Annotated in this window: 42 protein-coding genes; 12 read left to right on the top strand and 30 right to left on the bottom strand. The window is 33.0% G+C overall.

The window, feature by feature from the left end; translation table 11 throughout:
* Positions 1-148 precede the first annotated feature (148 nt).
* The 8 genes from GTZ96_RS15205 to GTZ96_RS15175 all read right to left on the bottom strand — a co-directional run bounded on the left by GTZ96_RS15205 (position 149) and on the right by GTZ96_RS15175 (position 8,902).
* Positions 149-748: a nitroreductase family protein gene (locus GTZ96_RS15205; protein WP_161644764.1), complete on the bottom strand. Its 600-nt coding sequence runs from the start codon at positions 746-748 to the stop codon at positions 149-151.
* Between the two features lie 218 nt (positions 749-966).
* Positions 967-2,439, bottom strand: coding sequence for an OmpA family protein (locus GTZ96_RS15200; RefSeq protein WP_161644763.1), 1,473 nt, complete (start codon positions 2,437-2,439; stop codon positions 967-969).
* A 340-nt stretch (positions 2,440-2,779) separates the two neighbouring features.
* The gene (locus tag GTZ96_RS18405) at positions 2,780-2,902 is read right to left on the bottom strand and encodes a hypothetical protein (protein WP_262890593.1); all 123 of its coding nucleotides are present in this window, start codon (positions 2,900-2,902) and stop codon (positions 2,780-2,782) included.
* A gap of 213 nt (positions 2,903-3,115) precedes the next feature.
* Positions 3,116-3,874 carry a GDSL-type esterase/lipase family protein gene (locus GTZ96_RS15195; protein ID WP_161644762.1) on the bottom strand — a complete coding sequence of 253 codons (759 nt, stop codon included), beginning with the start codon at positions 3,872-3,874 and terminating at the stop codon, positions 3,116-3,118.
* Between the two features lie 408 nt (positions 3,875-4,282).
* Positions 4,283-5,686 carry a serine hydrolase domain-containing protein gene (locus GTZ96_RS15190; protein WP_161644761.1) on the bottom strand — a complete coding sequence of 468 codons (1,404 nt, stop codon included), beginning with the start codon at positions 5,684-5,686 and terminating at the stop codon, positions 4,283-4,285.
* 867 nt (positions 5,687-6,553) lie between these two features.
* Positions 6,554-6,814 carry a hypothetical protein gene (locus tag GTZ96_RS15185; protein ID WP_161644760.1) on the bottom strand — a complete coding sequence of 87 codons (261 nt, stop codon included), beginning with the start codon at positions 6,812-6,814 and terminating at the stop codon, positions 6,554-6,556.
* 98 nt (positions 6,815-6,912) lie between these two features.
* Positions 6,913-7,911: a virulence RhuM family protein gene (locus tag GTZ96_RS15180; protein WP_161644759.1), complete on the bottom strand. Its 999-nt coding sequence runs from the start codon at positions 7,909-7,911 to the stop codon at positions 6,913-6,915.
* Between the two features lie 70 nt (positions 7,912-7,981).
* Complete coding sequence (locus GTZ96_RS15175; protein WP_161644758.1) at positions 7,982-8,902, bottom strand: DUF2971 domain-containing protein; 921 nt, start codon at positions 8,900-8,902, stop codon at positions 7,982-7,984.
* A 523-nt stretch (positions 8,903-9,425) separates the two neighbouring features.
* On the opposite strand from GTZ96_RS15175, the gene GTZ96_RS15170 reads away from it, so the two are divergent.
* Positions 9,426-9,683, top strand: a complete 258-nt coding sequence (locus GTZ96_RS15170; protein WP_161644757.1) for a hypothetical protein — start codon at positions 9,426-9,428, stop codon at positions 9,681-9,683.
* 158 nt (positions 9,684-9,841) lie between these two features.
* On the opposite strand, the gene clpB is transcribed toward GTZ96_RS15170, so the two are convergent.
* Positions 9,842-12,448, bottom strand: a complete 2,607-nt coding sequence (gene clpB / locus GTZ96_RS15165) for an ATP-dependent chaperone ClpB (protein ID WP_161644756.1) — start codon at positions 12,446-12,448, stop codon at positions 9,842-9,844.
* A 150-nt stretch (positions 12,449-12,598) separates the two neighbouring features.
* Here clpB and ytxJ point away from each other — a divergent pair, with 150 nt between their 5' ends.
* Together ytxJ and GTZ96_RS15155 are read left to right on the top strand one after the other, a co-directional pair.
* Complete coding sequence (gene ytxJ, locus GTZ96_RS15160) at positions 12,599-12,988, top strand: bacillithiol system redox-active protein YtxJ (RefSeq protein WP_161644755.1); 390 nt, start codon at positions 12,599-12,601, stop codon at positions 12,986-12,988.
* 26 nt (positions 12,989-13,014) lie between these two features.
* On the top strand, positions 13,015-13,740 hold the full coding sequence (locus tag GTZ96_RS15155) for a hypothetical protein (RefSeq protein WP_161644754.1): 726 nt from the start codon (positions 13,015-13,017) through the stop codon (positions 13,738-13,740).
* A gap of 61 nt (positions 13,741-13,801) precedes the next feature.
* Here GTZ96_RS15155 and argH read toward each other — a convergent pair whose 3' ends face one another.
* The 13 genes from argH to GTZ96_RS15090 form a co-directional block, all read right to left on the bottom strand.
* Positions 13,802-15,082, bottom strand: coding sequence for an argininosuccinate lyase (argH, locus tag GTZ96_RS15150; RefSeq protein ID WP_161644753.1), 1,281 nt, complete (start codon positions 15,080-15,082; stop codon positions 13,802-13,804).
* Positions 15,083-15,162: 80 nt separating this feature from the next.
* Entirely contained in the window at positions 15,163-15,696 is a 534-nt protein-coding gene (locus tag GTZ96_RS15145; RefSeq protein ID WP_161644752.1) for a hypothetical protein, read from the bottom strand.
* Positions 15,697-15,753: 57 nt separating this feature from the next.
* Entirely contained in the window at positions 15,754-16,824 is a 1,071-nt protein-coding gene (locus GTZ96_RS15140) for a M20 family metallo-hydrolase (RefSeq protein WP_161644751.1), read from the bottom strand.
* Positions 16,821-17,609: an acetylglutamate kinase gene (gene argB / locus GTZ96_RS15135; protein ID WP_161644750.1), complete on the bottom strand. Its 789-nt coding sequence runs from the start codon at positions 17,607-17,609 to the stop codon at positions 16,821-16,823. Before argB ends, GTZ96_RS15140 begins: the two co-directional genes overlap by 4 nt.
* On the bottom strand, positions 17,596-18,549 hold the full coding sequence (locus GTZ96_RS15130; RefSeq protein ID WP_161644749.1) for an N-acetylornithine carbamoyltransferase: 954 nt from the start codon (positions 18,547-18,549) through the stop codon (positions 17,596-17,598). The genes argB and GTZ96_RS15130 overlap by 14 nt, the downstream gene beginning before the upstream one ends.
* A gap of 74 nt (positions 18,550-18,623) precedes the next feature.
* Complete coding sequence (gene proB / locus GTZ96_RS15125; protein ID WP_071183299.1) at positions 18,624-19,385, bottom strand: glutamate 5-kinase; 762 nt, start codon at positions 19,383-19,385, stop codon at positions 18,624-18,626.
* A 204-nt stretch (positions 19,386-19,589) separates the two neighbouring features.
* Positions 19,590-20,786 carry a glutamate-5-semialdehyde dehydrogenase gene (locus GTZ96_RS15120; RefSeq protein WP_161644748.1) on the bottom strand — a complete coding sequence of 399 codons (1,197 nt, stop codon included), beginning with the start codon at positions 20,784-20,786 and terminating at the stop codon, positions 19,590-19,592.
* 29 nt (positions 20,787-20,815) lie between these two features.
* Entirely contained in the window at positions 20,816-21,955 is a 1,140-nt protein-coding gene (locus GTZ96_RS15115) for an aspartate aminotransferase family protein (RefSeq protein ID WP_161644747.1), read from the bottom strand.
* Between the two features lie 125 nt (positions 21,956-22,080).
* A complete protein-coding gene (gene argC / locus GTZ96_RS15110; protein WP_161644746.1) occupies positions 22,081-23,058 on the bottom strand; it encodes an N-acetyl-gamma-glutamyl-phosphate reductase in 978 nt (325 codons plus the stop codon).
* A 154-nt stretch (positions 23,059-23,212) separates the two neighbouring features.
* A complete protein-coding gene (locus GTZ96_RS15105) occupies positions 23,213-24,406 on the bottom strand; it encodes an argininosuccinate synthase (protein WP_161644745.1) in 1,194 nt (397 codons plus the stop codon).
* A gap of 133 nt (positions 24,407-24,539) precedes the next feature.
* Entirely contained in the window at positions 24,540-25,157 is a 618-nt protein-coding gene (locus GTZ96_RS15100; RefSeq protein WP_161644744.1) for a GNAT family N-acetyltransferase, read from the bottom strand.
* 424 nt (positions 25,158-25,581) lie between these two features.
* Positions 25,582-26,760: a hypothetical protein gene (locus GTZ96_RS15095; RefSeq protein WP_161644743.1), complete on the bottom strand. Its 1,179-nt coding sequence runs from the start codon at positions 26,758-26,760 to the stop codon at positions 25,582-25,584.
* A gap of 141 nt (positions 26,761-26,901) precedes the next feature.
* A complete protein-coding gene (locus GTZ96_RS15090) occupies positions 26,902-28,371 on the bottom strand; it encodes an MFS transporter (protein ID WP_161644742.1) in 1,470 nt (489 codons plus the stop codon).
* Between the two features lie 660 nt (positions 28,372-29,031).
* Here GTZ96_RS15090 and GTZ96_RS15085 point away from each other — a divergent pair.
* Positions 29,032-31,056, top strand: a complete 2,025-nt coding sequence (locus GTZ96_RS15085) for a beta-N-acetylhexosaminidase (RefSeq protein WP_161644741.1) — start codon at positions 29,032-29,034, stop codon at positions 31,054-31,056.
* Between the two features lie 397 nt (positions 31,057-31,453).
* On the opposite strand, the gene GTZ96_RS15080 is transcribed toward GTZ96_RS15085, so the two are convergent.
* On the bottom strand, positions 31,454-32,272 hold the full coding sequence (locus GTZ96_RS15080) for a hypothetical protein (RefSeq protein ID WP_161644740.1): 819 nt from the start codon (positions 32,270-32,272) through the stop codon (positions 31,454-31,456).
* A 209-nt stretch (positions 32,273-32,481) separates the two neighbouring features.
* Between GTZ96_RS15080 and GTZ96_RS15075 the strand changes: the two genes are divergently transcribed.
* On the top strand, positions 32,482-34,101 hold the full coding sequence (locus GTZ96_RS15075) for an ABC-F family ATP-binding cassette domain-containing protein (protein WP_161644739.1): 1,620 nt from the start codon (positions 32,482-32,484) through the stop codon (positions 34,099-34,101).
* Positions 34,102-34,157: 56 nt separating this feature from the next.
* On the opposite strand, the gene GTZ96_RS15070 is transcribed toward GTZ96_RS15075, so the two are convergent.
* The gene (locus GTZ96_RS15070; protein WP_181033213.1) at positions 34,158-34,331 is read right to left on the bottom strand and encodes a hypothetical protein; all 174 of its coding nucleotides are present in this window, start codon (positions 34,329-34,331) and stop codon (positions 34,158-34,160) included.
* A 201-nt stretch (positions 34,332-34,532) separates the two neighbouring features.
* Here GTZ96_RS15070 and pyrR point away from each other — a divergent pair, with 201 nt between their 5' ends.
* The 7 genes from pyrR (at position 34,533) to GTZ96_RS15035 (ending at position 39,617) form a co-directional block, all read left to right on the top strand.
* Complete coding sequence (pyrR, locus tag GTZ96_RS15065; protein ID WP_161644738.1) at positions 34,533-35,072, top strand: bifunctional pyr operon transcriptional regulator/uracil phosphoribosyltransferase PyrR; 540 nt, start codon at positions 34,533-34,535, stop codon at positions 35,070-35,072.
* Between the two features lie 53 nt (positions 35,073-35,125).
* Positions 35,126-36,052, top strand: coding sequence for an aspartate carbamoyltransferase catalytic subunit (locus GTZ96_RS15060; protein WP_161644737.1), 927 nt, complete (start codon positions 35,126-35,128; stop codon positions 36,050-36,052).
* 54 nt (positions 36,053-36,106) lie between these two features.
* Entirely contained in the window at positions 36,107-36,442 is a 336-nt protein-coding gene (locus tag GTZ96_RS15055) for a ribonuclease Z (protein WP_161644736.1), read from the top strand.
* Positions 36,443-36,523: 81 nt separating this feature from the next.
* Positions 36,524-37,429 carry a ribonuclease Z gene (locus GTZ96_RS15050; protein ID WP_161644735.1) on the top strand — a complete coding sequence of 302 codons (906 nt, stop codon included), beginning with the start codon at positions 36,524-36,526 and terminating at the stop codon, positions 37,427-37,429.
* 34 nt (positions 37,430-37,463) lie between these two features.
* Positions 37,464-38,108: a pyridoxamine 5'-phosphate oxidase gene (gene pdxH / locus GTZ96_RS15045; protein ID WP_161644734.1), complete on the top strand. Its 645-nt coding sequence runs from the start codon at positions 37,464-37,466 to the stop codon at positions 38,106-38,108.
* Between the two features lie 160 nt (positions 38,109-38,268).
* Positions 38,269-38,772 (top strand): CAP domain-containing protein, encoded by a 504-nt coding sequence (locus tag GTZ96_RS15040; protein ID WP_161644733.1) that lies wholly within the window; start codon positions 38,269-38,271, stop codon positions 38,770-38,772.
* 335 nt (positions 38,773-39,107) lie between these two features.
* Positions 39,108-39,617, top strand: coding sequence for a CAP domain-containing protein (locus GTZ96_RS15035; RefSeq protein ID WP_161644732.1), 510 nt, complete (start codon positions 39,108-39,110; stop codon positions 39,615-39,617).
* Positions 39,618-39,969: 352 nt separating this feature from the next.
* Here GTZ96_RS15035 and GTZ96_RS15030 read toward each other — a convergent pair whose 3' ends face one another.
* The 6 genes from GTZ96_RS15030 to GTZ96_RS15005 all read right to left on the bottom strand — a co-directional run.
* Positions 39,970-40,326, bottom strand: a complete 357-nt coding sequence (locus GTZ96_RS15030; protein ID WP_161644766.1) for a flagellar motor protein MotB — start codon at positions 40,324-40,326, stop codon at positions 39,970-39,972.
* A 278-nt stretch (positions 40,327-40,604) separates the two neighbouring features.
* The gene (locus GTZ96_RS15025) at positions 40,605-42,542 is read right to left on the bottom strand and encodes an OmpA family protein (protein WP_161644731.1); all 1,938 of its coding nucleotides are present in this window, start codon (positions 42,540-42,542) and stop codon (positions 40,605-40,607) included.
* 30 nt (positions 42,543-42,572) lie between these two features.
* Positions 42,573-42,968 carry a tetratricopeptide repeat protein gene (locus tag GTZ96_RS15020; RefSeq protein WP_235973003.1) on the bottom strand — a complete coding sequence of 132 codons (396 nt, stop codon included), beginning with the start codon at positions 42,966-42,968 and terminating at the stop codon, positions 42,573-42,575.
* Positions 42,969-42,995: 27 nt separating this feature from the next.
* Complete coding sequence (locus GTZ96_RS15015; protein ID WP_161644730.1) at positions 42,996-43,655, bottom strand: tetratricopeptide repeat protein; 660 nt, start codon at positions 43,653-43,655, stop codon at positions 42,996-42,998.
* A gap of 88 nt (positions 43,656-43,743) precedes the next feature.
* On the bottom strand, positions 43,744-44,655 hold the full coding sequence (locus tag GTZ96_RS15010) for a PorP/SprF family type IX secretion system membrane protein (protein WP_161644729.1): 912 nt from the start codon (positions 44,653-44,655) through the stop codon (positions 43,744-43,746).
* 61 nt (positions 44,656-44,716) lie between these two features.
* Positions 44,717-49,678: DUF7507 domain-containing protein (locus GTZ96_RS15005; protein ID WP_181033212.1), on the bottom strand; the 4,962-nt coding region annotated here is incomplete at its 5' end.

The raw sequence follows: 49,678 nt of genomic DNA, 5'->3' as shown, positions 1-49,678 counted from the left end.
AAACTCGAACTCAGGTAAATAACACTAATTTGCTTTACTGTTACACTGCCTAATTCTAATTCAGGTTATTAACAAAGATAACGTCATTTTATATTGCATTTTTTTGTAAAAAAATTATACCTCGAACAGGCGTGATTTGTTCCACTGTTTAAATAGTCTCAATTACACTTTCTAGTAATCTTCGGGATTTTGGTGTTACTTCAATTCGGTTGAAATCGTCTTCGGAACCATAACCTACAGCCATTGCAAATAGTGGTTTGTATACTGTCATGTTGAGAATATCCTGGTATTTATCGGATTCGATGCCTTCCATTGCTGTTGAATCCAGACCTAGTGCAACACTGGCGGTTAAACCAACTCCCAACGCAATGTAAACTTGTTTGGCTAGCCATATTTTCAAATCAGCTTCCGGCATACTTGCTTTCATTTTATTGTACCAATCCTTTCTGGCTTCAGGCAATTCGGTATCAACCACTTTTTGAAAAGCATCTAAATCATCGGCTACGCTAAATACAACCAATAGTTTTGCCTGATTGATTTTCTCGGTATTATGCATCGAAACCGAAGCCAGTTTGGCTTTCATTTCCGGATTTTGTACAAATGTAAATTTCCAGGGCTGGATGTTTATCGAAGAAGGAGTGAGGCGTAAAATTTCTTTTAAATCCTCTATTTTTTCTTGTGGTATGGTTTTGTTAGCGTTGTATTTCTTTGCAGTATATCTTTTTTGTATTAAATTTAAAATATTCATAGGTGTGGTTTTTAACTTTTTTTATGGCTGCAAAGTTAAGAAATAATAGGTTTGTACAATTGGATAGTTTCTCGATGCTTGTGGATGTACATAGGGATTGTATGCAAAATTTATCAACTTCCTTCAAAAATAGTTTTGTAATAAATGGAAAAAAGTAAAAAAAAAATGGTTGCCAATTTCTTGACAACCACTTCTTGGAACAATGAACAACCAACTATTTAATAATTAGTTTTCAATTCTACTCTACGGTTTTTGGCTTTGCCTAGTGCAGTGGTATTTACTGCTACAGGTTTGGTCTCTCCAAATCCAACGGCTATTAATCTAGCCTCTTCAATTCCTTTACTCATTAAATACTTTTTAACAGAATCGGAACGTTTTTGGGACAAAGTCATATTAAAATCATCTGCTCCCACGTTGTCTGTATGTCCTTCAATGGTTAATTTGGCTCCTTGATATTTGTTTAAGATTAGGATTAATGCATCCAATTGTGATAGTGAAGCTACTTTTAATTTGTCTGAATTGTTTTCGAAGAAAATTTTGCTTCCGATATAGGTTATTTTTACAATATCAGCTTTAGTAATTTCAGGACAACCATTGTTTGCAGCAGTTCCTTTAGCATTCGGACATTTATCATCCATATCTGCTACGCCATCTCCGTCAGCATCAGGACAGCCATTGAGAGCTACAATTCCAGCCACATTTGGGCAACGATCGATATCATCTGTTACACCATCATTGTCGCTATCCATTGGACAACCTTTGCTATCCACTTTTGTACCTAATTTGGTGTTAGCACATTGATCATCCTTATCGGCTACGCCATCCTTGTCAGCATCAGGGCACCCATTAAGTGTAACCGTTCCTGCTTGGTCTGGACATTGGTCTTTTGAATCTTCAACTCCATCATTGTCTCTATCTGGACAACCGTTTAGCATTTTTGAACCTGCAATATCCGGGCAATTGTCCAAATAATCTGCAACTCCATCGGCATCTTTGTCTAATGGACAACCCATTTTGTCTACGGCAACCCCCGCAGGAGTATCAGGGCAATTATCCTTCTTGTCTGATACACCATCTTGATCGGTATCCACAGAATTACCCATATTGAAAGTCAACCCCACCATATGAGTTACATACGAATCTTTTTTCTCCATTTTACCCCCGGCATTGTCAACACCGTCACGACCATCATGGTTGGAGAACATAAATGTTTCTTGCAGATTCAGCATTACCACTGGAGAAAGTCTGATGTTGATACCCCCACCGGCTGTTGGTAGCATAAAGTCATACTTTTCTTGATGAAAATTAAGTTGGTTATCAAATAAAATCGCGCCAGCGCCAGCAAACACATACGGTCTTATAACATATTCAGGGGCTACAATATTGAAGCGTAAATTAATAGATGCTGCATTAAAATCAGATCTAAAACCTGCAGTTGTTCCATTATGATACCCCATAGTTCCTTTAGACAATAATAAGCTGACATCAAATAATTTGCCTAAATACCTAGAAACAGACAAACCACCAAAACCGTACATGGAATTATCGGTTTTGTACCAATCCCGACCTAAATCGCCACTATATTGAGTAACACCTGCATGTAACCCAATATTCCATTTTTTATCTTCCGTTTGTGCCCTTGAAGTAAATGTAAAAGCGATTGCTACACATAGAAATAGTAATTTTTTCATAAGATTTTATAGTTAAAATTATTTAGTCTAAAGGTCAGATAGGAACATACAAGTTCTGTTATACAACTATTCTTAAAAGTTATATTATTCACTTACTAATTTAGAATAATGAATTTAAAATTTTGCAGAGACTCTTCTCGATTTGGAATTCAAATAGCTATCGGAATCTGATTTCGTAGCTTTTTCGAAAGGCGTAAACAAAAACTGATAAATTAGTTTTGAAAGTTGTAGTTGCAATAGGAGTGGGAACGAAGTCGGGAGACTTCGATTAACACCTTGGTTTCTACCATTAAATTGAGTTGGTAGTAAATGGTATTTTATAATGGAATTAAAAAATAGTTTAATGACTGCATTGCCCTAGCAACACCCAAAGAATAATAAAAACGATGATAGTTCCAAAACAGCCACCACCTAATTTTTTTGCCCCGTAACCTGCTAAAAGTCCTCTAAATATATTATTCATAATATTATGTTTTAAGTTATTATATTTATGTGAAGTACGGGATTTAAATTGGCGGTTGTTTTATATCAGAATCAGAAAAAGTTTCAAAATTCGTGTTTTTTATTAGGGCTAGTTTTTACTTCTGGAACGAAGAGAATTTCATTGCTATCTAGTTGCTTTTGTAACTAATAACGTTTTTTCAACATTTTATTTTAATTAGTGCTAAGTTTTAATCTATAATGCTTCAATTACAGATTTTTCAAACTTAACCCATTTTTCGTAGCCTTTATCGCTTAAATGAACACCATCAACGGTAAGCTCTTTGGATAAATCACCATTAGAATCAATAAATTGGCTGTAGAAGTCCAGAACCTGATAATAATCTTTGGCTTCATTTTTTTTAATTATCGCATTTACAGCTAAAATATCCTGCTTTAAATATTCTCTGCGAGTAGGTAAGACTGTACGAACATAAATTTTGGTCTCTGGAGATTTATGGTGAATCCTTTTTGCAATCTTTACTATATTTTTACCCACATAAGCGGTTGAAGGTACTATTTTATCATATTTTAATTTCCCTGAATCTTCTAGATGATGTTTGTTAAATAAATCATTGATACCTATCATAATAAATACTGCTTTAGGTTTGAAATAAACAATTTCATCAAGACGTTTTAACACGCCATCTGTAAGGTCACCGGCGATTCCGCGATTGCGAATATGAGGGATGTTGAATTTTTCATCCCAATTTTTAATTTTTTCCGTGATACTATTTCCAATAAAAACAATGTCGCCCATTTCTAAAGGCTCTTTCTCAAAAGTGGCTATTCTTTGTTTGTAATGTTTTTGTGTCCAGTCGTTATGGTAGCGGGAGACAATTTCTTGTTTTGGATACAGTTTCGCTTTTTCCTTATTAGTAAGAGACTTTGTTTGTCCAAATACAGTTCCGCTTAATACAATTAGAGATAAAAGAAATAGTTGTTTTTTTAGCATTTTAGGTATCAATTTTATTTTGAGTTTAATGATTTGTTCAAACTTGAAAGTTCTTGGCCTGTAGTCATTTGTAACCTATAAAAACAGTTTTTTAGGTTAAACGAAAATACGAAAAAAAATAGTTTTACCATTAAATCTCACAATAGCCAAAAACTCGTTCTATTGACGAAGGAAGCATCTTCGTGTAGTTTCGAATAATTTTTTAACACCCCAATGATCCACAAACTTGTCATGCTGACGAAGGAAGCATCTCCGTAAGGGACTTACCCTAGTTTGCTGATTTGTATTGGTTGCTCAGCGTGTGTGGCGAAGTCAGGAGACTTCGCAGAGCTAGAATATATTCGTCACCCCGCCATATTGCCAAACCGCCTGTTGTGCGTTCGTGCCTTTTATAATTATCAAATAATTTTATTTTTTATTAAATGCTGGTAATATGTATTTGCTAATCAGTTCGTTAGAAGGTGATTGTGTATTGTAGTTTCCACCTGTTATAACTGTCACCATATTTTGTTGTTCCCAAATGTAAATTTTTTGCCCACCATTGCCTTGAGCTACTTTCCCATAATACCTAACTCCATCAGCATCTAAATATTTAATCCACCATTGATAGCCATAATCGACTCCTTGAATTATTGACTGTTTTTTTAATGATTGTGTTACCCAGTCGGAAGAAATTAATTGTTTGCCGTTCCAATTACCTTTGTTTAAATATAGTAATCCAAACTTTGCCAAATCTCTTGGTCTTAAATTGAGTTGGCCAAAAGTTTCAGCATCTGATTTGTCAAGGTTAAACTGCCATTTGAATTCTGTTATTCCCAATGGACGAAAGAGTGTTTGCTTGGCAAACTCAGGAAGTGTCTGTTTAGTTTCTTTTTCAATAATTTTTCCAAGTATGATCGAATTTCCCGTGCAATACATTCCCTTTCCTCCCGGGGTATCGATCATAGGTAGATCCAATGAAAATTTCACCCAATCATTACTTTCGTACATTTTTGTTTCATTACCTACTGATTTCCAATTAGTAATATCACAATCCAATCCAGTTTGATTGGTAAGTAGATTTTCAATTGTTAGTTTTTTCAATAATGGCGAATTATTTTCAAAGGTATATTCGGGAAAATAGGACAATACCGGCTCCTGTATGCTTTTGATATACCCCTTATCAATTGCAATCCCGGTAAGTGCAGATATAAAACTTTTTGTTGCGGAACGAAGTTCCTGAAGAGTGTCTTTTGTGTATTCATAAAAATACTCCTCAAACACAAGTTTCCCGTCTTTAATAATTAAAACGCTGTGAACATCCGGATATGTTCTGTCAGCAATCTTTCGCACCATTTCAGCCAATAATGCTGTATCCAACCCAGATTTTTGGACGTTTCCAATCGCTAAGCCATCTTTTAAATTTTTTGGTTTTTCATAGGTATATTTAAAATCTTTAGCAGAAGTAGGTCTTGGATACCATATTTCTTTAGGAAAGGAAACGTTTTTTTTTCTGATGAATTTTAAGGTGTCATTGTCTATGGTATAACCCGCAACAGCATTTGAGGCATCTCTAAAAAACTGGGTCTTATTTTTTTGTCTATTCAGAAACAAATCCTTGCCTGAATGGTATAACGGATATTTACTTTTATCAATTATTGCATACAGCAGGGTATCAACAGGTGATGCGGCTATTTTGATGGTCGTCTGGTTAATATATTCATATAAACCTTCAAATTCTTTCAGTTGACTGTAGGTTACTTTATAGGTCTGTTGCGAAAAACCAAATTGTGATATAAGCGATAGGATTAAAAGGAAATATTTTTTTTTCATCGTAGTGATTTTTATTTGTTTTTTGGCATGATGCACAACTCATTTATATGTCTGACGACGTCCGACTTATTACCCTTAAATTGGGTCGCTTTGTTTGACAAACGTCAGTATTTTTTTGTTTTCAAAAATAGGATATTTATTTTATAAATCATCAAAGGGCTTTTAAGTTATTGTAAACTTTTCGTACTATCATTTTGGGCTAGTCCCGATAGCTATCGGGAAGCCAAAAGATATGGATTACAGCAGGTTTCCCAAAAAAAACCTTGCAGGATAAGCTAGAATAACAGCTTGTTAAATCATTAAAAAAATCATTTTTAACATCCCAACAATCCGCAAACTTGTCATGCTGACGAAGGAAGCATCTCCGCCAGTAACTCGACAAAGTATATATTATTTTATCGAGTTTTGTATTGATTATTTGCTCACTGTTGAGGGCACGGAATGCAATTCTGTGCTATTGAGTTTTTAGTCTCTTTTTTTCTCGTAGGATCTCTTTATAAAATACTGTATTAGCATTGTTATTAATAGAAAAAAAGTAAAAAATAGGGATAATACAATAATTGCTAAAAGTCCCATTCCACATCTAAATTCTCCTGCTTTAGAACTTTCTTCAATATGATGTGAAGCAATTAGAAATGAGATAATAGAGAGTACAATTTGTAATAAGAAACAAATTATTGAAATAGTTCCAAAATTTAATTTAATATTTTCTCCAATAGCTTTTCTACCAAATATTATCTGAAATAATAATGGTAAAACAATTAAGATTAAAGGTATAGGTCCGTACATATTTTTAATTTGTTATTTTCTCATTATTGTAAACACGGAAAGCATTTCCGTGCTGTTTTGGCTGTTAGCAGATGCGTCTTAATTTTTGGCTATTTCTAAATCTTCAACTTTAATCCATAAAGAATTTTTTATTGGATTGTGATTTGCAACGCCAAAGTAATCTAAATCGTTGTCAAACAAAATCAAAATTCTACCGTTTTCATTTTTGATTTCGTCTATTACAGTTCCATTTTCACCGATTAATTTCCAATAGTTATTTTCAGGATGAGTTTTAGCTTTTGGACTTTGTGTTTCCAAAAACGATTTCAATCTTACTTTGGTGTTTTTTTCTATGCTCATTTTTTACATTACTACTTTCCACAAACTTGTCATGCTGACGAAGGAAGCATCTCCGCGAGATCTTTGTTCTAGCTGGAGACTTACTATAGTTGAGTTTACTATTTTTTAGTTATCTTTTTCTTGATGTTTTCTAGTTGATTGATAAAATCTTTTTCCACATTAGAAAGTTCATTTTTTATGGTCTCCTTGTATTTGTAATATTCTGTTTTTGCTTTTTCAATAGCTTGATTATGGCTAATAGTTCCCGAATGATTGAGGATTTCTTTTCCTGTCATTTTTAAGAAATCGTCTAAACGAGCCAGCCAGTCTTGCATATACATTGGGTTTTGGTTCAGTGCTTGCAATTCTGCTAGCTCTAAATAGGCAGTTACAAATCTATTGAGTAGGTTAAGTTCTTTTTCGTTAAGATAATTTTTAGCGATTTCGGTTTCTTGTAAACTTGGTTTTTCTCCTTTGAAATTGGTTAATCCAAGATTAGGTTTAGTAGAGTCAATTCGTTGATAAATAACTTCGGCGGCAGTGTGTCCGTGAGCAGCCCAATGCATTTTATTTTGAATGGTTTTGAAGAAATTTTGAGAAGCTTCGGTATTTGGATTATAATCGATACTTGTGGAATAAATATCCAAAATTTTTCTCCAAAAGACTTTTTCAGAAGAACGTATATCACGAATTCTAGCCAATAATTCGTCAAAATAATTGCCTCCTCCAGCTTGTTTGAGCATATCGTCATTCATTGTAAATCCTTTTACAATATATTCTTTCAAGCGTTGTGTTGCCCAAATACGAAATTGTGTACCACGATGTGATTTTACCCGATAACCAACAGAAATAATAACATCAAGATTGTAGAAAGTGGTTTTATAGTTTTTACCATCAGAAGCAGTATGTCGGAATTTCCGACTAACTGCATTTTCATTCAATTCCCCTTCTTTAAAGATGTTGTTTATGTGTTCAGTAATTGTAACTCTTCCTTTATCAAAAAGAGTTGCCATTTGTGCTTGAGTAAGCCAAACCGTTTCGTCCAGAAGACGGGTTTCTATTTTTGTAACGCCATCTTCGGTTTGATAAATGAGTATATTGGATTCGTTTTCTTGCATATAAACTTACTTTGATGAGTTGTATTTATTGTAAAGTGTGCAAAGTTAAGAGACTTCGTACAGATGGGAGTTACCTAGTTTGAATGTCAGATTGAGAAACTTGCATTATAACTTTCTTTTCATACAACAGACTTAAAATGTAACCAATTTGTTCTTTATTACCTGCTTTACAACCTATTTTTAATATATCTTTTGATGCAACACCATCATGTCCATCATTTGTAAACATTTTTAATGTGTCTCCTGTTCTATTTTCTATAAATATTTTTGATTTTCCATTATGAAAGCTACCATTTATATTTTGATGAAAAATACCCTTAGATATACAAATTATTCGCCATTCTTTCTCTGAAGACCACTCTTTTCTTTTTATCATAGAAGATATTACTGAACAGAAAAATTGTAATTCGTTTAATTCGCTGTGACTAATTTCCTTATTTGCGTAATGATTATTGATATCTGAAATAAAACTGCTTTTCATTTCATTAAAAATAGTTCCGTATGGAGCTAAATATTTAGAGTTATTATCGTGGTATATTACTGGCACTAAAAAGACATCGATGCTATCAATTTTATACCAAAATTCAAGAAGGTTTTTAGGAGTGAAACCAATACGTACTCCTTTATGTTTATCCCCATATTTTTCCCATTGATTCATGTCGTCATTCAGTTCCGACAGGCTGAAAACAAATGCTGAAAAGTTGTTAATTGATTGTCTTTCATATAATTGTTTCAATTTGCTAGAGAGGGGTTGGATGAATTTATCAGTGGTTTTTTCTTGTCCAAATATTAATTCATTTGGATCATTCATTAAAAAAATACTAGAAGCTCTAATAGATTGAGATTTAATCATCGATTCTAAAGATTCTAATGAAGTATAGTGATATAACTGTGTATTTTGCTTATATTCAGAAGTATTAGAGATAAATTCATCAGCTTTGTCTGCAAAATATTCGAATTGTTTTATAAATATTTCTTTGATAAAACTCATTGATTTTAAATTTTTCACATGAAGTACAACTAGTTTATGTGTATGACAAAATCACACAAATCCACCCAATTTTGAGTAGATAGGTCTGATAATCGTCAGACTTTATTGAAATCCAAATATATTCTTTTTTTCTTACAGAATGGTTTTATTTGTAAGATAAATTACAGTACGATATTTTATAAATAAAACCTTCTCTATAGCCCTGATCGAGCCGATATCCTCGTATCTCGTCTTTTGGGACGAGAGAAGAGATAAAGGCGAGAGCAGGAGGGAAGTCCATCTGAAAAACTATCGTTCTGCTCCTAAAAAAAATCAGCTGCCAGGGCATACAAATCATTTTCAAAATAATACGGAATTTATGCTTGCTCAGCTTGTGCGCCTAAGTGAGGAGATGCTCTGCTAGTAGTAAATAATATAAATTATTGAAGTAATTTTATAATGGTTATTAATTTTATTAGTGCCAACTTTGTATTAAGCCTTAAATAGTCAATACATTAATAATCAATTTAATAAACTAATTATCATGAAAAAATTTAAAGCAAAAAATAGTATTGGTTTCTTTACATTAGTATTTCTTTTAACAATGATGGGGTGTAAAGACCAAGCTGTTGAAAAAGAGGTAATTGTTGTGCCTGGTACAACAACAGAAACTACAACAAGAGAAAGTACAAAAATTATTGAAAAAGAAGCTCCTCCAGCTGATACTACTACAAGTATCACTCTAGATAAAAATGGTCTAAAAGTAGAAGCTGAAAAAGTAAATGTGAAAATAGGAAATTAGTATTTCTATAAATCTCTTAGTACACGCAGTCATTATGCTCCTAAATAAAAAAACACCAGCCTTTCGACTGGTGTTGTATAGAACCCTGTCAGAGTTTCGAACTCTGACAGGGTTAATAATTTAATGAGATGGCGCCCGTTCCTCGCAATGACCATAGATTAATTGGCTAACTCACTTTGATTTCTAAAAACCAATTGACCATCAAATGAATCCAAAAGGATAATGCTATCGGTCGTGATTTTCCCAGCCAGAATTTCTTTAGACAACTGGTTCAAAACCTCTCTTTGAATCACACGCTTTACGGGACGGGCTCCAAACTGCGGGTCGTATCCTTTCTCAGACAAATAGGCAATGGCTTCCGGAGTGGCATCCATAGTAATGCCTTGTTGCGCCAGCATTTTAGTTACTGATTTGAGTTGGAGGCCTACAATTTGAGCAATATTAGCATTGGTCAACGGCGTAAACATCACAATTTCGTCAATACGGTTAATGAATTCCGGACGAACCGTTTGTTTCAATAATCCTAACACTTCAACTTTAGCAGCTTCGGTTGCGGCTTCGACACCACCTTTTAGATTTTCAAATTTCTCTTGTATAATCTGGCTTCCCATATTAGAAGTCATGATGATAATGGTATTTTTGAAATCGGCAAGGCGACCTTTGTTGTCTGTTAAACGTCCTTCGTCCAAAACCTGCAACAAGATGTTAAAGGTATCGGGATGTGCTTTTTCTATCTCATCCAACAGAATCACAGAATAAGGTTTTCTACGCACGGCCTCGGTCAATTGTCCGCCTTCGTCATAACCCACATATCCCGGAGGCGCACCCACCAATCGGCTCACGCTGTGACGTTCCTGGTACTCACTCATATCGATTCGGGTCATGGCGTTTTCATCGTCGAATAAATATTCGGCTAGGGCTTTGGCCAATTCGGTTTTACCCACACCGGTTGTTCCAAGGAACAAAAAGGTACCCACAGGTTTTTTCATGTCCTGCAATCCCGCACGGCTTCGGCGCACCGCATCACTAATAGCCTCGATGGCTTCCTCTTGTCCCACTATGCGCTTGTGTAATTCTTCCTCAAGATGCAATAGTTTTTCTCTTTCGCCCTGAAGCATTTTTACCACAGGAATTCCGGTCCATTTGGCTACTACTTCGGCAATGTCTTCTCGGGTTACTTCTTCTTTGATTAAAGAGCTGCCACCAGACTGATTTTCCAGTAATTCTTTGTGTAAAACGTCTAATCGTTCCTGGGCTTCTTTGATTTTTCCGTATCTAATTTCAGCTACTTTTCCGTAATCGCCCTCGCGTTCAGCGCGTTCGGCCTCATATTTAAAGTTTTCGATTTCCGTTTTTACCGTTTGGATATTATCGACTACGTCTTTCTCTGATTTCCATTTGGCGAAAATTTTATTTCGATCTTCTTTAAGATTGGCCAATTCCATTCCTAAATTTTTGAGTTTGCTCTCGTCTTTCTCTCTTTTGATAGCCTCGATTTCGATTTCGAGTTGCATTACTTTTCGATCCAAAACATCCAGTTCCTCAGGTTTGGAGTTGATTTCCATTCGGATTTTAGAAGCCGCTTCGTCCATCAAATCAATGGCTTTATCCGGTAAAAAACGATTGGTAATATAACGTTGTGACAACTCCACTGCAGCAATAATCGCCTCATCTTTGATTTGTACTTTATGATGGGTTTCGTATTTTTCTTTGATACCACGAAGGATAGAAACCGCACTTTCGGTATCCGGTTCTTCGATAATTACTTTTTGGAAACGTCTTTCGAGTGCCTTGTCTTTTTCGAAATATTTTTGGTATTCGTCCAAAGTGGTTGCACCAATAGCACGTAATTCTCCTCGAGCCAAAGCCGGTTTCAGGATATTTGCCGCATCCATAGCGCCTTCGCCACCTCCAGCACCTACAAGCGTATGAATTTCGTCAATGAAAAGTACAATATCTCCTTCGGCAGAAGTTACTTCTTTCACTACCGATTTTAAACGCTCTTCAAATTCTCCTTTGTATTTGGCTCCGGCAATCAAAGCTCCCATATCGAGTGAGAAAACAATTTTATCTTTCAGGTTTTCAGGAACGTCTCCATCTACAATTCGGTGTGCTAAACCTTCGGCAATGGCGGTTTTCCCCACACCAGGTTCACCCACAAGCATTGGGTTGTTTTTTGTTCTTCGGGTCAGGATTTGTAATACACGTCGAATTTCTTCATCACGACCAATAACAGGATCCAGTTTTCCTGATTTGGCTAATTCGTTCAGGTTTTTGGCATATTTATTTAACGAATTATAAGTTTCCTCCGCAGAGGCCGAGGTTACTCGTTCTCCTTTTCGCAATTCTTCAATGGCTGATTTTAATCCTTTTTCGGTAACACCTTGGTCTTTTAAAATTTGGGCAACCTTAGATTTTGAAGTAAAAATAGCTAGTATCAAATGTTCAATAGAAACATATTCGTCGTTCATTTTTTTAGCAATAATTTCGGCTTCGTTTAATGCAGTGTTTGCATCACGGGAAAGCATAATTTCGCCACCGGAAACCTTAGGAAAGTTTTGAATGGTACTATCTAAAATTTGTAAAAACAAAGGCACATTTACATTGAGTTTTTTCAAAATAAATGGTGCTACATTTTCATCTACTTCAAAAATAGCTTTGAAAATGTGTTCATTCTCAATTTGTTGCTGACCATAAGTTTGAGCCAACTGCTGAGAAAGCTGAATTGCTTCTTGCGATTTAATTGTAAATTTATTGATGTTCATTTCGTTTTATAGATTTGGTTTAAACTAATTAATTAACTTTGCAGAAGTTGGGACAAATTATATTCCATTGTAAATTTAAGGACAAAAAGGCGTTTAAAAGCTGATTTTTATCAGTTTTAAATGTCAAAAAGTCAGAAAACAAGTCAAAATATGAGTTTTTTAAAAAATATCTTCGGGAGTGAAGAAACTCCAAAACAGCAAGAGAGTAAAATGAATTGGGAAATTTTGACTGATGTTAATCAGTTGGGTGAAATTATTTTTAATTCGAATGAGAAACCGGCGGTGATTTTTAAACACAGTACCCGTTGTAGCATCAGCAGAATGGCGTTAAAACAATTTGAGAACGAGTTTGATTTGGCTGAAGAAGTGACACCATACTTTTTAGATTTAATTACGTATCGTGAAATTTCGAATGAAATAGCGAATCGTTTTGGTGTATATCATGAATCGCCACAAATTCTTTTAATTAAAGACGGTCAGTCTGTTTATGACGCTTCGCACTCTGATATTGATGCAGGAGTTTTGAGTGATAAGTTGTAGATTCATCTTTGTCAAAGTTTCAAACTTTGACAAAAATATATAATCCTAAATCTTTTAATAAATTAAAACAAATGAAAGTAAGGAAATGGTTAATAGCCGGAATAGTTGCTGTTCAATTATTAAGTTCTTGTGAAGCAGTTCGCATTAGTGAAATTTCAAATTATAAGGATTCAGAATTTGTTTTTGGTTCCAATAAAACTGCATTACTTGTTGGTAATGATGATATATCGATAAATGAATTTACCAAGACATTTAGTAAAAAGTATAAACAAAAGCACGATTTTGTTAAGCAGTATGATAGTTTATGTGCAATTACATTGAAACAAGAAAATATTTTTGGTGAAATAAAACATGATAAATCTTTTGAATTCGTTTCCAATGATCCTTTGACATTTACCCAGGAGCAACAAAAAAAGGTGGATTCATTATTTACAAATACAAAAGCCGATTACCTGATAAGAATTTCTGGCCATGAAATCACAAACAGTATACAAGGAAGTCCTGGTATGCCTGTGGCAATGTCTGGCGGAGGAGGTATGAGGATGTCTGCAGGTACTCAAAGTGAAAGTTGTATTATAAATTCTCATTTTCAGATTTATGATATAAAGACACGAAAAAAAGTATTGGATTTTGTATCTAAAGGAAGTGGTGGCGTTGCTTTTTTTGCATTTGAACAAGCCTTTGTAAATGCCATGAATAATTCAGTCAAAAATTCAGCAGTATATCTAAAAACTGGAAAGTTAAAATTTTAAATAAAAAAAATCCATAAAGTGTATTTATGGATTTTTTTTAATAGTGATTTGGGCTTTCGAATTAATAAGAACTCTTCATTTTTTCTTTAATTTCAGCCAGGCAAAGGTTATTAATACTTCCTTCGTGAGTGTGTTTAGTCGCTTTTGGTGATTTGTAATTTCCGGCTTCAATCTGCAGAGCTACTTCTTTGTAGGCATCTCTAAATGGTATTCCAGCCGAAACCATTTCGTTTAAAGTATCAACGGTAAATAAATAATCGTATTTTTTATCCTCTAAAATATTTTCTTTTACTTTAATATCCGGAATTGAGAAAATAGCAATATCTAAGCAAGCTTTTAGATTTTGAATCGCAGGAAAAACACCTTCTTTTAAAAGTTGTAAATCTCTGTGATATCCACTTGGTAAGTTATTGGTAATTAAGGTCAATTCATAAGGTAATGACTGAATCTTGTTGCATTTTCCACGGATTAATTCAAATACATCAGGATTTTTTTTATGAGGCATAATGCTTGATCCTGTAGTTAGATTGGCTGGTAAACCAATAAAATCAAAATTCTGGCTCATATATAAACAGACGTCATAAGCAAATTTTGAAAGAGTACCTGCAACACTTGCCATTGCAAAAGAAACTGTTTTCTCTGATTTTCCACGACTCATTTGTGCTGCAACCGAATTGTATTTTAGAGTGCTAAAACCCATTTCTTTTGTGGTAAAAGTTCTGTCAATAGGGAAGGAGCTACCGTATCCTGCAGCAGAACCCAACGGATTTTGATCTACTACTTTTAAAGCAGCATTAAGCATACTCATATCGTCTATTAAACTTTCAGCATAAGCTGAAAACCACATTCCAAATGAACTTGGCATTGCAATTTGTAAATGCGTATAGCCTGGTAATAGTACGTTTTGGTATTTTTCTGCAGAAGCCATTAATAAATCAAAAAGTGATTTTACTTGTTGTTTTAATTGTAGCACTTCTTCTTTTAAGTACAGGTTCATATCTACTAAAACCTGGTCATTACGGGAACGGGCGGTGTGGATTTTTTTTCCGGCATCGCCTACTTTTTGGGTAAGTAAATATTCAACTTTTGAATGTACGTCTTCAAATGAATCTTCGATAGTAAAATTTCCAGCTGTAATATCTGCTTGAATTTCTGCCAATGCACCTAGTAAATCTTCACATTCCTGATTGGTAATCAAGCCGATTTTAGCAAGCATTTTTGCCTGAGCTATATTTCCTGTAACATCATGTTTGGCCAAAATCAAATCTAATTCTCTATCGTTTCCAACAGTAAAAAAGTCGATTTGTTTATCTGTTGGTATTCCTTTTTCCCAAAGTTTCATAGTTGTATTATTTTGTTTCGCAGAGATGCACTGAGTTTACTCAGAGATTCGCAAAGTTATTTTTAAAATAGATAAAAATATTAATCTGTAATTCTTTTTGTTTTTTGATCAACTAATTGAATGATATTGTCAAAATGATTATTTCCGACTTCCTTTTGTGATAAAATATAGGATGAAAAGTTACCCACATTCAAATCAAGAAATAAATTATCTTCGATTATTCTATATCCTTTAAAAGCAATCCAATTGATTTTTGCATCATATTTATAATCTTTATATCGAAAATATTCGTCATTGAATTCCCAAATACTTTTTTCGTTTAGTTCTATTTGTTTTATGGATTCATTTTCAGTTATTGTAAAATAATTTAGTTTACTTTTTTTATAAGAAGAATGAATTTTGTAAAATTCTATAAAGCCATATATTGAAAATGCAATTAAAATGTATCCAAGATTGTCATTTCCATAAATTATTAGAAATCCAAGTAGAAATAATATTATTGAAGTAAGCAATGTTTTTTTGTTTTTTTTAATTGTTTTCTTCCAAACTAAATCAAAATTCAAATTGACTTGGTTCTTATAAATATTCTCGACAAATGGAATTTCAAATTTCATTTTTCAAATTAATTTTTTTCGCCTCGATAGAAGCGGAATTAGCTTCTAAAAAATATTCTAAATTTTAAAGAAATCGCTTAGTATTTTGATATACAATTCGATTCCTTCTTCTATTTCGTTTACATATATAAATTCGTCAGCTGAATGCGAACGCAAGCTTTCTCCAGGTCCTAGTTTTAAAGATTTACAGCTCAAAACCGATTGATCTGAAAGCGTAGGAGAGCCATAAGTAGTTCTTCCTAATGCAATTCCAGCTTGTACTAATCCGTGAGACACAGGAATAGAAGAAGCATTCAAATGCATCGAGCGTGGATTTACTTCGGCGTTTACATTTGCTCTAACCGTGTTTAAAATTTCGGTATTGTTGTAACGATCATTCACTCGAATATCGACAACCAAATGACATTCTGCAGGAACAACATTGTGTTGCTTTCCAGCGGTAACTTGGGTTACAGTCATTTTTACCGGACCTAAAATTTCTGATATTTTTTCGAATTGATAAGTTTTGAACCATTCAATCACTGGCATTGCATTGTAGATAGGATTGTCCGGATTGTTGTGTGCAGCGTGACTTGCAGTACCTTTTACAACCACATCCAATACTAATAATCCTTTTTCGGCTACCGCCAATTGCATTAAGGTTGGTTCGCCAACAATGGCGCACTCTAATTCTGGTAAATGTTTTAAAACGCTGTTTAAACCGTTTTTCCCGCTGCTTTCTTCCTCTGCCGAAGCTACAATTACAACATTGTAAGGCAAATTTTCATTGGCATAAAAATAAGTAAATGTGGCAATTAATGAAACCAAACATCCTCCAGCATCATTACTTCCCAAACCAAATAATTTACCGTCTTTTACAATCGCTTCAAATGGATCGTTGGTATACCCTTGATTCGGTCTCACCGTATCGTGATGTGAATTGAGTAAAAGTGTCGGTTTGGATTTATCAAAATGTTTATTGTAAACCCAAACATTATTATTTTCTCTTTCGAAAGGAATATTGTTTTGTGTAAACCAATTTTCAATTAAAAGTGCTGTCTGATCTTCTTCGCTCGAAAAGGAAGGGGTTTCAATCAGCGATTTTAATAGCGCTATGGCTTCTTGTATAAGAGTAGTTATGTTTTTCATAAAGTTATTGTAGTGTGCAATGCAGCCTTATTTTGTAACATTCTATGGTGACCAATTTTTATTTTCTGAACACCTTTCGATAAACTATTGAAACAGTTATCTAATTTAGGAATCATTCCAGAATGAATAGCACCTTCTTCTTTTAATTGAGCATAAAGAGCTGAATTTATTTGTTCAATTACCGAATTTTCATCTTCAACATCGGTTAAAACTCCCGATTTTTCGAAGCAATAATTCAAAGTCACTTCAAAAACTTCCGATGCAGCAATGGCTAATTCACTGGCAATTGTATCCGCATTAGTATTCAATAATTGTCCGTTTTTATTGTGTGTGATCGCACAGAAAACAGGAACAATTCCGCTATTGATTAAAGTTTGTAATAATGGCGTATTCACTTTTTGAACATCACCCACAAAACCGTAATCTATTGTTGGATGGTTTCTTTTGGTTGACTGAATTAAATTTCCATCAGCTCCAGAAAATCCCATGGCATTTGTATTGTTGGCTTGCAATTGAGCTACGATATTTTTATTGATTTCACCGGCATAAATCATCACCACTACATCCAGCATTGGTTTATCAGTAATGCGTCGTCCGTCAATCATTTGAGGAACTAAACCAATACTTTGTGCCATTTTAGTAGCCGATTTTCCGCCACCGTGGACCAAAATTTTATTCCCTTCAATCTTGGAAAAATCTGCTAAAAAATGAGCTAATTCAGTTGGATTATCAATGATGTTTCCACCAATTTTTATGATGGATAAGGATTGCTTATTTTTTTCCATTTTCCAATATTTTTTGCAATACTAATTGAGCAGAATAGGTTCTATTATTCGCTTGTTCGATGACAACAGAATTTTCGCTGTCGATCACTTCGTCAGTAACAATTACATTTCTTCTAACAGGCAAACAGTGCATGAATTTGGCGTTATTAGTTAAAGCCATTTTCTCAGCTGTTATAGTCCAATTTGGGTCAGAATTAGTGATTTTTCCGTATTCTTTATAATTACTCCAGTTTTTTGCATAGATAAAATCAGCATTTTCAAATGCTTTATTCTGATCGTATTCTATTTTAGAATCTTTAGTGATTTCTGGATTCAATTCGTAACCTTCCGGATGCGTAATTACAAAATCCATGTTTTCCTGCTTTTGCATCATTTCCACAAACGAATTGGGAACAGCCTGAGGTAAAGCTCTAGGATGTGGTGCCCAGGTCAAAACTACTTTTGCTCTGTGTTTGGTTTTGTGTTCTGCCATTGTAATCGCATCGGCAAGAGATTGCATTGGATGTCCCGTAGCACTTTCCATGTTTACAACTGGTACAGAAGCATATTTTAAGAAACCGGAAATTACGGTTTCGGCATTGTCTTTTTCTTTGTCAACCAATCCTGCAAAGGCTCTGATAGCAATGATATCACAATATTGAGAAACAACTGCTGCCGCTTCCTTGATGTGTTCCGATGAACCTTGATCCATCACCACTCCGTCCTGGAATTCCAAAGTCCAGCCTTCGCTGTTAAAATTCATTACAATCACGTTCATTCCCAGATTCATAGCCGCTTTTTGCGTACTCAAACGGGTTCTTAAACTAGAGTTGAAGAACAACATCCCTAAGGTTTTGTTTTTTCCCAGTTTTTTATTCTTAAGCGGATTTTTTTTGATTTTTAACGCTTGTTTCACCCATTTGTCAAGTGAATCTATGTTTTGTATGGATATAAAGTTCATGATTTATAGTTTATTTGAGTATTTGGTTATTTGTTTATTGGGTAATCGAATAAACAAATAGCCAAATCAACTTTTTATATTATTTTAGTAAATGCAATTTCATTCTTCAAGGCATTCAAGATAAAATTATCTTTTAAACCATTTATAATCCAGGTTTCAATATTAGCTTCTTTTGCGATGGCTACTGCTTCTATTTTTGATTGCATTCCGCCCGTTCCGTGTGACGATTTAGAATCTCCAATTTCTTTTTCCAAATCTTTCAACTCTTTCACTGAAAGTATGGTTTCTGGTGTTCCTTTGTCCATCGATTCTTTGGTGTAAAAACCGTCGGTATTGGTGGCAATAATCAAAATATCTACTTTTAATAAAACAGCGGCTAAAGCAGCTAATTTATCGTTGTCGCCAAATTTAATTTCATCCGTGGCTACCGTATCGTTTTCGTTGATAATTGGGATGTAATTGTTTTTGACTAATACATTAATCGTATTTACAATGTTTTTTCTGGTTTGTTCTTTTTCGAAATCAGAATAAGAAAGCAAACACTGGGAAGTATTTAGTCCTAAATCCTTGAAGTTTTCATTGTAAATCCGCATCAAATGAGGCTGACCAATAGAAGCCAAAGCTTGCTTTACAAAAACATCTTTGTCGTTATTGTCTAACTTTACGAATTGTTTCGCCGCAGCAATAGCACCCGAACTCACAATGATAAATTCGTATTCATCATTTAAGGCTGCTATTTGCATACCAATGTCTTCAATCTTTCCTCTCGAAATATGATTGGTTTCCTTGGTTAGCGTATTGCTTCCTAATTTTAATAAAATTCTTTTTTTTGCCATTTTTTTTAACCGCAAAGGGCTTTTTTTAACCACAAAGGACACAAAGTTTTTTTATTCTTTTACTTTATAAAAACAAAGTTCACAAAGTAGTATTTATATTTTTTACAGTTTAGATTTTAAATCTGCAATCAAAAATCGTTAATCTTAAATCATTTTTATTCTCGACTTCGCTTAGACTGAACACTAAAAACTAATTACTGATCACTATCTAATTTGTCCGTCTCCGTAAATATACCATTTATTGGTTACCAAATGCTGTAAACCAATTGGTCCACGTTGGTGCAATTTATCGGTGCTAATAGCTAATTCTCCACCTAAACCAAATTGCCCTCCATCAGTGAAACGAGTAGAAGCATTATGATAAACGGATGAAGCATCAATGTTTTCCATAAATTCTTGCGCAATGGCTTTGTCTTCGGTAATAATTGAAGCCGAATGTCCGCCACAATATTTGTTGATTTTGGCAATCGCTTCTTGTTTCGAATCGATCGTTCCAATAACAATTTTGTAATCCAAAAACTCTTCGTACCAAATCAAATCGTTTTCTATTGCAGGCACCTGAGTCGCTTTTGCGAAAGCATCATCTCCTAAAATAGTTACATTGTATGCTTTTAATTTGGCTACCAATTCGTTAGCAAAGCCTTCCCAGTTTGGTACATTAGTATTAATTAAAACTTTATCTAAAGCATTGCAAACGGATATGTTTGAGGTCTTTCCGTTAATAATAATTGACATCGCTTTTTCTAAATCGGCATCTGAATTTACATACACAAAGTTATTTCCACGACCGCTTACAATCACTGGACAACTAGCGTGTTTTTTAGTAAATTCAATCAGTTTTTCACCACCACGTGGTACAATTAAATCGACTCTTTGTGTTGGTTTTTCTAAGAAAGCCTGAGTTTGCACTCTGTCATAATTCAAATATTCCACCCAATCCGTTGAAACTCCATTGCTTTCTAAGGCTTGATGCCAAAGACTCACAATTTTTTGGTTCGAAAGCAACGATTCTTTACCGCCTTTCAATAAAATTTTATTTCCTGATTTGAAAGCAATTCCGCCAGCTTCCACTGTTACGTCTGGACGAGATTCGTAAATAATCAAAATCGTTCCAAAAGCAGCCGTTTTATTGCTGATTTTCATTCCGTTTTCATGGGTGAATTCATAACGAACCTGACCTACAGGATCTTCCTGACTTGCCAATTGTTTCACAGAAAGAATCATTCCGTCAACCTTGGCATCATCAACGAGTAGCCGTTTTTCCATAGCCAAATCTTCACCGTTATAATTGGCTAAATCTTGTTGATTGATGGCTTTCAAAGCTTCTCTTTCTTGTTCTAAAAGAGCTGCCATGGTAGTCAATACAGCGTTTCTTTTTTCTATGGATAAAATAGTACTCATTTTGTTTTATTTTTTAAGTTTAAAAAAACTTATGCTTTTAATTCGGCTAATGATTCCTGTAGTGCAACGATAAATGCGTCAATTGCAGCAGTAGTAATCGTTAATGGTGGAAGGATTCTCAATAAGTTTTTATTGTTAGCTCCACCTGTAAAAATGTATTTTTCAATAATCATTTTCTTTCTTAAAGCACTCACGTCAAAGTCAAATTCAACTCCTAACATCAATCCTCTTCCTTTTACTTTGATGATTTCAGGAATTACTTTAATGGCTTCAAAAAAGTATTCAGATACTTTATTTGTGTTTTCTATCAATTTTTTACTTTCGATAACATCTAAGACGGCAATACCGGCAGCACAAGCCAAATGGCTTCCACCAAAAGTAGTTCCTAATAATCCGTAGCTCGCCTGGAATTTAGGAGAAATCAAAACCCCTCCAATAGGGAAACCGTTCCCCATTCCTTTAGCAGTAGTTACAATATCCGGATTGATTCCGTGGTGTTGGAAAGCAAAGAATTTTCCGCTTCTTCCGTAACCTGATTGTACTTCATCTAAAATTAAAACAACATCATTGGCTGTACACGCTTTTTCCAAAGCTTGAAAGAATTCAGTTGTTCCCTGGTCTAAACCACCAACACCTTGAATAGGTTCGATGATAACCGCACAAACATCTCCTTTTTTCAATTCAGCTTCTACCAAATCAATTTGGTTCAATGGCAGGAAAGTAACTGCTTGTTGTGCGTTTAATGGCGCAACAATTTTTTTGTTGTCGGTTACTGCAACTGCCGCAGAAGTTCTTCCATGAAACGAGTTGTCAAAAGCAATTACTCTTGATTTGTTCGTGTGAAAAGAAGCTACTTTTAAAGCATTTTCATTGGCTTCAGCTCCAGAACTACATAAGAACAAACTAAAATCAGTTAAGCCTGAAGCTTTTCCTAATTTCTCAGCTAATTCTATCTGCAATGGATTTTGGATTGCATTCGAGTAAAAACTCAAATTATCCAATTGCTCTTTTACTTTAGCAACATAATCCGGTTGTGTATGTCCGATAGAAATTACTCCGTGACCAGAGTATAAATCTAAATATTCGATTCCTTTATCGTCTGTAATCGTGCAATCTACTGCTTTTACAGGGGTAATAGGATATAATGGGTAAACGTCAAATAAGTTCATAAATATTTATTTTTTAAGAGAAAAGAAAATAGAATATAGAGTAAAGACGGAATCGATAAAACCTTTTGTGTTAGAATTCCTTTAAATCTTTATTCTATTCTCTATATTCTTTTAGTCTATTTTTTTTAAAATCCACTTGGTTTCAAATGCAATCCTGTAGTCTCTTCCAATCCAAACATTAAATTCATGTTTTGAACAGCCTGACCAGAGGCGCCTTTCAATAAATTATCAATTATTGAAGTGATTAAAATCCGATTTCCTTTTTTCAATAAACTAATAATACATTTGTTAGTTTGTACTACCTGTTTCATGTTGATGTTAGTAGTAGTCACTGTTACAAAAGGTTGATCAGCATAAAAAGCTTCGTATTTAGCAACTAAATCTTCTAAACTTTCTTCCGATTTTGTATATAAAGTGGCAAAAATTCCTCTTGGGAAATCACCTCTGTTTGGAACAAAAATTAATTCATCCGAATAATCCGATTGTAATTGATTGATGCTTTGGTTGATTTCTCCCAAATGTTGGTGCTCAAATACTTTGTAGTGAGAGAAATTGTTGTTTCTCCAGCTAAAATGTGAAGTAGCAGCCAAGCCAACTCCCGCACCTGTACTACCAGTTGTTGCGTTGATGTGAACGTCTTCGGTCAATACACCATCGGCAGCCAATGGCAATAAAGCCAATTGAATAGCCGTAGCAAAACAACCTGGATTAGCGATATAATTAGCGTTTTTAATGTCGGTTTTATTCAGTTCAGGCAATCCGTAAACAAAAGATTTTCCGTTAAAGTCTTTGTCTTTCGTTAAACGGAAATCATTTCCTAAATCGATGATTTTTGTGTTATCTGAGAATTTGTTGTTTTCTAAGAATGAAATTGATTTTCCATGTCCTAAACACAAGAAAAGCACATCCACATCAGGATTGATAGCATCAGTAAAATTCATTTCGATGTCGCCCAACAAATCGTGGTGTGCCACAGAAAGTGGTTTTCCGGCGTTTGTAGTACTGTATACAAAATCCAATTTAGCATTTGGGTGAAACATTAGAATTCTAATTAATTCTCCTGCTGTATATCCCGAACCGCCTATTATTCCAACATTAATCATAATCTTTGATTTTAAGATTTTTGTTGTTTTTGAACAACCAAATCTATTTTAAAATAGTAAATAAAATTAACCACGAAGGACTCAAAGTAAACACAAAGTTCACAAAGCTTAGTGTGCTTTGTGCCTTCTTAGCGAACTTTGTGGTAAAACCTTTTTACTCGTAAGTTTCATTGTTTACAGATGAAAATATGTTTTGAGCATTACCTAAGATTTTAATGAATCCTTTAGCATCATCTGAAGTCCAGGCGTTGTTCATTTCGCCATATTGACCAAAACCAGTGTTCATTAAATCATTATCAGATTCGATTCCGTCTAATGAAAAATGATATGGTTTTAACGAAACAAATACTTTTCCGTTTACTGTTTTTTGAGTATCCTCAAGGAAAGATTCGATGTTACGCATTACAGGATCTAAAAATTGACCTTCGTGAAATAACATTCCGTACCAGTTTCCTAGTTGTTCTTTCCAGTATTGTTGCCATTTTCCAAGAGTATGTTTCTCTAATAAATGGTGTGCTTTAATGATGATAATTGGCGCAGCCGCTTCAAAACCAACTCTTCCTTTGATTCCGATAATAGTATCTCCTACGTGAGTATCTCTACCAATAGCGTATGCGCTAGCTAATTTTTCAAGTGCTACAATATTATTCGAAGGTTTATCAGCTATGCCGTTTACAGCTACTAATTCTCCTTTTTTGAATTCCAAAGTTACTTTCTCTTCACCTTCTTTTGTTAATTGAGAAGGGTAGGCCTCACTTGGTAAAGCTTGGTGAGAAGTCAAGGTTTCTTTTCCTCCTACACTAGTTCCCCAAAGTCCTTTGTTGATAGAATATTGTGCTTTTTCCCAAGAATAATGTACTCCATTTTTTGACAAATAATCTACTTCTTCCTGTCTTGATAATTTCAAGTCACGGATAGGAGTGATGATTTCAATTTCGGGAGCGATAGTTTGGAAAATTAAATCAAAACGAATTTGGTCGTTTCCAGCACCTGTACTTCCGTGAGCAATTGCAGTTGCACCAACAGATTTAGCATATTTTATAGCTTCGATTGCCTGAAAAACACGTTCAGCACTTACTGATAATGGGTAAGTATTGTTTTTTAATACATTTCCATAAATTAAATACTTGATGGCTTTATCGTAATATTTATCTAAGATAGTAAGGTTAGCATGTTTAGCACTTCCTAACTCATACGCTCTGTCTTCGATAGCTTTTAGTTCCGCATCATCAAAACCTCCTGTATTAATTAATACGGTGTGAACTTCATATCCTTGTTCATTTTTTAAATATTTAAGGCAATATGAGGTGTCTAAACCTCCACTATAAGCTAATACAACTTTTTTCATCTTTTTTAATTTTCCTCACCCCAGCCCTCTCCAGAGGAGAGGGAGCCAAAACTGGCAAGGGGATTTTATTAATATTTATTTTTATTTCTTACTTAACTCCCTTTTCGTCGTGGCGAAAGATGGAGGGGATTATTTATTCTAAAAACAATGCTTGTTTTATTTTTTTTAATCTGTTCCAAATCCTAACATTAAACGGATGTTTTGGTGGATCTTTTGGCTTTTCAGCTGGATCATACAACATTCCTGTACACAAACACATTTTATAATCTTTGCTTTTTAGTATTTCAAAATTAGTACAGGTTTTACAACCGGACCAAAAGGTAGGGTCGCTGGTCAATTCAGAAAAAGGAACTGGTTTGTATCCTAAATCAGAATTGATTTTCATTACAGCCAAACCAGTTGTGATTCCAAAAACTTTGGCTCCCGGATATTTTTCCAACGAATAATTAAAAACAAAGGTTTTAATTTGCTTGGCTAAACCTAGATTTCTAAAATCAGGATGTACAATTAATCCAGAATGAGCAACAAATTTACCGTGTTGCCAACTTTCAATATAGCAGAAACCTGCAAAATCTCCGTTTTTATCCAATGCGATAACCGCATCCCTATTTTCCATTTTTTTCTGGACATATTCGGGAGTTCTTTTTGCTATTCCGGTTCCTCTCAATAGGGCAGACGTTTCTATCGTATCACAAATAATTTGTGCATACTTAAAATGTTCTTCCTGAGCTATAACAATAGAGATATTCATTTCAAAAGATGAATTTTGGGTTAAAAAATGTGAAATAATTATATTTTAATACGGAACCTGTTTTGAAATCGACTGCAAAATTAACATAATAAACCCAACAAGAAAAAATGTAGGAATATAAAATGTATAAAAATTTGTTTTTAGGATATGTTAATCCAACGGATAACGCTTGTAATTTCAATTTTGGTACTGATAAAAAATAATGAATATATAAAACAAAAAGCTTTTTAGATACTATACAAGTATCCGTACTTCGGGCGAAGTAACTGGCTTGTCTATCCGTGACAATGAGGTAATATGTACACTTTTGTAATTCATTGATGCAAAAGTACACATATTTTTCAAACTGAACATGCTTTTATAATTTATTTTAACATTTGAAATGTTTTATCAAGTATTTGAAAACTATAGAGTTATGTTTGGTTTAGAATTTATTTTTTACGAGGATTCCTTTCAATTTAGATTTCAAATCTTCGCCAGTGTTGTAAATCATTTGCTCGTTGCTGGGAAACGGAATTAATTTTCGATCAAAATAAGAATAGTAAGCGTCTTCAGTAGCTCTTTTATCTCCTTTGTAAGTAGCGTAATCATTCTTGAAAACAGATTCAGAAGTCAATGGAAAAGACTGCAAAAGTTGTTTGTTTTTGAAATCGATATAATCTACATTAGCAGTGATTTGAGAGGCTTTAAACTGATTGAATTCTCTAATTCGAATCACAATAGTTTTTAAATTATCTACCTTAATTACTTTTCCAAGACTGTCTTTTACCGGTTTTCCATTTTTATCAAGAAGGTCTTTCAAGCCGTCTTTAATTAGTTTTTCTTTTACAAATTCCTTCTCTTTGATTTGTTCTGGTGTGATATTTATTTCCTTGAAATTGACAATTATTTGGTAATCGTATTTAATTTGTTTTTGAATGCTGTTGTGGTAAACCGTCCATTTGTCATTCATTCCCAATGTGTTGAAATCCAATAAATCATTTTGTAAATCCACTGGAATCACCATGTTAGTTTGATTGCGCAAGGCCACATTAACATAGTATCTTCCTTTGTTCAAGGCTTCTTCCTGTAGTTGTAAAGTGTTTTGGTAGTTAGGATTGATTTGGTTTAAATATTCCAAATCGTCATAAGCTTTTCTAATATCCATTTTGTTAGTTGACTTCAATAAAGCTTTGCTAGAATCATATAAATATTTAGACAAAACATTTTTGCTTTCAACAATTTGTTTGTTGTAATTATCGAAAATGAATTTAGCATTCTTGCCTTCTTTAATTAGTTTTAAAGGAAGTAATGGTTTTATTTTTTCCTGACGACGGTCTAATTGGATATAAGTATTGTAAATTTTCTCAAGATTAGACGGATTTTTGTCTTGTTCTAATAAGTTCAAACTGTTTAAATCTCTTTCTTTGGCTTTAAAAAAAGCTTCTTCAAGAAGATAAACATAATCCTGATTTCCTTTTTTGTCTTTATTCGAGCGTAAATTATTTACGGCATTATCAATTGCCTCATCATAATTTCCTGAAGTCAACAGGTTTCGGGTTTGTTTTACACCACAGGAAGTAATAAATAAAAGTATAGAAAGTAGGAGTAGTTGTTTTTTCATTTTCAAAATTTTGAACAAATATATTTTTAAAAAATTAATTTATTTAGAATTATTAGATTTTAAATACAAGCTAAGTTTTAAAACCAAAAAAAAACCACCAAAAATAAATTTGATGGCTTTTTCGAAATATAAAAAACTAGTTTAGTGAGTTCCTCCTTCGGTTTCAATGTGAAAAATTCCTTGTTGTTTCAGTATTTTTGGACAGTAAAAACCATAAAAAGCCAAATAAGCAAATCCTATAAGTGGTATGATATAAGAGAAATGAGTCCATGAAATACCCATTATTCCTTCGGGATTACTCAAGTCAAAATCACAAATACTTCCTTGAATTAACGGAATTACACCACCTCCAAGAATCATCATAATCAGGAATGAGGAAGCTTTTCCGGTATTTTTCCCTAAACCGGCAATGGCTAAATCAAATATAGAAGGCCACATAATAGATAAGAATAAACCTCCTGAGATGAAAAAGAATTTAGCTATTTCTTTGTCAGGACATACAAGGCCAATAAACATCATTAATAAACCTGAAATTCCGTAAAGCATCAATGTTTTTCCGGCATTTTTACCACCTATAAAGCTGACAATAATGAAAATTAAGATCCAAATTGGATAGATGTAAAAGGCAGAAACATTGTGTTGTGCAAAAATATTAGTGCCAATAATTACTCCAAAAGCCAATGCGGGAACAATGAATTTTAATAAAAGGTTAGTGGTTTTAGAAGTATCGAAAACATTTACGCCTCCGTTCCAACGCCCAATCATCAAACTTCCCCAGTATAAAGCTATAAAAGGAGGAATGGCTTCTTCTAAAATATTTCCAAATTCAGCTGTTTTTAGTAAAGCAGGCAAATTACTGATAATAGTTACTTCGGTTCCAACATAAATAAAAATGGCAATCATCCCCAGGTATAATTGTGGATAATCCATGATGCTGAAATTTTTATGCCCGTGTTCAATCTTGGCTTCTTCTTGTTTTGCTGGGTCTTCTATTTTAGAAAAAAGCATAAAAAGGGCTACTAAGATGAAAGCAAATCCTAAAATGATAAAAGGGAATTTGATGTCTTCTAATGAAAGTGCAGTTCTTTTATTGTCTCCCATTCCGAAAAGTGCAATTCCTAGCAAAATAGCTCCAATGGTAGTTCCGAAAGAGTTTACGCCACCAGCCAAAGTTAAACGGTGAGCGCCAGTTGCAGGACTTCCCATTTTAATAGCTAATGGATTGGCTACAATTTGTTGGATTGAAAATCCTAAACCTACTGTAAATAAGGCTGTCAAAAAGAAAGCAAAACTTTCCATCGTAGCGGCAGGAACAAATAGAAAGGAACCAATAGATGAAACGATCAATCCGGTAGCCAATGTTTTTTTATAACCAAACTTTTGTAATACATCTGATTTTAAAGAGATTAAAAAGAAAATTATCGAACCCACAAAATAGGCTGCATAAAATGCCCAGGCTACTAATTGTGATTGTACTTGTGATAAGGTAAATACCTTTTTAAAAACTGGAATTAAAATGTCATTGGCAGAACCAACAAATCCCCAGAAGAAGAATACAGTTACCAGAGAAAGAAATTGTCCCCATTTTGTTTGTAAATTTTCTGAATTCATAATTTTTTTAATAAATTTTTCGGTTATGTGTTTTTTATAGTGTAATGGTAAAAGTATTTCTTATAGATTTGAAAAAAAAACAAAAAGGGGGTGATCTTGTTGTAATTTTAACTATAACGATATAAACTGTATGAAATGTAACTGTTTTGGTTGATTTATCCATATATTTTTTTAAAAATAATTAAGTTTTTTCTTTCTTTATTAATTTCGAAAGCTGTTTTTAAATTTTTATCTTTATAAAAATTAAAGACTGTTGTCTTAACTTGTTGTGTGAAATTATATTTTGTATTTCTATTGGTATTAGATTATAAATTAAATTGTTGTTTTTTGCAAGAATCAATTGTCCTTAGCTTCCGCAGTCGAGTGTCAAATGTTTGAAGAATGCGTAAAAAGAAAAGCTGTTTGATCCGCCACGGCGGAGAGTTCTTTTCTTTTAGCATTCGAAAACTAATTTGACCGACGAGAAAGCGTAAGACTTGAAATCGAAGATTATTACATCCGTTCGCCTTTTAGGCTCGGGTCATGAATACCGAAAAACAATAAGAACGCATGAATATTTTTTTGTTTCTTTTTTGATCAAGCAAAAAAGAAAATTAATAACATTTTTACTTTTAATAATTACACCTAAAAGGCTTGTTTTAATAACTAATTGAGGATGTTATGAGAAATTTGTTTTTTATATTATTGATTGTTTTTGTTTCTCATGGCCAAGTGAAAAACGAACAACTAAATCTGATGCCCTGGCCTCAAAAAGTAACGGTTTCTTCGGCTGTTTTTTTACTGAATAAAGATTTTAAAATAAATTGTACAGGAAATCCCGATTCGAGAATTTTAAAAGGAGTAACCCGGTTTTTAAGACGATTAGATGAAAGAACGGGTTTGTTTTTTAATCAGGGGTTTGTAACAAAACTCAATGAATTTCCTGAAGCTCAATTGCAAATCAATTGTCTGCGCAAAGGTAAAGTGGGATTGCAGGAAGATGAAACCTATCAATTATCAGTTTTATCGAATACCATTACAATAAACGCCGCAACCGATTTAGGTGCTTTGCATGCTTTAGAAACGCTATCGCAATTGTTTCAAAATAACGGAACTGAATTTTATTTTCCTGCGGTGGAGGTTACTGATGCACCCAGGTTTGTCTGGAGAGGATTGATGATTGATGCATCAAGACATTTTCAGCCGGTAGATGTGATTAAACGAAATTTGGACGGAATGGCTGCGATGAAAATGAATGTTTTTCATTGGCATTTAGCCGATAATCAAGGTTGGAGAATCGAAATAAAAAAACACCCAAAACTAACGGAATTAGCTTCAGATGGTGATTTTTATACGCAGGAAGAAATTGCAACCATTGTAAAATATGCCGATGAAAGAGGAATTATGGTGGTTCCTGAAATTGATGTTCCGGGTCACGCTTCGGCGTTATTGACTGCTTTTCCGGAAATTGGCAGTAAAACGGACGGAACTCCTTATGCTGTATCAAGAAAATCAGGAGTTCACGATGCTACTTTAGACCCAACCAATTCTAAAACTTATCAGGTATTAGCCGAAATTTTTGATGAAGTTTGCCCGTTGTTTCCTGCTGCTTATTTTCATATTGGAGGCGATGAAAATAACGGAAAAGAATGGGATGCAAATCCTAAAATTCAGGAATTCAAAAAGAAAAACAATTTGGCTACCAATCATGATTTGCAAACCTATTTCAATATGAGATTAGTTCCCATGTTGAAAAAGCACGGAAAACAATTGATGGGATGGGAGGAAATCATGACAAAAGACATGTCTAAAGAAGCCATTATTCATGCGTGGAAAGGAACTAATGAAGGTATGGAAGCGGCAGGAGCATTAGTAAAAGCTGCTAAAAGTGGTTACAAAGCTGTTTTGTCTAATGGGTATTATATCGATTTAATGTTACCTGTGGATTCTCATTATTTGAATGATCCCATGCCGAAAAATGTAGTTTTTACCGAAGAAGAAAAAGCGAGAATTCTGGGTGGCGAAGCTACTATCTGGAGCGAATTAGTGACTCCTTTAAATATTGATTCCAGAATTTGGCCTCGCACAGCCGCTATTGCCGAAAGATTATGGTCTAATGATACGGTTCGCAATTTAGAAAGTATGCACAAAAGGTTGAAACAAATTTCGTTTCGATTGGAAGAAATTGGCTTGACCCATATTAGAAGCAAAGAGGTGATTTTGAGAAATATTAGCAATTATCAGGATACCAAAGCGCTGAATGATTTTACCAGTATTTGTGAACCTTATAAGGTGTACAAACGCAATGGCGGCGGAAAAAAATATTTTATGTTTTCTCCATTGACATTATTTGCGGATGCCTGCACTGCCGATGCTTCGGATGCTTATGAATTTAATAAAGCTGTGAATTTGTACTTGCAAAATAAGAGTTTGGTTAATCAAAAGTTGGTTACCTATTATTTAAAAAAATGGATCACAATGGATTTAGATTTAATACGTCTTAGTGCCAATGCGCCTTTGATCCAGCCTATTTTACCGCTGTCTAAAAATTTAAGTCTCGTTTCCAACCAACTTTTATTGGCAATGGAACAAAAACAAAACATTAATAAAACGGAGTTGAATGCATTATTGGAACAAATCAATACTAGAAATTCTGCAGATGTGGAATTGGCTGTTTATAATAGTTTGAAAAAATTAGTACAATAATTGTTTCATATTTGACAACTTTCAAAAAGTTGTCAAATGTATTAGGGAAGAACTCGTTTATCTTATTGAGAGGATAAACGAGTTTTTTTGTTTATACTAGTGCGAGTATCTTAATCGTGTTTTTTTTTAGTCTCTACTCGTGTGCACGAGCGTGACGCTCGCGCGAGGTGGGGTTTAATAAAGAAAGAATTTTAGAATCTCCTTGCTTATTCACTGATGTAGTTTTTATATTATGAACCGACTCTTTTGAGATTGTTTGCAGCTTGCCACAAAGAAAGTTAAAGTGGATAATAGCGTAATTTTGATTGTTTTATAGAGTATCATTTAATCTTCGTATTAATAATTTGAAATATTTTTTGGACTTTAAGATTTGATTTTCATAGGTTTTTATAGAATTTTAATTTATTATAATATTTCCAGATTTATCATAAGTAAATCCCCAAGTCCTATAATAATCATGTATAAGACTATTAAAGGAATATGTTTTTTCTGTAAATTTCCGATAGTTGTTTTTTGAAAGTGAGCGATAAAAATAATCATTCAATAGAAAAAGGTTTTTTGTAGGATTGAAAGATGTATCATAATCTTCAAATGTTCTAATTGTTTTTTCACCTATATTTATACCATTACGTAGCTCGTTATATTCTGTTTTTGATAGATTTCCATTAGAATCGAAATAAAATTTTTCAGAATAGGTTAATATGTAACTGTAATAAGGTATATTAACATCGTAAGGTCTGTTTGGATATGTTGTTGTGATTTCTGTAAGTTTGTTATTAGTGTATTTATAAAACATTTTTTTAGATCTTTCATTATAATAGATGTCAGGAATTTCCCTGATTGTAATTTGATTTGTGTTATTTAGTGTATAGTAATTTGTGTTTTTTGAGTAAGGATAATTGTTTGACGTTGAGAAATCTTCAACAGTAACATTATTGATTTTGTATATTATTGATGTATATATATCATCGTTTATATAGTTGATACTACCATTTTGTGAAATCGGATGAACGGTTGTTTTTTTGATTAATCTTTTTTTATTGTCATACTCAAATTGAAAATAAGTAAACGGATTCACAGATCCAATATTGTAATTGGATAAATCTACTTTCATGTTTGTTGTAAATGATTCACTGTTTTTATAATCTAAATTATCATCATTTGAACATGAGTTTAGAAGTATTCCGATTAATAAAATTGTAAATATTTTTTTCATTTTGTTGGTTGTTATTACTAATTTGATTAAATACTTATAAAAGAGATTTGTTTAAAAAGCCATATCTATGAGTAAGTTTTATATTTCTTTACTTTTATTCAAATATATTAAAAGATTCCTACAAAATAATATAAATACTAACTTTAGAAAGCATTCTGATAAATAGCTATTTTTTTGTACTTTTGCAGCAAATTTTATAAAAAATATTCATGTTAACAGTAAATAATTTATCAGTTCAGTTTGGCAAGCGAATTTTATTCGACGAAGTAAATACCACTTTTACTCACGGTAACATCTATGGTGTGATTGGTGCTAACGGTGCTGGAAAATCAACTTTTCTTAAAATAATTTCTGGTGAAATGGATCCAACTTCAGGACATGTTCATTTAGAAGTAGGAAAACGTATGTCGGTTTTAAACCAAAATCATAACATGTTTGATGAGCATACTGTTTTGGAAACCGTTTTGATGGGAAATAAAATTTTGTACAAAGTAAAAACCGAAATGGATGCTTTGTATTTGGATTATAATGATGCTAATGCCGATAGAATTGGAGAACTTCAGGTTCAATTTGAAGAAATGAACGGATGGAATGCCGATTCAGACGCTGCATCAATGTTGTCGAATTTAGGAATTAACGAAGAACATCATTATACCTTAATGGGTGATTTGGAAGGGAAAATTAAAGTTCGTGTCCTTTTGGCACAAGCACTTTTTGGAAATCCAGATTTACTTATTATGGATGAGCCTACCAACGATTTGGATTTTGAAACCATCGCTTGGTTAGAGAATTTCTTAGCAAACTATGAAAATACGGTAATTGTAGTATCTCACGACCGTCACTTCTTGGATGCGGTTTGTACTCATATTTCGGATATCGATTATAATAAAATAAACCACTATTCTGGAAACTATACATTTTGGTACGAGTCTAGCCAATTAGCGGCAAAACAACGTGCACAACAAAACAAAAAAGCAGAAGAAAAGAAACAAGAATTAGAAGAATTTATCCGTCGTTTTTCTGCGAATGTGGCGAAGTCTAAACAAGCGACTTCCCGTAAAAAAATGATTTCTAAATTGAATATTTCTGAAATTAAACCTTCAAGCCGTCGCTATCCTGCTATTATTTTTGATCAAGAGCGTGAAGCGGGAGATCAGATTTTGAATGTTCAAAATTTAAGTGCTTCTGTTGACGGAGAACTTTTGTTTAAAGGCGTTGATTTAAATATGGCTAAAGGGGATAAAATTGTTTTGTTTTCTAAAGATTCTCGTGCTACAACTGCTTTTTATGAAGTGTTGAACGGAAATCAAAAAGCCGATTCAGGTACTTTTGATTGGGGAGTTACTACTAATCAAGCTTATTTACCAGGAGATAATCATTCTTTTTTTGAAAGTGATTATTCTTTAGTAGATTGGTTGCGTCAATGGGTAAAAACGGAGGAAGAACGTGATGAAGTTAATATTCGTAGTTTCTTAGGGAAAATGATTTTCTCCGGGGAAGAAGCGTTGAAAACATGTCGTGTGTTATCAGGAGGAGAAAAAGTACGTTGTATGTTATCTCGAATGATGATGGAAAGAGCTAATATTTTGATGCTGGACGAACCAACAAATCACTTGGATTTAGAGTCGATTACAGCTTTCAATAACTCTTTAAAAAACTATAAAGGTTCTGTTATTTTTACCACTCATGACCACGAATTTGCTCAAACTGTTGGAAATAGAGTAGTGGAGCTAACGCCAAATGGTGCTATAGATCGCTATATGACTTTCGATGAATATTTGGAAAACGAAGGCGTTCAAGAATTAAGAGCGAAAATGTATAATCTATAATTGATTAACAAAATACAAAACTCCAGTAATTAAAGTACTGGAGTTTTTTTTTGAATTTATTTTTTTCCAAACATTTTACTGATTAGAAAAATTATAAGAGCTAAAACTGCAATTGCGATAAATACTCCAACACCCATTCCTGCTTTAAAAATATCGCCTATTATTTCACAGCTTGAAAATGTAAACATAACGACTAAGAGCAATAGTATTCTTTTCATTGTTTTTTGCATGATTTCTAAATTTTAAATTAGTTAATTATGTTCCGTTAAAAATACTCGATAACTTAATTATCAGTATTATATAATTTCCCTGGTTTATTGTATTATTCAAACTATTGGAGTAGTTTTTAACTAAAATTTTAAATTTAGGATATTGTTTAAGGTTATAAGTCTGATTTTGTATATTTGCATTACCCAAGATAACACTTTACTATGACTCAAAAAGTTTTACTTAATTCAAAAGAAGTCAATATCATTCTTCATCGTTTGGCATGTCAGCTAATTGAAAAACACCTCGATTTTAAAGACACCATTTTAATAGGGATTCAACCCAGAGGAACTTTTTTAGCAGAACGACTAAAAGAAGTGTTGGAAAAAGAATATGATACTCCCGAAATACAATTAGGTTATTTAGATATCACTTTCTTTAGAGATGATTTTCGAAGAACCGAAAAACCATTGGAAGCCAATAAAACCAACATAAACTTTATTGTAGAAAATAAAAAAGTTATTTTTATTGATGATGTGTTGTACACTGGAAGAAGCATTAGAGCAGCTTTAACTGCGGTTCAATCTTTTGGAAGACCTTCTGAAATAGAATTGTTGGTTTTGATAGACAGACGTTTTAGTCGCAATTTGCCTATCCAACCTGATTACAGAGGAAGACAAGTAGATGCTATTAATAATGAGAAGGTAAAAGTAAGTTGGAAAGAAAATGATGGAGAAGATGCAGTATATTTAGTTACTAATTAAAAGTACAATCAATCATCTGAAATCATCTATAATAAAATAATAATCGTAAAAGAATGAAAGAGTTAAGCGTAAATCATTTATTAGGTATCAAATATATTAACAAAAATGATATAGACCTTATTTTTGAAACAGCGGATCATTTTAAAGAAGTCATTAATCGTCCTATTAAGAAAGTGCCTTCGTTACGAGATATTACCATTGCCAATATTTTTTTCGAAAATAGTACAAGAACCAAATTGTCGTTTGAATTAGCTCAAAAACGATTATCAGCTGATGTTATTAGTTTTTCGGCAGCACAATCTTCGGTTAAAAAAGGAGAGACTCTTATTGATACCGTAAATAATATTCTTTCGATGAAAGTAGATATGGTGGTTATGCGTCATGCTAATCCCGGAGCAGCTTACTTTTTGTCTAAAAATGTAAAAGCGAGTATTGTTAATGCTGGTGATGGAGCTCATGAACATCCTACACAGGCTTTATTAGATAGTTATTCGATAAGAGAAAAATTAGGTGATGTAGCCGGAAAAAAAGTAGTGATTGTGGGTGATATTTTGCACTCAAGAGTAGCCTTGTCTAATATTTATGCTTTGCAAATGCAAGGTGCAGAAGTAAAGGTTTGTGGTCCTAAAACATTGATTCCAAAACATATTGAATCACTTGGTGTAAAAGTAGAACCTAATTTGCGAAAAGCTTTAGAATGGTGTGATGTAGCTAATATGTTGCGTGTTCAAAACGAAAGAATGGACGTAAATTATTTTCCTTCTACAAGAGAATATGCACAACAATATGGTGTAGATAAAGCATTATTAGAATCTTTAAATAAAGAAATTGTAATTATGCACCCTGGACCAATCAATAGAGGAGTGGAGATAACATCTGAAGTGGCCGATTCCGGGCAATCGGTTATTTTGAACCAGGTTGAAAATGGAGTAGCTATTCGAATGGCTGTTATTTATCTTTTAGCTTCAAAAATTCAGTAAGTAAAAAAAACTTAGTAACTTTAGATTTTAGTAATCTTAAATAATTAAAATTTTATGAAAGTAGATCAAAAAGAACATACTGTTATAATTAAAGATACTCAAGGTGATTTTACTTCTTTTTTGATGAAGGTTACTCATCAATATAAAAGTTATGAAAAGCATAACATTATTATTGACCTTTTAGGGTATAAAGAAGAATTGCCTGTAAATGATTTGAAGTTGTTTTTGCCGATGTCTAAGAAACATAAAAAAACAAAGAAGTCATTTGTTATAGTAGTAGCTGATTTTGATTATAATGCGCTACCTGAAAAATTTACCGTAGTTCCCTCTTTATTAGAAGCTCATGATATTATTGAGATGGAGGAAATAGAAAGAGACTTAGGATTTTAGATTTTAAAGTTCAGATTTTAGATTTTGAATAAATCTTAAATACTACTTGTTCAATCTAAAATCTAAAATTAACAATCTAAAATGAAATTAACTATTCTGGGCTGTTATGCAGCAACTCCTCGTACATTAACCAATCCTACTTCGCAGCTACTCGAAATAAAAAACCGCCTTTTTCTTATTGATTGTGGCGAAGGTACACAGGTACAGTTGCGGAAAAACAAAATTAAATTTTCTAAGATTAACCAGGTTTTCATTTCTCATTTACATGGAGATCATTTTTATGGTTTAATCGGTTTGATTTCTACTTTTTCTTTATTGAATCGAAATAATGATTTAGCTATCTATGGCCCAAAAGGGATTAAAGAAATTATATTATTACAATTGCGACTATCTAATTCCTGGCCTAATTTCGGTTTGCATTTTCATGAATTGACATCAAATCAAAGTGAGCTGATTTATGAAGACGAAAAAGTGACGGTTAAGACTATACCATTAAAACATCGCGTGTATACAAATGGTTTTTTATTCGAAGAAAAAATAGATAAAAGAAAATTGAACGTTGAAGCCGTTCAGAAGTATCAAATCGAGAAATGTTATTTTCAGAATATAAAAAACGGAAAAGATATTCTTTTAGATGATGGAACTCTCATTCCTAATGAACAATTGACATTTGATCCTGAGAAACCTAAGAGTTATGCTTTTTGCTCTGATACAGCCTACAATGAAGCTATTATACCCCTAATAGAAAAAGTAGATGTTTTGTATCACGAATCTACTTTCCTAAAATCAGAAGAAAAATTAGCCGCGAAAACAATGCATTCTACAGCTATAGAAGCTGCCACTATTGCTGATAAAGCCCAGGTAAAAAAACTCATTTTAGGACATTATTCTACACGATACGATACTATCGATTTGTTTAAAGAAGAAGCTGAAACTGTTTTCTCTAATGTTTTATTAGCTGATGATGGTATTAGCTTTGATTTATAGTTATCAATACTAATTTTTATAATTAAAATATACAATGGAAGATTTAAGTCATTATAGAAAATCGTATGAAAAAAGCGAATTATTAGAATCTAATATTCCTGAAGACCCTATTAATCTCTTTCATCGCTGGTTTCACGAAGTAGAAGACTTTGGCGGAGATGAAGAAATTAATGCAATGACGGTATCGACAATTGGTTTGGATGGGTATCCAAAGGCAAGAGTTGTGTTATTGAAAAAATACAATGAAGAAGGATTTGTTTTTTACACCAATTATAATTCGGAAAAAGGGAAAGCAATTGAGCAAAATCCTAAAATTTGTCTTTCCTTTTTTTGGCATGGAGCAGAACGTCAAGTTATCATTAAAGGAATTGCCGAAAAGACATCTGAAAGTATTTCGGATAATTATTTTGATTCCAGACCTGATGGAAGCAAATTAGGTGCTATCGTTTCAAATCAAAGCGAGGTTATTCCTTCTCGTGATTATTTGGAAGAAAATCTGAAACAATTAGAAAGTGAATTTGAAAGTATGCTAATTCCAAGACCCAAACATTGGGGAGGATATTTAGTGGTTCCATTTGAAGTTGAATTTTGGCAAGGAAGAGCTAATCGTCTACATGATAGAATTAGATATACAATTCAAAAAGATTATTCATGGAAAGTGGAAAGATTATCGCCTTAATGTAAGAAAAGTATTTTAATAAAAATAAAAAGATGTAGTTTGTCGATTTTTTTATGTAGTTTAACGATAATATTTGTATGTTTGATATAGAAACAAAGAACATATAAATAATATTAAAGGTGTTTGCCCCCAATCAACTTTAAACTTAAACTACTAGCTTATGAAAGTAAATTTACTCAAGTTAATGTTACTAATGACAGTGATATTTACAATGAATTCTTGTTCTTCAGATTCATCAGAAGCAACAGCAGATAACACAAGTGCAGTAATTGTAGAAAATTATACTTATAGTGATGCAGAGTTACAAGCGATGAAATTAATCAATGATTATCGTGTAAGTATTGGTTTAAATCCATTAGAGAAAATAAATCATATCTCTTATAAATCAGAAGAACATGATTTTTATATGATTGATAACAACGTAGTGAGTCATGATGGTTTTGTTTCAAGATCAGAAAATATCATGAAAGTGTTAGGAGCTAAAACAGTTGGTGAAAATATTGCTTACAATTATAATAGCCCTCAAGCAGCTTTAACAGCTTGGTTGAATAGCCCTGCTCACAAGCAAAACATTGAAGGTAATTATACACATTTTGGAATTTCTATAAGAGAAAATACAACAACAGGTAAAAAATATTACACTAATATTTTTGCTAAAATTTAATTAATTTTTTTGGTTTTTTGGTTTTTTATTTAATACTAAAGAGAATATTTCCCCAAATCGTATTCTCTTTTAAAGAATAAAAGAGGTTGTAAATCCCCAATTTCAACCTCTTTTTCTTTTATAGGATTTTCCCTTTTTTATAATAAATTATTAATGTAAGCTGTTATTATTCAGCTTGTTTTCATCCCGTAAGAAAAATAATTAATAACATTTAATTAGTGTTAAAATAACATTTTATTTTATGTTTTTTTGGTAATGTATTATATAAACTTGTATGTTTGGGTTGACCAAAAAAAAATACCACCAAAAAAAACCAAAAAAACCATTAAAATTGTATGAAATTAAATTTATCGCTTAAAATAATGCCACTTATGGCTTTATTTATGTTAAACTCATGTTCTTCTGATAGTGTTGATGCAGAAAATTTAAGTGCTGAAACTAAACCAGAACTTATTGTAAATTACACCTATAATGTTTCTGAAATAGAAACGTTGAATTTAATTAATGATTATCGGGCTAGTATAGGTCTGAATCGTTTAGAAAGAATAAATCATATTTCTTATAAATCTGAGGAACATGATATTTACATGATTGACCATAAGGTTTTTAATCATGATGATTTTGTTTCTCGTTCTGAAAATATAATGAAAGTATTAGGAGCAAAAATAGTAGCTGAAAATATAGCTCTAAATTATGATTCTCCTAAATCGGCTTTAAATGCATGGTTAAATAGTCCCAAACATAAAGTAAATATTGTTGGTAATTTTACCCATTTTGGTATAGCTATAAAAAAGGATTCGGTGACAGGAGAAAAATATTATACTAATATTTTTGCTAAAATTTAATTATTGTTTTGTTTTACTTCAAAGAGGCTGTTTCAATTTTGAAACAGCCTCTTTGATTTTTTAATCGTTTTATCTTGGGTTTAAAAAACTCTCGAATTTGATTCTTGAACTTTAGTGATATGAAAAATCAATAATTAAAATGATTAAAGAAATAATATTTTAAAAAGTAATGTAACTTTAGTAAAAGTCAAACAAACTCATATGCTTTCAATGTAGTGTGCTATAGTGATTCGCCGCTTTTATAACTTTATTTTTAGTTACATATGAAGCAATAAAAAACAGCTGCAATATTATTTGCAGCTGTTTAATGGTTTTTTAAATAGATTTTGATTAGTTTGAAAAAATAATACTATTATTTGTTACTAATAGTATTTGATTTTTGTTTTAATTTTTCCATAATATAATCTGCTTTTTCATCTTCACCAATAGCACATAATGATTTCGCATATTGATTATAATATATAGGATCTAAATCAGTAGTCATTGCAAATAATTCGCCATACCATTTAGCGGCTTTTGCCATATTTAAATCGGTATAAAAAGCATTTCCTAACTTTTGAAATAAATCAATTGATTTATATCCTTTTTCAGCCACTCTTTCGTAAGTTTTTGTAACATTTACGTAAGCATAATTCTCACCAACCCTATCGGTTATATATACCTTTGGATTTTGAGTATATCCATTATATGATAATAGAGATACTAACATTAAAAAAAAGATTTGGGGTACTTTCATAGAATAAATTTAAATAAATTTTTTACCATACTTTTATTGTTTTTTTATATAAAGATTAAAGACTCCAGAAAATTCTATATAAACATTAAGTGATAAATTTAATAGAAATTTTTACATCTAATATAAAATAAGTCTTTTTTTTATATAATTAACAGAATTTTTATTAAAACAATTGATATTTGTAATGTATTTATTACCAGTGTATTGTCTCTTTTTTTAGGTTGCTATTCTAAATTAAAAAAGTTGATTAATTAAAGAGCCGTAATAATAAATTCACTTCTTCGATTCATTTGGTGTTCTTCTTCTGTACATTTTACTCCATCAGAACATTGGTTAATGAGTTGGTTTTCACCATATCCTTTGCCAACTAATCGATTTGGATTTACACCGTTTTTAATTAACCATCCTATAGTAGATTTGGCTCTTCTATCAGATAAAGATTCATTGTATTTGAAAGAACCACGACTATCAGTATGAGAGCGTATATCGAGTTTCATTTTTGGATATTCGTTCATGACATCTAATATTTTTTCTAGGTCTATAGCGGCTTCAACTCGAATGTCAGATTTATCAAAATCAAAATAAATCCTTTTTATACCAAAACATTTACCTAAATCATCACCCACGGTCACTTTACATTTTGCTTTTTCTAGAGCTAAAGGAAAATAAGTTTTCCCATTCTCTTTGGCAATTGTTACTTTTTCTTCAATAGTTGTATAGTCTGTTTTTTCAGCCCTTACACTATATTTTTTTCCGCATTCTACGGCAAAAGAATAATTTCCTTTTTCATCAGAAGTAGTAGTGTTAACGAGATTATATTGACTGTCATATAAGCTCAATTTTGTATCAGGTAATAGAATTTTAGTTTCGATGTCTGTTATTTCACCATACAATAGCTGCTCACAAATGAGTCTTTTGGTTTCTAAAAATTTATAGATATCATCAAATCCCTGTCCTCCATCTCTATTGGAACTCAAGAAACCTCTTCGGGATTTGGTATCAATTACATAGGCAAAATCATCTTTTGGGGAATTGGCATCAGCTCCCACATTTTGAACTTCATTGAAAGTGCCGCTGGCATTCATTTTGGAAACAAATATATCTAAGCCACCCAAACCAGGATGCCCATCTGATGCAAAATAGAGTTCTTTTTCATCATTTATATAAGGAAAAGTTTCGCGTCCGGCAGTATTTATTACATTTCCTAAATTTTCAGGATTTCCAAAACTTCCATCTTCATTTATTTTAACTTTAAATATATCCGATTGTCCTAATGTTCCAGGCATATCCGAAGCAAAATACAATGTTTTTTCATCCGGACTTAGTGTAGGGTGGGCAGTACTGTAGCTATCGCTATCAAATGGTAATGCGCTTGTATTAGTCCATTTTCCATCTACCAAAGTAGATTTGTAAATTTTTACTAAATTCACATTGTTTCCATCTTTTCCTTTTTTACCCTCAAGATAATTATTTCTTGTAAAGTACATAGTATTACCATCTTTTGTAAAAACAGGTGTAGATTCGTGAAATTTAGTATTAATAGATCGATCAAATTTCTTAGGAGCATCTGGTGTCATTTCATCACCTAAATCTGCGGTGTACAAATTGGTGAAAAATTGGTCGGTCCATGAATGTTTTCTATGTCCTAGACTTCCAGTATCTCTAGCTGTGGCAAAATAGATTTTGTTATTGTATACGGTAGTTCCATAATCAGAATATTTGGAATTGATACCGGCATTTTCTATTTTGTACCTTCCTGAATTTTCTTTTATTGCGTCAAGATAATTCTCGTTTTTTTTGAATAATTGTCCTCTATTATCATTGCTTGATAATTGATTGAATTTATTCATCATTTCATTGGCTTTATCATTTTCACCAATTGAACGTAAGGATTGCGAATAACGGAAATAATATTCCGGCTCTAAATCGGTAGTCATTGCAAATAATTCACCATACCATTTAGCTGCTTTGTCTAATTCGGCGTTGAAATAATAAGCATTTCCTAACTTTTGAAATATAGTTGCCGATTTATATCCTTTTTCAACAACTCTTTCATAGGTTTTTATAGCATTGATATAGGCATAGCTGTCATACTTTTTATCAGCTGATGCCAAATTAGCTTTTTGTGAATAAATGTTGAATGAAAAAACACTTACTATAGCTATGCAAAGGAGTATATTTTTTTTCATAATATTAGTTTTTAGGAGTATCGTAGATTTTTAATTTTTTTTCACTGTAGTAACCTCTGTTTTTTGATTGAATATTTTCATCATTTCATCGGCTTCATCATTTTTATTAATAGATTTTAAAGATCGGGCATATCTAAAATAATATTCGGGTTCTAAATCAGTAATAGTAGTCATGGTAAATAACTCTCCATACCATTTAGCAGCTTTATCCAGTTCCTCATTAAAGTAATATGCATTTCCTATTTTTTTTAACATATCAGCTGATTTATAGCCTTTTTCGATGACTCTTTCATAAGTTTTTAAAGGATCTACTGAGGAATAATTTGTATAGTTTTTTTTAGGCGCAATTACTTTTTCCTTTTGTGAATAAATAGTACATGAAAAAACACTTATTATTATCATGTAAACAAGTTTGTAGCTTTTCATAATAATTGGTTTTTAGTTCATCGTGTTTTAATTTTTTATTGTCTGTTCAGCCTCTGTTTTCTGATTGTATTTTTCCATCATTTTATCAGCTTTATCTTTTTTATTGATAAAATTTAAAGAGCGTGCATATCGAAAATAATATTCAGCTTCTAAATCCGTAGTCATGTCAAACAGTTCTTCATAAAACTGAGCCGATTTTTCTAGTTTTCCTTTAAAGTAATAGGCATTACCTAATCTTTTAAGCATTTCAATAGATTTATATCCTCTTTTGTATACCCTTTCATAGGTTTTTACGATATCAATGTATTCAACTCCATTATTTGATTCTTCATCTTCAATTACATTTAATTTTTCAATTATTTTTAAATTTACATTTATGTCAGAATTTGAACTACTTTGAGTTGGAGTTGGTTTTAACGAGTTAATCAGAGCCACTTTTTTATTGTTATAAATCTTTTTTTTTTCATAAATAAGAGTTATAACTCTGGTATTGTTTGGTCCTAAATAATTTGTATTAACCAAGCTTAAGTCTGAAACCACATAGGTGGTGGTGTGACCTCCAAAAGGCATGTTAATCTTTTCTACTACTTTATATGATACTACAATTTTTTCAAGATCAGGTATTATTTCAGGCCTTGGTGGAGCTGTTATTTGAGTACCTCTGATTTTTATTTCAGCTACAGTCAATTTTGTTTTTTGCGAATAAATATTACATGAAAAAATACTTACTATAGCTATGCAAATGAGTATGTTTTTTTTTTCATGATAATTGAATTTAGAAGAATCTTGGGGTCGTAATTTTGTTATTGTTTTTGAAAATTTCATATCTCAAGAAAATCTCATGTGAACCCGAATTGTAATTTTCTAATTTGGTAGTTTCTAAATCGTATCCATAACCGATATACATTGCATCTGAAATTTGAAAACCAACCATTGCACTTAAAGAAGCGCTCCAGCGGTAGGCAAGCCCTACAGTTAATTTGTCATATAACATAAAATTACCAGACACATCCACTTGCAAAGGAGCACCCTGCACCATTTTAGTTAATAAAGCAGGTTTGAATTTAAGATTGTAATTTAAATCCATCACATAACCAGCAATTAAATAATAATTTATTTTTTCTTTGAAAATAGCTACGTCATTATCGTCATATCTATTTGATTCTATAAAGTTAGGTACTGAAAAGCCAACATAAGCTTTATTAGAGTGAAGATAAATACCAGCTCCGATGTTAGGACTAAATTTATTATCAAATCCTTGTAGTTTTGGGTCTCCTTGTTGTTCAGGAGTTAATCTACTAACATCTAAATCAAATAAGTTAGCTGTAGCTTTTATACCAAATGAAAGTTTTACGTTTTCAGAAGTAGGAATGGTATAAGATAAGTCTCCAGAAATAGTGTTTTCATGAGTTGGCCCAATTTTATCATTGATGACTGATACACCTAAACCTAATCTGCTACTATTAAATGGAGTATTAATAGAAATGGCATTAGTTGTTGGTGCTCCGTCTAGTCCAACCCACTGGGTACGGTGTAAGGCAAAAATACTCATTGCTCCTCTGGAACCAGCATAGGCCGGATTTACATTTATAGTGTTGTACATGTATTGTGTAAATTGTGCATCTTGTTGCGCATAACTTACTATTACAGTAAACATCAAACCGATTAGTAGTAGTTTTGTTTTCATTTGACTTAGTTTTAAATACCAGAGGTTTTGTTAAAACCTCTGGTATTAGATTTGAGTTTTTTTATCTAGAAAGGTATAGGTATCCTTGTTCTTGTTTGGCTATAGTTTCACCTTGCAAACCAACAGCGGTATATTTTAATATATAAAAATAGGTTCCAGTAGGTAATCCAGCGTTTTTATCAACGGTAACTCTTCCTTCAGAATAACCTTTGAATACGTTATTTCCGTTATCATAACCTTTAGTTTCAAAAACTAGTATTCCCCAACGGTTGTAAATTTCAACTGAGTTTTCAGGATAACAAAGTGTATCCTCAATATTATCAATTTTGAATTTGTCGTTGAATTCATCACCATTAGGTGTGAAAGCATTGTGAACAAATATAGTTCCACATCCTAATACTTGAGCTTTCTCAACAATTACTGTATCTTCAGTTGTAATAGGAGTATTATTTGGAGTTAATCCATTGGCGGTAGCAACATTGGTAATACTATTTCCTTTTAAATCATTTACTGTTATTGTATGACTTTGTTGAAATTCTTTGTGTTCTCCAGGAGCAAGATTAAAAGGCTCATTTGTAGTATCTAATCCTGTTAATGGATCTTTAACAACAATGTTATGAAGGGTAACATTACCTGTATTAGTTACGCTTATCGTATAATTGATTACATCACCAACAAAGCTGTAGACTTCACTTTCAGTGCCACGACTAATAACAATTGCCGTTTTGTCTATATTTAGTCCTGGGCTTTGTGGTAAAACAGTAATAGTACAGTCTGCACACTCCGGATCTTTAGGACAAGAAGTACATGGTGTAGGGTCAGAAGAAGTATCTGTTACATTTTGGTTTTTTGGATCTTTAGCAGTTGCTAATGCTAAATTGTATACAAATCCTTTGTTGATATCATCTTGTGTAATGGTATGTGAAGCGGTAAATGTAGTTGTATCAGTTGCTCCTACAGTTAGGATTGCAATTGGTCCACCGCTTACAATAGCATTGTTATCGGTTACGGTTACATTAGTTAAAGTAACATTACCTGTATTTTTGACAACAAAGTTATAAGATACCATATCTCCCACACTTGTTTTACCATCTTGATTCGTATCAACATAAGTTCCGTCTTTAGTAATTAAAATACCAGGAGTTTGATTCAATACAGTGATGGTACAATCCGGACAATCTTCTTTAATTGGACAAGAAGTACAAGGAGTAGGGTCAGACGAAGTATCTGTTACATTTTGGTTTTTAGGATCTTTAGCAGTAGCCAAAGCCAAATTGTATACAATTCCTTTGTTGATATCATCTTGTGTAATGGCATGTGAAGCAGTAAAAGTAGTTGCATCAGTTGCTCCAGGAGCAAGGGTTGCAATTGGGCCACCGCTTACAATAGCATTATTATCGGTTACGGTTACATTAGTTAAAGTAACATTACCTGTGTTTTTGATAACAAAGTTATAAGATACCATATCGCCTACATTTGTTTTACCATCTTGATTTGTATCTACATAAGTTCCGTCTTTAGTAATTAAAATACCAGGAGTTTGATTTAATACAGTGATGGTACAATCCGGACAATCTTCTTTAATTGGACAAGAAGTACAAGGAGTAGGGTCAGACGAAGTATCTGTTACATTTTGGTTTTTTGGATCTTTAGCAGTAGCCAATGCCAAATTGTATACAAATCCTTTGTTGATATCATCTTGTGTAATGGTATGTGAAGCAGTAAAAGTAGTTGCATCAGTTGCTCCCACAGCAAGGCTGGCGATAGATCCACCGCTTACAATAGCATTGTTATCGGTTACGGTTACATTAGTTAAAGTAACATTACCTGTGTTTTTGACAACAAAGTTATACGATACCATATCGCCTACATTTGTTATACCATCATGATTTGTATCTACATAAGTTCCGTCTTTGGTAATAGAAATACCAGGAGATTGATTTAATACAGTGATGGTACAATCCGGACAATCTTCTTTAATTGGACAAGAAGTACAAGGAGTAGGGTCAGAAGATGTATCAGTTATGGTCTGGTTTTTTGGATCTTTGGCAGTAGCCAATGCCAAATTGTATACAAATCCTTTGTTGATATCATCTTGTGTAATGGCATGTGAAGCGCTAAAAGTAGTAGTATCAGTTGCTCCTACAGCAAGGATTGCAATTGATCCTCCGCTTATAATAGCATTGTTATCTGTTACGGTTATATTAGTCAAAGTAACATTACCTGTGTTTTTGATAACAAAGTTATAGGATACCATATCTCCCACATTGGTTTTACCATCTTGATTCGTATCGACATAGGTTCCATCTTTAGTGATAGAAATACTAGGATTGTTACAAATCGGAATCACATTTGACCCATTTGTAGTCGAGCTATTACCAGATAGATCGATTACTTTTGTTTCATTAGGAGCAAAACCACTCACAGAAGCTTGGTTTGTAATATTTCCAGCATCAATATCTGCTTGAGTTACTGTGTAATCCGCTTTGTAAATCCAGGTTTCACTAACATCTAATATATTGTCAGTATTAGTATCTCCACTTTGTAAAGCAATAGCAGATAAGCCAGTATGAGGGTCAGCAACAGTTACATTATGTAAGCTTACATTACCAGTGTTGGTCACTGTAAAGGTGTAATTTACTTTGTCACCTACTTTTATAGTGGCACATCCGTTTTCTCCCACTGTAATGTCATTTGTTTTTACAATTGCAATTCCAGGATTAGTACAAATCGGAATCACATTTGGCTCATTTGTAGTCGAGCTACCACCTGATAGATCAATTACTTTTGTTTCATTAGGAGCAAAACCGCTCACAGAAGCTTGATTGGTAATATTTCCAGCATCAATATCAGCTTGAGTCACGGTGTAATTCGCTTTGTAAATCCAAGTTTCGGTAACATCTAATATACTGTTAGTATTAGTATCTCCACTTTGTAAAGCAATAGCAGATAAGCCAGCATGAGGGTCACTAACCGCTACATTATGTAAACTTACATTACCAGTGTTGGTCACTATAAAGGTGTAATTTACTTTGTCACCTACTTTTATAGAGGCACATCCATTTTCTCCCACTGTAATATCATTTGTTTTTACAATTGCAATTCCAGGATTAGTACAAATCGGAATCACATTTGGCTCATTTGTAGTCGAGCTACCACCAGATAGATCAATTACTTTTGTTTCATTAGGAGCAAAACCGCTCACAGAAGCTTGATTGGTAATATTTCCAGCATCAATATCAGCTTGATTTACAGTGTAATCCGCTTTGTAAACCCAAGTTTCGGTAACATCTAATATACTGTTAGTATTAGTATCTCCACTTTGCAGAGCAATAGCAGATAAGCCAGCATGAGGGTCACTAACCGCTACATTATGCAAGCTAACATTACCAGTGTTGGTTACTGTAAAGGTGTAATTTACTTTGTCGCCTACTTTTATAGTGGCACATCCGTTTTCTCCCACTGTAATGTCATTTGTTTTTACAATTGCAATTCCAGAATCAGAACAAATCGGAATCACATTTGGCTCATTTGTAATTGAGCTACCACCAGATAGATCAATTACTTTTGTTTCATTAGGAGCAAAACCGCTCACAGAAGCTTGGTTTGTAATATTTCCAGCATCAATATCAGCTTGAGTTACTGTATAATTAGCTTTGTAAACCCAAGTTTCGGTAACATCTAATATACTGTTAGTATTAGTATCTCCACTTTGTAGAACAATTGCAGATAATCCTTGATGTGGGTCGCTAACCGCTACATTATGCAAGCTAACATTACCAGTGTTGGTCACTGTAAAGGTGTAATTTACTTTGTCACCTACTTTTATAGTTGCACATCCGTTTTCTCCCACTGTAATGTCATTTGTTTTTACAATGGCTATTTTAGGATTTTGACATAATTGTGTTATAGTCGGATTATTATTAGTTGAATTTGTACCTGATAAATCATTAACAGCATCACTACCTAAAACCAAACCATTTACAGTTGCTTGATTAGTAACTTTTCCTGTATCAATATCTTTTTGAGTTATTGAATAATTAGCGATATATACCCAGGTTTCATTAGTATCTAAACTTAAATTACTGTTTGTATCACCGCTTACAAATATTGTTGGAACAATAGGGTTAGGAGCATTAAATAAAGGATCAGTAATTGTAATATTTGTAATAGGTGTAGTACCTAGATTAGTTAGAGTGAAAGTATATTTAATTTTATCACCTACACTTGTACAATTTCCAGTATTAAATAATTCAGATTGTTTTACTAAAGAAACTAAACATGAATTTACTGTTACTGTAAATGTAGTACCAGTGCTTACACAGCCATTAGCATTTTTCACAGTGATTGTTCCCGTGTATGTTCCTGCAGCTGTGCCAGCGGGAATATTAATTGATATTGGACTTTCCGGGAATATTGCATCTGTAACTGCTGTAAAACTATTTGTCGGACTTGAATTCCATACAATACTATATGATGTCGGCGTAGAAGATGTTGCATTATATGTCAATGTTGTGCTTTGTACATTTGCACTGAAACAAACTGCTGTTGCTGTAGCCGCTGTTGTTACTGTTGGTAAAGCATTTACTGTTACTGTTACGTTTTGTGAATTAGAACATGAATTGGCTGTAGTGGTAACTATGTATGTAACAACTATTGGATTGGAAGTGGTATTGGTTAATACCTCACTGATTGTTCCGTTTGTTCCACTTTCTGCTGTATTACTAATACCTGGAACTGCAGCTCTTGTCCAGCTAAAAGTTGATCCTGTTGTAGAACTTGTCGCAGAATAAGAAAATGTGGTTGTACTACATATCGCTAATGGGGTCAAGGTACTGGTTAAAACAGGTGTTGGATTTACTGTTACAGTAATTGTAAAGGCAGCACCCGCACATAATCCAGTTGTTGCAGTTGGAGTTACTAAATATTGTACCGTTCCCGCCGTTGCATTACTTGGATTGGTTAATGTCTGATTAATGGTTGATCCAGATCCGGCACTTGCTCCGGTTATACCTCCTGTAAT

This window comes from Flavobacterium undicola (genome assembly GCF_009909155.2).
Taxonomy (GTDB): domain Bacteria; phylum Bacteroidota; class Bacteroidia; order Flavobacteriales; family Flavobacteriaceae; genus Flavobacterium; species Flavobacterium undicola.
Note: the sequence above shows the minus strand (reverse complement) of the source record. Positions and strands in the feature narration are given on the sequence as shown.

What these genes read in the sequence shown, in the direction of transcription:
- GTZ96_RS15205 (WP_161644764.1), bottom strand. Translation starts at nt 748, where the DNA reads ATGAATATTTTAAATTTAATACAAAAAAGATATACTGCAAAGAAATAC.
- GTZ96_RS15200 (WP_161644763.1), bottom strand. Translation starts at nt 2,439, where the DNA reads ATGAAAAAATTACTATTTCTATGTGTAGCAATCGCTTTTACATTTACT.
- GTZ96_RS18405 (WP_262890593.1), bottom strand. Translation starts at nt 2,902, where the DNA reads ATGAATAATATATTTAGAGGACTTTTAGCAGGTTACGGGGCAAAAAAA.
- GTZ96_RS15195 (WP_161644762.1), bottom strand. Translation starts at nt 3,874, where the DNA reads ATGCTAAAAAAACAACTATTTCTTTTATCTCTAATTGTATTAAGCGGA.
- GTZ96_RS15190 (WP_161644761.1), bottom strand. Translation starts at nt 5,686, where the DNA reads ATGAAAAAAAAATATTTCCTTTTAATCCTATCGCTTATATCACAATTT.
- GTZ96_RS15185 (WP_161644760.1), bottom strand. Translation starts at nt 6,814, where the DNA reads ATGAGCATAGAAAAAAACACCAAAGTAAGATTGAAATCGTTTTTGGAA.
- GTZ96_RS15180 (WP_161644759.1), bottom strand. Translation starts at nt 7,911, where the DNA reads ATGCAAGAAAACGAATCCAATATACTCATTTATCAAACCGAAGATGGC.
- GTZ96_RS15175 (WP_161644758.1), bottom strand. Translation starts at nt 8,902, where the DNA reads ATGAGTTTTATCAAAGAAATATTTATAAAACAATTCGAATATTTTGCA.
- GTZ96_RS15170 (WP_161644757.1), top strand. Translation starts at nt 9,426, where the DNA reads ATGAAAAAATTTAAAGCAAAAAATAGTATTGGTTTCTTTACATTAGTA.
- clpB (WP_161644756.1), bottom strand. Translation starts at nt 12,448, where the DNA reads ATGAACATCAATAAATTTACAATTAAATCGCAAGAAGCAATTCAGCTT.
- ytxJ (WP_161644755.1), top strand. Translation starts at nt 12,599, where the DNA reads ATGAGTTTTTTAAAAAATATCTTCGGGAGTGAAGAAACTCCAAAACAG.
- argH (WP_161644753.1), bottom strand. Translation starts at nt 15,082, where the DNA reads ATGAAACTTTGGGAAAAAGGAATACCAACAGATAAACAAATCGACTTT.
- GTZ96_RS15145 (WP_161644752.1), bottom strand. Translation starts at nt 15,696, where the DNA reads ATGAAATTTGAAATTCCATTTGTCGAGAATATTTATAAGAACCAAGTC.
- GTZ96_RS15140 (WP_161644751.1), bottom strand. Translation starts at nt 16,824, where the DNA reads ATGAAAAACATAACTACTCTTATACAAGAAGCCATAGCGCTATTAAAA.
- argB (WP_161644750.1), bottom strand. Translation starts at nt 17,609, where the DNA reads ATGGAAAAAAATAAGCAATCCTTATCCATCATAAAAATTGGTGGAAAC.
- GTZ96_RS15130 (WP_161644749.1), bottom strand. Translation starts at nt 18,549, where the DNA reads ATGAACTTTATATCCATACAAAACATAGATTCACTTGACAAATGGGTG.
- proB (WP_071183299.1), bottom strand. Translation starts at nt 19,385, where the DNA reads ATGGCAAAAAAAAGAATTTTATTAAAATTAGGAAGCAATACGCTAACC.
- GTZ96_RS15120 (WP_161644748.1), bottom strand. Translation starts at nt 20,786, where the DNA reads ATGAGTACTATTTTATCCATAGAAAAAAGAAACGCTGTATTGACTACC.
- GTZ96_RS15115 (WP_161644747.1), bottom strand. Translation starts at nt 21,955, where the DNA reads ATGAACTTATTTGACGTTTACCCATTATATCCTATTACCCCTGTAAAA.
- argC (WP_161644746.1), bottom strand. Translation starts at nt 23,058, where the DNA reads ATGATTAATGTTGGAATAATAGGCGGTTCGGGATATACAGCAGGAGAA.
- GTZ96_RS15105 (WP_161644745.1), bottom strand. Translation starts at nt 24,406, where the DNA reads ATGAAAAAAGTTGTATTAGCTTATAGTGGAGGTTTAGACACCTCATAT.
- GTZ96_RS15100 (WP_161644744.1), bottom strand. Translation starts at nt 25,157, where the DNA reads ATGAATATCTCTATTGTTATAGCTCAGGAAGAACATTTTAAGTATGCA.
- GTZ96_RS15095 (WP_161644743.1), bottom strand. Translation starts at nt 26,760, where the DNA reads ATGAAAAAACAACTACTCCTACTTTCTATACTTTTATTTATTACTTCC.
- GTZ96_RS15090 (WP_161644742.1), bottom strand. Translation starts at nt 28,371, where the DNA reads ATGAATTCAGAAAATTTACAAACAAAATGGGGACAATTTCTTTCTCTG.
- GTZ96_RS15085 (WP_161644741.1), top strand. Translation starts at nt 29,032, where the DNA reads ATGAGAAATTTGTTTTTTATATTATTGATTGTTTTTGTTTCTCATGGC.
- GTZ96_RS15080 (WP_161644740.1), bottom strand. Translation starts at nt 32,272, where the DNA reads ATGAAAAAAATATTTACAATTTTATTAATCGGAATACTTCTAAACTCA.
- GTZ96_RS15075 (WP_161644739.1), top strand. Translation starts at nt 32,482, where the DNA reads ATGTTAACAGTAAATAATTTATCAGTTCAGTTTGGCAAGCGAATTTTA.
- GTZ96_RS15070 (WP_181033213.1), bottom strand. Translation starts at nt 34,331, where the DNA reads ATGCAAAAAACAATGAAAAGAATACTATTGCTCTTAGTCGTTATGTTT.
- pyrR (WP_161644738.1), top strand. Translation starts at nt 34,533, where the DNA reads ATGACTCAAAAAGTTTTACTTAATTCAAAAGAAGTCAATATCATTCTT.
- GTZ96_RS15060 (WP_161644737.1), top strand. Translation starts at nt 35,126, where the DNA reads ATGAAAGAGTTAAGCGTAAATCATTTATTAGGTATCAAATATATTAAC.
- GTZ96_RS15055 (WP_161644736.1), top strand. Translation starts at nt 36,107, where the DNA reads ATGAAAGTAGATCAAAAAGAACATACTGTTATAATTAAAGATACTCAA.
- GTZ96_RS15050 (WP_161644735.1), top strand. Translation starts at nt 36,524, where the DNA reads ATGAAATTAACTATTCTGGGCTGTTATGCAGCAACTCCTCGTACATTA.
- pdxH (WP_161644734.1), top strand. Translation starts at nt 37,464, where the DNA reads ATGGAAGATTTAAGTCATTATAGAAAATCGTATGAAAAAAGCGAATTA.
- GTZ96_RS15040 (WP_161644733.1), top strand. Translation starts at nt 38,269, where the DNA reads ATGAAAGTAAATTTACTCAAGTTAATGTTACTAATGACAGTGATATTT.
- GTZ96_RS15035 (WP_161644732.1), top strand. Translation starts at nt 39,108, where the DNA reads ATGAAATTAAATTTATCGCTTAAAATAATGCCACTTATGGCTTTATTT.
- GTZ96_RS15030 (WP_161644766.1), bottom strand. Translation starts at nt 40,326, where the DNA reads ATGTTAGTATCTCTATTATCATATAATGGATATACTCAAAATCCAAAG.
- GTZ96_RS15025 (WP_161644731.1), bottom strand. Translation starts at nt 42,542, where the DNA reads ATGAAAAAAAATATACTCCTTTGCATAGCTATAGTAAGTGTTTTTTCA.
- GTZ96_RS15020 (WP_235973003.1), bottom strand. Translation starts at nt 42,968, where the DNA reads ATGAAAAGCTACAAACTTGTTTACATGATAATAATAAGTGTTTTTTCA.
- GTZ96_RS15010 (WP_161644729.1), bottom strand. Translation starts at nt 44,655, where the DNA reads ATGAAAACAAAACTACTACTAATCGGTTTGATGTTTACTGTAATAGTA.